This is a genomic window from Paenibacillus phytorum, from assembly GCF_013141715.1.
Taxonomy (GTDB): Bacteria; Bacillota; Bacilli; order Paenibacillales; family NBRC-103111; genus Paenibacillus_E; species Paenibacillus_E phytorum.
In genome coordinates this window covers 57,672-115,342 of sequence record NZ_WHOA01000147.1, presented here as the reverse complement: position 1 = coordinate 115,342, position 57,671 = coordinate 57,672, and the positions used below count along the sequence as shown (strand labels likewise).

General features: G+C 40.8%; 50 protein-coding genes and 1 pseudogene (2 of these 51 cut by a window edge). 10 read left to right on the top strand and 41 right to left on the bottom strand.

Features of this window, described 5'->3' with window-relative positions:
• Nucleotides 1-397: the 5' end (the start) of a sulfate adenylyltransferase subunit CysD gene (gene cysD, locus GC098_RS22210; RefSeq protein ID WP_246358815.1), read on the bottom strand. 527 nt of this gene lie to the left of the window's left edge; only the first 397 of its 924 coding nucleotides appear in the window; it begins with the start codon at nt 395-397; its stop codon lies off the left edge, out of view.
• 507 nt (nt 398-904) lie between these two features.
• Between cysD and GC098_RS22205 the strand changes: the two genes are divergently transcribed.
• Nucleotides 905-2,065 carry an acyl-CoA dehydrogenase family protein gene (locus tag GC098_RS22205; protein ID WP_171645398.1) on the top strand — a complete coding sequence of 387 codons (1,161 nt, stop codon included), beginning with the start codon at nt 905-907 and terminating at the stop codon, nt 2,063-2,065.
• Nucleotides 2,066-2,078: 13 nt separating this feature from the next.
• Here the strand turns inward: GC098_RS22205 and GC098_RS22200 are convergent, their stop codons facing one another.
• The 6 genes from GC098_RS22200 to GC098_RS22180 all read right to left on the bottom strand — a co-directional run bounded on the left by GC098_RS22200 (nt 2,079) and on the right by GC098_RS22180 (nt 7,088).
• The gene (locus GC098_RS22200) at nt 2,079-2,783 is read right to left on the bottom strand and encodes a PIG-L family deacetylase (protein WP_171645397.1); all 705 of its coding nucleotides are present in this window, start codon (nt 2,781-2,783) and stop codon (nt 2,079-2,081) included.
• Nucleotides 2,780-3,091: a DUF1806 family protein gene (locus GC098_RS22195; RefSeq protein WP_056830839.1), complete on the bottom strand. Its 312-nt coding sequence runs from the start codon at nt 3,089-3,091 to the stop codon at nt 2,780-2,782. Before GC098_RS22195 ends, GC098_RS22200 begins: the two co-directional genes overlap by 4 nt.
• 296 nt (nt 3,092-3,387) lie before the next feature.
• The gene (locus GC098_RS22190; protein WP_171645396.1) at nt 3,388-3,825 is read right to left on the bottom strand and encodes an ATP-binding protein; all 438 of its coding nucleotides are present in this window, start codon (nt 3,823-3,825) and stop codon (nt 3,388-3,390) included.
• A 2-nt stretch (nt 3,826-3,827) separates the two neighbouring features.
• Nucleotides 3,828-4,565 (bottom strand): tRNA(His) guanylyltransferase Thg1 family protein, encoded by a 738-nt coding sequence (locus tag GC098_RS22185; protein ID WP_171645395.1) that lies wholly within the window; start codon nt 4,563-4,565, stop codon nt 3,828-3,830.
• 73 nt (nt 4,566-4,638) lie between these two features.
• Nucleotides 4,639-4,770 carry a hypothetical protein gene (locus GC098_RS40890; protein WP_281367112.1) on the bottom strand — a complete coding sequence of 44 codons (132 nt, stop codon included), beginning with the start codon at nt 4,768-4,770 and terminating at the stop codon, nt 4,639-4,641.
• 230 nt (nt 4,771-5,000) lie between these two features.
• A complete protein-coding gene (locus GC098_RS22180; RefSeq protein ID WP_171645394.1) occupies nt 5,001-7,088 on the bottom strand; it encodes a TerD family protein in 2,088 nt (695 codons plus the stop codon).
• Between the two features lie 181 nt (nt 7,089-7,269).
• Between GC098_RS22180 and GC098_RS22175 the strand changes: the two genes are divergently transcribed.
• On the top strand, nt 7,270-7,485 hold the full coding sequence (locus GC098_RS22175; RefSeq protein ID WP_171645393.1) for a hypothetical protein: 216 nt from the start codon (nt 7,270-7,272) through the stop codon (nt 7,483-7,485).
• Between the two features lie 53 nt (nt 7,486-7,538).
• Here GC098_RS22175 and GC098_RS41670 read toward each other — a convergent pair whose 3' ends face one another.
• The gene (locus GC098_RS41670) at nt 7,539-7,673 is read right to left on the bottom strand and encodes a nuclease domain-containing protein (RefSeq protein WP_171645392.1); all 135 of its coding nucleotides are present in this window, start codon (nt 7,671-7,673) and stop codon (nt 7,539-7,541) included.
• Nucleotides 7,674-8,015: 342 nt separating this feature from the next.
• On the opposite strand from GC098_RS41670, the gene GC098_RS22165 reads away from it, so the two are divergent.
• Entirely contained in the window at nt 8,016-8,438 is a 423-nt protein-coding gene (locus tag GC098_RS22165) for an exosporium protein C (protein WP_171645437.1), read from the top strand.
• A gap of 211 nt (nt 8,439-8,649) precedes the next feature.
• Here GC098_RS22165 and GC098_RS22160 read toward each other — a convergent pair whose 3' ends face one another.
• The 15 genes and pseudogenes from GC098_RS22160 to GC098_RS22095 all read right to left on the bottom strand — a co-directional run bounded on the left by GC098_RS22160 (nt 8,650) and on the right by GC098_RS22095 (nt 30,495).
• Nucleotides 8,650-8,931: a hypothetical protein gene (locus tag GC098_RS22160; protein WP_171645391.1), complete on the bottom strand. Its 282-nt coding sequence runs from the start codon at nt 8,929-8,931 to the stop codon at nt 8,650-8,652.
• Nucleotides 8,928-9,197 carry a hypothetical protein gene (locus GC098_RS22155; RefSeq protein WP_047676411.1) on the bottom strand — a complete coding sequence of 90 codons (270 nt, stop codon included), beginning with the start codon at nt 9,195-9,197 and terminating at the stop codon, nt 8,928-8,930. The genes GC098_RS22160 and GC098_RS22155 overlap by 4 nt, the downstream gene beginning before the upstream one ends.
• A gap of 78 nt (nt 9,198-9,275) precedes the next feature.
• On the bottom strand, nt 9,276-11,687 hold the full coding sequence (locus tag GC098_RS22150) for a restriction endonuclease-like protein (protein WP_171645390.1): 2,412 nt from the start codon (nt 11,685-11,687) through the stop codon (nt 9,276-9,278).
• Nucleotides 11,659-13,572, bottom strand: coding sequence for an HI_0552 family protein (locus tag GC098_RS41265; RefSeq protein ID WP_171645389.1), 1,914 nt, complete (start codon nt 13,570-13,572; stop codon nt 11,659-11,661). Before GC098_RS41265 ends, GC098_RS22150 begins: the two co-directional genes overlap by 29 nt.
• 258 nt (nt 13,573-13,830) lie before the next feature.
• Nucleotides 13,831-15,120, bottom strand: a complete 1,290-nt coding sequence (locus GC098_RS22140) for an LlaJI family restriction endonuclease (RefSeq protein ID WP_171645388.1) — start codon at nt 15,118-15,120, stop codon at nt 13,831-13,833.
• Complete coding sequence (locus GC098_RS22135; RefSeq protein WP_171645387.1) at nt 15,110-16,606, bottom strand: AAA family ATPase; 1,497 nt, start codon at nt 16,604-16,606, stop codon at nt 15,110-15,112. Before GC098_RS22135 ends, GC098_RS22140 begins: the two co-directional genes overlap by 11 nt.
• 305 nt (nt 16,607-16,911) lie before the next feature.
• The gene (locus GC098_RS41665; protein WP_171645386.1) at nt 16,912-17,364 is read right to left on the bottom strand and encodes a zinc-ribbon domain-containing protein; all 453 of its coding nucleotides are present in this window, start codon (nt 17,362-17,364) and stop codon (nt 16,912-16,914) included.
• 103 nt (nt 17,365-17,467) lie between these two features.
• Nucleotides 17,468-18,661, bottom strand: coding sequence for a DNA cytosine methyltransferase (locus tag GC098_RS22125; protein WP_171645385.1), 1,194 nt, complete (start codon nt 18,659-18,661; stop codon nt 17,468-17,470).
• Nucleotides 18,662-18,835: 174 nt separating this feature from the next.
• Nucleotides 18,836-19,645, bottom strand: a complete 810-nt coding sequence (locus tag GC098_RS22120) for a ParB/RepB/Spo0J family partition protein (RefSeq protein WP_171645384.1) — start codon at nt 19,643-19,645, stop codon at nt 18,836-18,838.
• Nucleotides 19,646-19,701: 56 nt separating this feature from the next.
• Nucleotides 19,702-19,887 (bottom strand): hypothetical protein, encoded by a 186-nt coding sequence (locus tag GC098_RS22115; protein ID WP_171645383.1) that lies wholly within the window; start codon nt 19,885-19,887, stop codon nt 19,702-19,704.
• Nucleotides 19,888-21,257: 1,370 nt separating this feature from the next.
• On the bottom strand, nt 21,258-22,505 hold the full coding sequence (locus tag GC098_RS22110) for an McrC family protein (RefSeq protein WP_171645382.1): 1,248 nt from the start codon (nt 22,503-22,505) through the stop codon (nt 21,258-21,260).
• Nucleotides 22,502-22,942 carry a hypothetical protein gene (locus GC098_RS42020; protein ID WP_512699020.1) on the bottom strand — a complete coding sequence of 147 codons (441 nt, stop codon included), beginning with the start codon at nt 22,940-22,942 and terminating at the stop codon, nt 22,502-22,504. The genes GC098_RS22110 and GC098_RS42020 overlap by 4 nt, the downstream gene beginning before the upstream one ends.
• Nucleotides 22,943-22,969: 27 nt before the next feature.
• Nucleotides 22,970-23,506: pseudogene (locus GC098_RS42015) on the bottom strand (DUF8426 domain-containing protein); the annotation flags it as partial.
• Between the two features lie 697 nt (nt 23,507-24,203).
• A complete protein-coding gene (locus tag GC098_RS22100) occupies nt 24,204-26,912 on the bottom strand; it encodes an amidohydrolase family protein (RefSeq protein WP_171645380.1) in 2,709 nt (902 codons plus the stop codon).
• Nucleotides 26,902-30,495 (bottom strand): hypothetical protein, encoded by a 3,594-nt coding sequence (locus GC098_RS22095; protein ID WP_171645379.1) that lies wholly within the window; start codon nt 30,493-30,495, stop codon nt 26,902-26,904. Before GC098_RS22095 ends, GC098_RS22100 begins: the two co-directional genes overlap by 11 nt.
• A gap of 649 nt (nt 30,496-31,144) precedes the next feature.
• Between GC098_RS22095 and GC098_RS22090 the strand changes: the two genes are divergently transcribed.
• Entirely contained in the window at nt 31,145-31,288 is a 144-nt protein-coding gene (locus GC098_RS22090) for a hypothetical protein (protein WP_171645378.1), read from the top strand.
• Between the two features lie 479 nt (nt 31,289-31,767).
• Here GC098_RS22090 and GC098_RS22085 read toward each other — a convergent pair whose 3' ends face one another.
• The 10 genes from GC098_RS22085 to GC098_RS22040 form a co-directional block, all read right to left on the bottom strand.
• Nucleotides 31,768-32,670, bottom strand: coding sequence for a PD-(D/E)XK motif protein (locus GC098_RS22085; RefSeq protein WP_171645377.1), 903 nt, complete (start codon nt 32,668-32,670; stop codon nt 31,768-31,770).
• A gap of 25 nt (nt 32,671-32,695) precedes the next feature.
• The gene (locus GC098_RS22080; protein ID WP_171645376.1) at nt 32,696-33,379 is read right to left on the bottom strand and encodes a DUF6339 family protein; all 684 of its coding nucleotides are present in this window, start codon (nt 33,377-33,379) and stop codon (nt 32,696-32,698) included.
• Nucleotides 33,379-34,323 carry a hypothetical protein gene (locus GC098_RS22075; RefSeq protein WP_171645375.1) on the bottom strand — a complete coding sequence of 315 codons (945 nt, stop codon included), beginning with the start codon at nt 34,321-34,323 and terminating at the stop codon, nt 33,379-33,381. Before GC098_RS22075 ends, GC098_RS22080 begins: the two co-directional genes overlap by 1 nt.
• Entirely contained in the window at nt 34,316-36,322 is a 2,007-nt protein-coding gene (locus GC098_RS22070; protein ID WP_171645374.1) for a hypothetical protein, read from the bottom strand. The genes GC098_RS22075 and GC098_RS22070 overlap by 8 nt, the downstream gene beginning before the upstream one ends.
• Nucleotides 36,322-39,240: a Z1 domain-containing protein gene (locus GC098_RS22065; protein ID WP_171645373.1), complete on the bottom strand. Its 2,919-nt coding sequence runs from the start codon at nt 39,238-39,240 to the stop codon at nt 36,322-36,324. The genes GC098_RS22070 and GC098_RS22065 overlap by 1 nt, the downstream gene beginning before the upstream one ends.
• 892 nt (nt 39,241-40,132) lie before the next feature.
• Nucleotides 40,133-41,506 carry a GTP pyrophosphokinase gene (locus GC098_RS22060; protein WP_171645372.1) on the bottom strand — a complete coding sequence of 458 codons (1,374 nt, stop codon included), beginning with the start codon at nt 41,504-41,506 and terminating at the stop codon, nt 40,133-40,135.
• Between the two features lie 213 nt (nt 41,507-41,719).
• A complete protein-coding gene (gene rlmD, locus GC098_RS22055; protein ID WP_246358812.1) occupies nt 41,720-43,141 on the bottom strand; it encodes a 23S rRNA (uracil(1939)-C(5))-methyltransferase RlmD in 1,422 nt (473 codons plus the stop codon).
• A 232-nt stretch (nt 43,142-43,373) separates the two neighbouring features.
• Nucleotides 43,374-44,369: a diacylglycerol kinase gene (locus GC098_RS22050; protein ID WP_376773926.1), complete on the bottom strand. Its 996-nt coding sequence runs from the start codon at nt 44,367-44,369 to the stop codon at nt 43,374-43,376.
• Between the two features lie 7 nt (nt 44,370-44,376).
• Entirely contained in the window at nt 44,377-45,156 is a 780-nt protein-coding gene (locus tag GC098_RS22045) for a sirohydrochlorin chelatase (protein WP_171645435.1), read from the bottom strand.
• Nucleotides 45,157-45,307: 151 nt separating this feature from the next.
• Nucleotides 45,308-45,598, bottom strand: a complete 291-nt coding sequence (locus GC098_RS22040) for a YerC/YecD family TrpR-related protein (protein ID WP_029198698.1) — start codon at nt 45,596-45,598, stop codon at nt 45,308-45,310.
• A gap of 240 nt (nt 45,599-45,838) precedes the next feature.
• Between GC098_RS22040 and GC098_RS39595 the strand changes: the two genes are divergently transcribed.
• Nucleotides 45,839-46,444, top strand: a complete 606-nt coding sequence (locus tag GC098_RS39595; protein WP_216625376.1) for an aminotransferase — start codon at nt 45,839-45,841, stop codon at nt 46,442-46,444.
• Between the two features lie 32 nt (nt 46,445-46,476).
• On the opposite strand, the gene GC098_RS22030 is transcribed toward GC098_RS39595, so the two are convergent.
• The 3 genes from GC098_RS22030 to GC098_RS22020 are packed head-to-tail and all read right to left on the bottom strand — an operon-like array spanning nt 46,477 to nt 48,058.
• On the bottom strand, nt 46,477-46,851 hold the full coding sequence (locus GC098_RS22030; protein ID WP_171645370.1) for an Asp23/Gls24 family envelope stress response protein: 375 nt from the start codon (nt 46,849-46,851) through the stop codon (nt 46,477-46,479).
• 5 nt (nt 46,852-46,856) lie between these two features.
• Complete coding sequence (locus GC098_RS22025; RefSeq protein WP_171645369.1) at nt 46,857-47,429, bottom strand: hypothetical protein; 573 nt, start codon at nt 47,427-47,429, stop codon at nt 46,857-46,859.
• A 32-nt stretch (nt 47,430-47,461) separates the two neighbouring features.
• Nucleotides 47,462-48,058, bottom strand: coding sequence for a hypothetical protein (locus GC098_RS22020; RefSeq protein WP_171645368.1), 597 nt, complete (start codon nt 48,056-48,058; stop codon nt 47,462-47,464).
• Nucleotides 48,059-48,249: 191 nt separating this feature from the next.
• Between GC098_RS22020 and GC098_RS22015 the strand changes: the two genes are divergently transcribed.
• Together GC098_RS22015 and GC098_RS22010 are read left to right on the top strand one after the other, a co-directional pair.
• On the top strand, nt 48,250-48,576 hold the full coding sequence (locus GC098_RS22015) for an ArsR/SmtB family transcription factor (protein WP_056829088.1): 327 nt from the start codon (nt 48,250-48,252) through the stop codon (nt 48,574-48,576).
• A gap of 158 nt (nt 48,577-48,734) precedes the next feature.
• Complete coding sequence (locus tag GC098_RS22010) at nt 48,735-50,453, top strand: SulP family inorganic anion transporter (protein ID WP_171645367.1); 1,719 nt, start codon at nt 48,735-48,737, stop codon at nt 50,451-50,453.
• A gap of 79 nt (nt 50,454-50,532) precedes the next feature.
• On the opposite strand, the gene GC098_RS22005 is transcribed toward GC098_RS22010, so the two are convergent.
• Nucleotides 50,533-51,351: a DUF3048 domain-containing protein gene (locus GC098_RS22005; protein ID WP_246358811.1), complete on the bottom strand. Its 819-nt coding sequence runs from the start codon at nt 51,349-51,351 to the stop codon at nt 50,533-50,535.
• On the opposite strand from GC098_RS22005, the gene GC098_RS40180 reads away from it, so the two are divergent.
• Both GC098_RS40180 and GC098_RS22000 read left to right on the top strand, forming a co-directional pair.
• Nucleotides 51,350-51,754, top strand: coding sequence for a hypothetical protein (locus GC098_RS40180; protein ID WP_246358810.1), 405 nt, complete (start codon nt 51,350-51,352; stop codon nt 51,752-51,754). The two genes, GC098_RS22005 and GC098_RS40180, sit on opposite strands and share 2 nt — an antisense overlap.
• A gap of 279 nt (nt 51,755-52,033) precedes the next feature.
• Nucleotides 52,034-52,447, top strand: coding sequence for a thiol-disulfide oxidoreductase DCC family protein (locus GC098_RS22000; RefSeq protein ID WP_171645365.1), 414 nt, complete (start codon nt 52,034-52,036; stop codon nt 52,445-52,447).
• A gap of 8 nt (nt 52,448-52,455) precedes the next feature.
• On the opposite strand, the gene GC098_RS21995 is transcribed toward GC098_RS22000, so the two are convergent.
• Nucleotides 52,456-53,241 (bottom strand): DODA-type extradiol aromatic ring-opening family dioxygenase, encoded by a 786-nt coding sequence (locus GC098_RS21995; RefSeq protein ID WP_171645364.1) that lies wholly within the window; start codon nt 53,239-53,241, stop codon nt 52,456-52,458.
• A gap of 121 nt (nt 53,242-53,362) precedes the next feature.
• The gene (locus GC098_RS21990; RefSeq protein WP_171645363.1) at nt 53,363-54,280 is read right to left on the bottom strand and encodes an N-acetylmuramoyl-L-alanine amidase family protein; all 918 of its coding nucleotides are present in this window, start codon (nt 54,278-54,280) and stop codon (nt 53,363-53,365) included.
• 97 nt (nt 54,281-54,377) lie between these two features.
• Here GC098_RS21990 and GC098_RS40885 point away from each other — a divergent pair, with 97 nt between their 5' ends.
• Nucleotides 54,378-54,506 carry a hypothetical protein gene (locus tag GC098_RS40885; RefSeq protein ID WP_281367107.1) on the top strand — a complete coding sequence of 43 codons (129 nt, stop codon included), beginning with the start codon at nt 54,378-54,380 and terminating at the stop codon, nt 54,504-54,506.
• Between the two features lie 20 nt (nt 54,507-54,526).
• Here the strand turns inward: GC098_RS40885 and GC098_RS21985 are convergent, their stop codons facing one another.
• Together GC098_RS21985 and GC098_RS21980 are read right to left on the bottom strand one after the other, a co-directional pair.
• A complete protein-coding gene (locus GC098_RS21985; protein WP_246358808.1) occupies nt 54,527-56,575 on the bottom strand; it encodes a methyl-accepting chemotaxis protein in 2,049 nt (682 codons plus the stop codon).
• A gap of 222 nt (nt 56,576-56,797) precedes the next feature.
• Nucleotides 56,798-57,671, bottom strand: partial view of a CehA/McbA family metallohydrolase gene (locus tag GC098_RS21980; protein WP_171645362.1) — the 3' portion only. 407 nt of this gene lie beyond the right edge of the window; the window shows 874 of its 1,281 coding nt (coding positions 408-1,281); its start codon lies off the right edge, out of view; the stop codon is at nt 56,798-56,800.

Here is a 57,671-nt window from a genome sequence, read left to right as displayed (position 1 = left end):
AACCGTATTTGTCCAATCCTTCTTTCAAGGCTTGGGTTTTCATAATATCCGTATACGCGGAACCATGATCGAACGGGTTGATCCCTTGATCAATCCCCTCCTGATTGGAGTGAACAATCATCTTAATTCCGAATTCTTTGGCTTTGCGATCGCGGAATTCAATCATTTCTTTAAACTTCCACGTCGTATCAATATGCATGAAAGGAAACGGCGGCTTCTCCGGATAAAATGCTTTCAGCGCCAAATGCAGCATCACGGAACTATCCTTCCCGATCGAATACAGCATCACGGGATTTTCACATTCCGCCGCTACTTCTCGTATAATATAAATCGCTTCAGCCTCAAGTTGATCCAGATGCGTCATTTCATCTATAGAATCAAGCATCATTTTTTCCATGGAAAAGGTGCCTCCTTTTAATTCTTACTAAAACTATCGTCTTTCTTTATATCCTATCAGATTCTAGCTTTTATGCAAAGTGGAAGAAAGTAAATTTCCCCATATTTCTATCATTTCCCTCGAATATTGTCGTACTTTTTCCGAGACTGTCACTTTTTTGTCGCAATAATCACTGTGTGACATTAAAGTTCACTTTGTTTCGCCTGAACAGTGGGTTCTTTACGTTTGAAAAAGGATTGGGTCGATAAGGATTACTTCGAAGAGCTCGTAATGTAACAAAAGCATGGATCGAACCCCTGTTCATTTTTCCATGCGAACCTTAAACATTCTACTCGAAATAAATTAAAGTTTCTTCACAATAAATATTGGGGACGCAACATTTCGCGTCCCCAATCAGTCCACAACCCTATTAATCTTTTACTCGGTCAAAAAGCGAGTTTGATAGAGACTGTTATAACTCGCTATACGACAGCTGATATAATAAGTAAGAAAAGGAGTGTGTAATAGATGAATCGAGTCATTGATCAATATATTCGCAGCGAGGAAGAGCGGGCTTGGGCCAGAAAAGCAGATGAGTTGGCTAGCCTTTTTGTGGGGAGGGCCACGCGGCATGACCAAGAGGGATCGTTTCCATTTGAGAATTTCGCAGACCTGCGCGAGGCCGGGTACTTAAAGATAACCGTCCCTCAAGAATTCGGCGGGAATGGACTCTCGCTTTATGCCCTCGTCATGCTGCAGGAGAGGCTAGCTTACGGAGACGGATCGACCGCATTGGCCGTTGGCTGGCATGTCGGTCAGATCCTTCATCTCGGGACAACCCGGAAATGGCCGGAGGCTATATTTGCCGATTTGTGCCGTTCCGTCGTGAGCGACGGGACGATGATCAACACCTTTGCTAGCGAAGCAGCATCCGGGAGTCCCAGCCGGGGCGGAAAGCCCGAAACGACAGCGGTCCCTACGGACGACGGATGGCGGATTACGGGACGCAAAACGTTTAGTACGCTTTCACCGATCCTCGATCGTTTTGTGGTATCGGCGTATATCCCGGATGAAGACTGTACGGCCGACTTCCTGATTCACCGGACGGACCGGGTGACCTTGGTGGAAACCTGGGATACACTCGGGATGCGCGCGACCGGAAGCCACGATGTGGTGCTGGATGGCGTTTTTGTGGACAAAGACATGAGGCTCTCCGGAAATGGCATGGATGACGGGGGCGGCTGGCTTCTGCATATTCCGGCATGTTACATGGGCATTGCCTTGGCGGCACGTGATTACGCCCTTGAATTTGCCCTCTCCTATCGACCCAACCATATGAACGAACCGATCGCCGCACTCCCTTCCGTCCAGCAGTCGATCGGAGAGATGGAAATCGAATTACGAACCGCACGCTCGCTCCTTTATGCGGTGGCGGATCGCTGGGATCGTGAGAAGGAAGACCGACCCGCGTTGAAACCAGAGCTCGGCTTGGCCAAGTATGTTGCCACCAACAACGCCATCAAAATCGTGGACTTGGCGATGAGAATTGTCGGTGCCGCGAGTTTATCCCGCAATCGGCCTTTGGAACGGTATTACCGGGATGTTCGTGCAGGCCTGCATAATCCGCCAATGGATAATACAGTACTTCATACCTTGGCTAAAGCCGCTTTAGCCGAGACACCCTTGTGATCCGAGAGAGACGCTAAAACAAATCATCGAGAACCCGCGTCGGAGCCTCCCTATCCGCCTTCAAAAAGTATTCATATCTGCCTAATCTCACCAGCGCCTCTTGGGTGGGCAGCCATACCCATTCGTCGATTTCGGTCTGGCAGCGGTGGGCCCGAAACGCGGCGAGCTTTGCTTCCAGATGAACATGTACGTCGATTTTAATGACATCCTTTCGGGAATACCCGTACCGCTCCGGACGCTCCATTGCGTCACCGAACGTAATGAAATATAAAGCACCCCTATGTCCTGTTCGCCCAAAAGCGTTCGTCGTCGCTTTTCCAATTGCGCAATGATCTGGGTGTCCACCCAGCGTTTCGTGAAACGTAAGCACGACATCGGGATCCACTTCATTAATGAGGGCCGCAATCCGTGCTGTCAAGCTATCCTCATCGGAAAACTCAACTGTTTTATCGCGGATATCCAAAAATAGGAGCTGTCGGATGCCCAGGCTCTCGCAGGCCTGCCGTAGTTCCATTTCACGGGCAGCCGCCATCGATTCCCGGTTAAGATAGGGTGGATTGCCCATACGTCGTCCCATTTCACCCCGCGTGGCGCTCACCAGCGTAATGTCCACCCCCTCACTGGCATATTTGGCGAGAGTACCTCCACAAATAAACGACTCGTCGTCAGGATGGGCAAACACCGCGAGCAGCTTTTTGGCTTTATCGATATTGTTCATTCTGGAAACGGCTCCTTTCCCAAGTGCAGAGCAACATTCATCCGACCTCTGTCATCATAGCCGGCCAGCAAAAGACGACCATTCCCATCTACCTCATAATGTGTGAGCGCCTCCATTCGCAGCCAGCCATGCCCATCGAATCGTAGAGCGGCACGAAAAGGGCCTTCCCCCGCTATAAAGACATGGGTAACCTTGACCTTGAAATTGCGAACGAAGACAAATGACGTCGCTTCGCTGTGGATATAAGCGTCAGTCCCGACGAATGCCTGAAGCTCGGCTTCTACTTTCGACCTGATTATTTTGATCATCGCGTTTGGCTCTCTTTTCTGAAAGGATTTAATTTGGCAGTCCCATTTATCATTTCTAGGTATAACCCAATTATCGCAACTTAGTCCGTATCATACAACACATTACTGTCATGAAGAGTCAGATTACTTACGGCTTCAAAAAGTTAAAAGTAAAGCTTTTAAAAGTAAAAACACCTGTTTTAACAACAGGTGCTCTCTAAATCCAATGGCTCCATTTTGCAAGCCTTCTATCACTTTGTTCATAACTCAACTCACTTGTACCACCGAAAAGCTTCTTGAGTTAACCCTTTGTTTCCTTAATAAAAATCCTCAACATAAAACTTCCCATCTTCCGTCCTTACTCGATATAACGTATCAAATCCTTCACTCAAATCAGGTATCTGTAATCTTTTAATTATACTCTTAATTCCAACCTCCGGTACCTTTTCACTCCCTGAACGCACTTCATTTCTTTTTACAGACTCAGCAAAATCAGGTTCAAAGTAATAACCCACTACTCGGAACTTGTGTTCTTTGGCGAGTGATATATACTTACTCCTATCCTCAATCGTTGGATTCGTGTTGTCCACAACAAAAGGCTGCTTGGCTTGGAAGGATGCGGCTAAATATATGTTTTCCCTGTGCCTGGTTTTAAGCATATCCATGTTGATTCTGATGTGGGAATTGAAAAATCGCTCCTTAAAGAAGGTTGATTTGCCTGAGGCTTGAATACCGACAAAGATCACACACTCCATAATTACTCATTCCTATTCAGATAGACGTATTGATTAATATACTCTCTATTTTGCGAAAAAATCGGAGTATCCATATCAACATCCCACTTATTTCTTTGTGCTTCTCCTTTAAAATAGGACTGTTTTGTGATGCAAACCCCTCGTTTTTGCCATACAGGAAGATCATTCCAGTTTATTCCCTTTTCAACGAATAGCTTATCCTGAAGCTGTTTTCCATCAAGACCTTGTAGTACTTTTTGCGGGAAGTGGACCTGTGAAACCATAGAAATACTGTTCTTCGTCGCATCCTGCTGGCGCCAGAGAAAGTAGTTCGTGACCTCATCATGCGGTAATACCCATGCTCTGCTGTCAAATGTCGCCAGTTCCTTATCGGGATAATACTTTCTAATCTCCTCATTGAACTTAGCCGTGGCCATTGATGAAGATACAGACACCATTTTTTGTATGTTATTATCGAACCACGATTGAGTGGTCAATTTATCATAATTCGTGAGCAGGATCGAAATCTCGTCACTTTGGTGGTAAACCAATTTGCAACCCATCATATTTTGAGCGAGATATTTACAGGTCTCCCATAACGCTTTGGTTAACAGCTCATCAAATGGTTTGGCCATCCCCCGTGTAAAGGTGTGAAAGTGGCACCCGTCAATTCTCAGGATTACAGGCAGACGCCGCGGTAAACTGTGCCGGAACGTATTCTCGTAATTCTTCATTCGATTTCCGAAATCATCCTTATTCATTGCTGCTATCTCCTTTCCTGAGGGCGATAATGGTACTAGTTTAATCCAATTTCTCGAATATCATAACCCTGATCTATCCCTCAGCCATATTAAGCTGTACGGATAGTCCCTTGAATTTCGATCGGATCATGAGGCCGGATTCCGGATTCTTTTTGATGATAAAAGAAAGCTTCGGGTTGGTCGATCTTACTTGGACAATAGCCATCGTTATCTTCCCCTTGGATATCAAAGTATAAAAAAAGGCCATGGACTCAAAAGTCCATGACCGGGTAAATATAGCTCACACAGAGAAACCAGCATTAATGACTAGTTGAATCCGCGCGTGCAAATACCAGATGAGCCGATGAGAGATGATTGATATATACAGTTAGCCATATTGAATTTACTCTGTTCACTATGCTTGGATTTAATAACTGTACGAATTTCATCTTTTCCTTAAGCAATAAACTCAGCCATAATCCTGCTGATATCAAAAGGAGTAATCCCCTCATTCACCGCAAACACCGTCTGCGCGCTATCCACATCTTCCACGATTCGACCTCTGGCCGCAGCATGCAGCATGAATAAATCGTACAGGGTAGGCTTTGTTAACGAGGTCATCGCTTTCCCCATTAGGACCATACCTTTTTGATTTCCTTCTACATTGTTGTAGTAGTTAGGATGTTTTTGCAGCGCTAAGTCGCACCAAATGATCTTCCGTTCCACCAAATCCAAAATGACTGGAATCGCAATTCTCGTGTCTGCAGCAATATCGATGCGATCCACCACTGTCGAAGGTTCAAAAATCTCCCCAGAATTAGGATGCTTCCTCATCATCCAACCCGCAAAACATTCAGGTAGATCACAGTAAGACTGCTCCGTAAACGAATTCAATGAGGCGACAACATAGCGTCCACCATATTTAACAACAGAAGGAATATCCAAATCTATAAACTCGCAAGCACCAAAGGGTGCCGATGTGATATCCCCGCTGTGAGCGGCTTTATATTTATCTGAACGCAGATTCGTGTAGGAGATATGTTCGACATACTGCCAATGCTCATCATACATCATAGCAGAGAGGTCAATATCGACTCTTCCTGTATGTTTTCCGTTAACTGTCCCCTCTTTCCACCATAAGAAAAAGCGGATTGTATCTCCTTTCGGCATCTCAAGCCGGCTGCCACGAACGATGGTGCGAAGCGCCTTACTCGCAGATCTTTGGGAGAAAGGCATGACATACTGCCTCAATCTCTCATCGACATAAACACCCCCTAGCGAAGGTAGTCCGGCGAATTTATGCATTAGCGTATTTTTGCACGTTTGCACGATTGCTTCACAGGCTTCGACTTCAATATCAGGAAGCGTATTGGGAATCGCTACTGCTTTCGCTACATTCCCTTTTGGGAAGAACGTCCGTAATTCCTGCCTTTCATCCCTATGGCTGAAATGTGCCATCACTTGCAGCAACACTGGCGTCGAAACCTGCGCAGCAATTTCAGCGAACTTTTCAACAACTGGGGAGAAATCTTCATCTATTCTTAGCAAATGATCCAGCCGTCTAGCGAACTCTCCTGCACGGTCTTTCAATATGTCCACAGCCAGACTGGTATCTTTATGACGGAGCGCATTTTCGACTTTGCCACCGAATGTTTCATAGGGTTTATTATTGCGGAGGATATCAAAAGCTTCCTTACAGCCGTCATATTTATGTTTATATTCCGCAGGGTGTAGAATTTCTCCCAGACGAATCCAGCGATTCTTATAGCGCAGCATATCCTCAATCCGATTCCCGCATTGCTCAAGCAGCTCCAGAAGCAACCGCCGCTCAGCACGCTTGAACTTCCGGAACTTCGTGTTGGTTGCAAGGCTTACATCCCCATCCGACAGGGCGACAGCTAACCGCAGTACATCCGTTGCCGTTTTCATGTATGCTGTGATGAGCTTGATGTTGGCCTTTTCGTATTTGAGGAGCGCTCCTACGACAAACCCCACATTTTCTTTCATAGGGATCTCATCTGGCAGCACGGTACTCAACTCATCATACGTTGCGATCACCCATTCCATATCTTCCCTGTCTGGTTCGGAGATCGAACTTTTCGCCCCAATGATATTACGCATCATTTGATCGAAATCTTCCAAATTCCCTAAATCGATAATATTCAAATCAACCTGATCTAGGAGGGGAAATCTCTCAAGCGCAACATGCTCAGGCAGCCCCAGAGTTACATAGTGATAGATCGCATTCACATATAACTCTGCTTCGCTTGCCATCATCACTTGCTGGGGAAAATCAGGATACATCGGTTTGAAGATAACATTCGCCCCTATAAGCGACTTCAAGTCCTTCACAAGCTGATGATACAGCCCTAGGAACTCATCAACTGACATCGTATGAAGAACTTCCATAAGCTCTTTGGTAAAAGTAAATCCTAAGTACTCTATGTTTTTCATTGCTGTTGCCATGTATGTTAGAGGAAGACGGTTATGACCAGGATGTACAATGATCTTTCTATTCCTTTTTAGATAAATGGTATTTCTCATTGCGGCATACCGCCTCCTCTTAGGTTTTTTAATAAAATCAGGAAACTTGCATCTCTATTTCATCCAATTGAGTTAGAAGGAAGAGATGCAATAGCCTGATTGGGTATCTCTTCAGGAGAGCAGCCGCCCTAGTTATCAGGGAAGTTGTAGAAGGAAGGACGGCAATAGCCTGAAGCGATGGATGAGAAATAAGTTTCTTGGTGTTATCATCCCACAATTTGGATGGTACGAACATGGTGAAAGTATTACGACGCTGCCATTACACTTAACTTTGATCTATAAAAGCCTTCCCTTTAGCCATCTGCTTCGCAACAGCCTGGATCATATAAGCGATTATTTATCCCTGGCTTGCTTAGATAATGAAAAGACGACTCTCACCCCCAAAAAGTGGGGATAAAGGTCGTCTTTTTATTCGTTACTCCCTAACTACTCCGAAAAACTACAAGTTCTTCAGTGGCCTCCCGCATAGTCGGAGAGGTTTGACGGTTGAAATCTTTTCATTCTATGGTTCTTTTTTTTGTCATGATAAGCCGCATCCCGATAGCGGTGCATCGTATTAATATCATCCTCTTCCGGCCCCGGCATCCGGTACCTCTCGAAGTATGGCGTTCCCTTCAGTTCTATACCAGAGACAATCTATGATATTGCCATAGCGATTTATACTCAGTTTTAAGCCAGACCTGAGAACTCCAATATATTGTCATTTAACTTCAAAACTATCTGATCCCTTAACATCCATAGTTTATTTAATGGTGAAAGTGACGATATAACAATAACCCTATTGTTGTCCAATTGAATTCTCCGTTTTATATATGATTTATACAACACTACAAATTTATCACTATTAAAGTCAAATTAGATAAATCGTCCAATCACTCTCCTTCTTTCCAACATATCTTGGAGAATCAAACAAAAGGAGATGATATTTTGGTTCGTATTCTCGATAAAAATGCCGTTCAGCCGCTAAGTAGATTTAACTTATCCAGATCTTTTATGATCCCTAGATCACCAAAAAGAGTAAGTCTAGCAACAATACAACTAAGAATTCCTGCGAATGCTCAACCTAATCGAGTTGAATTAGTAGCTACTATCGGTGTTCGGGGGATCACTGGGATCGCCCAAATTCTCTTTAGAATCTTCCGTGATGGGAGGGAAATTTTCAATACAAAAACAGGTATTGAATCGGTTGGTTCGGAACAAAACTATGCTATTACATTCCAGGCGATCGATAAAAATGTACGATCAGGCAATCATATTTATACAGTGACCGCAGAAAACCAAACTGCAAATACAAGAGCCGATGTTGTTGGTCCCATTTCTTTTAGTGGGCTTGCTGTTCAAACAAGGTAACACCTCAAGATTGGCACCTGCAAAGGTGCTTTTTTTATAAGTTTATCGTTTTCTGATTTTTTCGCGCAAATCCATAACCGTTTTCCATTTCAAAAAAAATAGATTTAATAGTGAATGAATCTTCCATTGACTAGCACCTTCCTTATACTCAATTTAAAAAAGCCTACTAGAGTCATAGATTATACTCGAGTAGGCTTACGCATTATTCATATTAGCTTTCATCCGGAAACATTAAAGCAATTACCACGATATCATTCCGGATCATTCTGTAATAAATTCTAAACTTCCTACAGATTAATCTTGAGTGATCTTTAAACTCTCCAAATTCCTCAACATACGTACGGCCAAGAACTGGGTTCAAAAGAAGATCCTCAGCCTCAAGTATGCATTGTACAATATAGTCGTACGTTTCTTCAGGTGTAAAATGCTCGCTGCGAAAAGAACGCAGTTTCTCGACAATGGGTTCAGGCCAAATCACCTGATTGGATTTCATTTACTAAAATCCTTTGGAGATAAGGATTTTAGTAATTCAGAAGTGGACTTTGTTCGCCCTACTTTATATGCTTCCATACTCTCATTCATCATTTGTTTTAGGTAAGGATTTAATTCAACATCCGTGGCAATGGAATTAGGATCTTCCTCTTGTAGAACAATTGTGAATTTCCCTTTTCCAGGAATAAAGACCTGACGCACAGAATTCTCTCTGTTCATGTTTGATAACTGTTCCATTAAGTCTTCTGTAGTTCGTACTTCATCCATAATAATCACCACCAATTTGAATATATGATTATGATATCATATTACACAATGGCAATAAACGCATTAGTGTTTTCAACCTTAGTCCTCCAACCCAATCCCCAAAACACTACTCCCCAAATCCAAATGCTCCCGATCCAGCGTCACCTTCACCTTACCCACACGCCTTTTCTCACGCCAATCCCGCAATTCCTCTTCCGTTTCCAAACGCAGTTCAGAAACTTCCTTCGCCCTATTAAGCATGTAATCCGTCGTATACAAAATCCGATAAATCCCATGCCCCGCGGGAATTATCACTCTTTCTCTTTTCACCCACTCGTCCACCTCAAACACAACATAAAGCTCATCCGTTGCACCTCTACTAGAGGGAATGGCCGTTATCGCAGAGCGTGGAACAACCTTCCAATCTTTCACTCTTCCATACCACGAGATGCCCGCATCATCCGCACCAAACAAACGAATCGACTGATATAACGCGACGAATTCTAATCTAGTCAACACCTTATGATCCGTAATATTCCGAAGAGGAGTATGATAAAATCCATGCTCCAACGCAGCCTCCAATTGCGGCTTCTTACTCAAAGCCCCCACTAGCACATTCTTCCCGGATAGCTTATTCCCGTAATACTCCTTCGTCCCTCGCGGCCTCGTCGTCCGCTCATAGGCTTTCTCCGGACTATCCATGATAATCTCGTCCAGGAACTTCTCCATCAAGCTCGTCGAATTCGGCAAAAATGGAAAAGCCCCAATATTAATGAGCTCCACACTTCTATAAAACTTATGCTGCTGGAACCGCTCCTCGTCATGATAGGGAAACAACACATAAGCACCAAACATGCTCCGCTCGTACTCTTTCCCCTGCCCCTCCGAATACACAATCGCATCCCGATAGCGATGCATCGTATTAATATCATCCTCTTCCGGCCCCGGCATCCGGTACCTCTCGAAGTATGGCGTTCCCTCATAAGCAGGATTAATGCGATATTTGGCATCGAAAATGTATTTATACTCCGCCGCGGCGTCGTTCTTTTTCAAAGTCAGGACATTATCTGGCCGCTGGGACAGCGTCGGACTATGCCGATCATCTTTAGGCAACGAATTATAAAACAGCGTAAAAATCTCCCCGTTCAACGGGTTCTTATACACCATCTTCGCCTGCTGGGACTTATCCAGTGTGACGAACAGCCCACTCCGATTGATTTTGATAATATCTTGTTTGAGCAGCTCATACTTTTTGCTTAAAAGATGGTGAATCTTCAAGAAACACCAGTATTCATAGAGCTGAGCCAAATCTTTCATCGATAATCGGAAAAGATCATTCTGAATCGACAAACCTTTTAACAGCATTAAATAATAACGGTATACCTCTCGGTAACCTGATGCCATTTGCAAAACTAGAGAAATAGACAGCTGCCTCATCTCGCCAACATCCAAAAAATCATGCTGTAACAGCCGCTGCACCTGACTCTGCATAAGATTAAGCTTATTCGTAAGATTAGGATCTTCCACACGACTTTTTTGAGCTAAACGCGTTTTAACATCCTTAAGCTTCTGCCCAATGCGTACAAGCACCCATTTTACGAAGCGATTCTCAGCCGTATCATAATGAACATGGCGTTTAGTCTCAAGCAAATGAGTCGGTGTATATCGCTGGCCTCCTATCTCAATGACCCCGTTCATCGGATCCTTGGCTAATAGATGTGGGCGTTTGGCTAGGAAGGCAATGTTCTCTTTTCCAGCTCTTTTCACACGTGCAGCGTCTATCAGGCGATTCTCGCTTTGAAGCTTAGAGTGTGGTGATAGCTTGATCCTCTCAACAGCCTGCACAAGCTGCGTAAATACATGCTGCAAAATCGTAAAATACTCCGTCAAACTCTGATGATTCGTTTCTTTTAACCCTGTGAGATTGTACGTTTTCCGCAGAAAATCGAAGGAAAGATTATAAATCTGTTCATTAACATCGTTAAGGATCATCTGATAGTCATTCTTATAATCTATTTTCGATGGAAAAATCTCTAACTGGAGACGAAAAATAGCCTCACCATTCAATCGAAGCTCAAGTTCAGAGAGTCCCACTTCATTTTGAAAATTAAGAATCCCTGATAAAATCATCTTCCCCAGCGGCTTAATCGCCTGTCTCACATGGATATTGTCGTGGTGAAAGGTTAAGGCAATATCCGCCTTCTTTTCAATGACCAGTTCATAGGCCTGAGTTTCATAAAAAGTCGGCGTACACAAATCACCCGAACTCCAACTTGTCATCGCCCTGTGTTCATGAGAGAAAACAGAAATAGAATCTATGACTAACGAATCCACCAGCGGCGCAGCGTGAAAATGGGCATCCACCCACTCCTCATCCACATTACGATGGAGATTCAAAGTTTCAACCGTGGGATGGAACGGCTTGCCCTGAATATAGAGATTGAACAGATTCGTCTCGATTCGCAGCAATTCCGTGCTTTGATTAAGAGAGCCAGTATGAGGTAAAGCCATCTTCTTCTAACCTCCGTAGCATGAAGGCGATTTTCCTTGCACTTTGTGGATATTTGGACACTGCTAACGTCTCCGGGGAGAGATACAGTTTAGAGGCATCCTCCATATATTCCGTAATAGGTAAGCTACGATCCTGAGCCACCTGCATTAATTGAAGCAAAGCTTTTTTCACAGACGAATTACTCCCTTGGATACGGGGCAAAATCTTCTGCAACAATTGCATATCGAATGCCGCTTCCTTACTGAGTAAAGCAAACCGATCATTATAAATCATGTAAAAACAGACCGCATCCCGGATCCGAAACCCTACGTGCGAATGAATCTGCTCCAAAATCCCATTGATCTTCACCAATAACTCAGTCGTCTCTTCCGTTAACTGCTTATAGTCATGATAAACATCAACCAATTGCAAATATTCGCTTCGCAATAATGAATTAGGAGGAACCGCAGCACCTTCACTAGCCGGTGTTCCTTCAACCGTTGGATATTGAGCAAGATCAATGTAATTAAACTCGATTGTGTTGGCGCGGTCTAATACCTTTTTGCTAAAAGGATGCGTCGTCTCATCCATATTCACCGTTCCAACAATGTAAACATTGTCTGGCAGATGTAGGTTGCCGTACACTTGCTTATCTGACTCATTTTGCAGGGAGTCTCTATGTATGAGCGGCGTTGTTACAATCCGATGGTTATCCCACTCTTGCGTCTCAAGCACACTCAGTAAATCACTGAAATAATGCTCAACCCTAGCCAAATTCATCTCATCCAAGCAGATAAAATAGGGCTTATGTTGGTTGCTCGGCTTTGAAGCCTCAACCAACACCTCCGTTAACTTCCCAGGTCGAAAAACACCCGACAAATCCTTGTAACCCAACAGATCAGAAGGATCGCTCCAATCCGGTCGGACTGGAACTAATGAGAATTGGCCATTACTCGCCGTTGCTCCTACGGCCTCAGCGAATAGCTTCACGAGCTTGGTTTTGCCAGTGCCGGAGACACCCGCCAGAATGACGAAGGGCTTTGCTTTTAGGGATAGGAAGAAGTTCTCGATCCAATGGTTGGGGTACATGAACCCTTTTTGTTTGATGAAGACTTTAATATTATTAAGTAATACGGACACTTCATTGTCATTAATTGTAATAGTATTATCTTCAGTTGAAATTCCACTATAAGTTGTATTTTCATTTAGAAATAACTTTGTGTCACTGTTATCACTGGTTGGAATATAATCCTTTACAGAGTTTTTGTAGAGCCATAGAAGCTGCTCTACACATTTTGATAAAACTGCTTCTGCATTATTCCATTCAACGGCCTCCGTCTTATCATAAAGAACACCTACACGCACCCATGCTTTTCTGCTATTCTTCAACTCGTTTTCAATAGTTTTTTCTATGTTCTCGTTATTAATGTAACTTTCTAGGTTAATGTATTCATCTTGAATACTTTGGTTAGATGTCCATACACTATATCGTTCAACGGGGATATTTGAATGATGAATCCATTCATCCAAATGATTTACCCAATCATTGTGAGCTGTCAAATTATTAGTGGAAGAGTCAGCAATTTTGTCATGCCACTCTAAATATACTCTCAATCTATTTCTATCGATCATTAAAGCTATGCATGATGCAGAATTCAATTGATTATTAAATTTTAGACGTGACCAAAAACGATTTGACAAATGCCCGCTGTTTTGCCATGATTCTGTACCATCTAATACTAGTTTCTGTTGTTGGAAATTTCCAACAACACTTTCAATTAATTTTTTCCACTCATTCCAGTTCTCTTGATACGTTGCTTTTGTTTCATCAGCGTCTGTTGATTTTGTTGAATATGTAAAAGAGACTCTATCAAAAACATTAAAAAGCTTGTTTGTAATTTTCACAGTTAGACCTCACAATTTTTATTACAGATTAGAATTCTCTTTTAAGAGTCATCATTTATAAGATTTAGTTAAAAAATGTATCAGAGCCCTGTTGTATAAAAACCACGAATTTGCTAAGCAGATTCGTGGTTTTTATACAACAGGCGATCGTCACCTCACTAATCTAGTGAGTTTCTCCAGTTCATCGAGTTATGACACATTTGTTAATTCCCATTAATTTGGTATTCTCCAAGTAGTCATTTAAGTAACCCCATCTACTTAATCCTGTGTCGATGTAATAGCATTATCATTCAAACAATTAATCTTCAATATCAGAACGTCCATCCATCTTCCATATTGATAATTGGAATAATCCTTCATTAAAGATAATGTATCTAAGGAAAATGATTGTATTTTACCTAAGCTTGGTTGATTCTGAATATCAACATATCCATAGAACTCCAATAGATCATCAACAGTGCTAGGAAACAGCAACACATTAACCATGTTACGGAATTTATGCTTTAATGAATACGCATAAAAAAACTGTTTGACAAGATCCTGCCATCCAGGCAAGGATTTTGGAGTATTGTAGTATTTAGCATCTAAAATATAGAGCTTGTTTTGCCTTACAATCAGTATATCAGGTCTTTGATGTGTGGATTCTGTTCGATTATCAGATAAATGCCAAATTGGTTTAGGAATATATTTTTTTAGCGTTTTATACTCGTTACGAAATACAAAACTACACATTGCTTCCCATACATTATGAAAATAATTGGTAGCCAGTGTGTCTAGAGTAGTCTTCTGATTCTTGTTATCGGAGCCATTAATAAATTCTATTAAAGTATTCATTAGTTTTATTTCTCTATCATTGAATATTGAATTAAGTTCCTTGCTAAGAAGATAAGTAGCTAACTCCTCATTGCAAGGCAACTCTTCATTAATGGTGACATTATCAAATGTATTGTAACCTAGAATCCAGCCATATTTTTGAAAACTTCTAAGGACAACATACTCATGTATTGAACGAAGAATATTATTCAAATCTAGTGACTTTTTACGATACTTAGGGGTTGTATATACAACTCCTGAAGACGAGAAAATTGGATGTGACGTATTTATTGTTCTTGTCCAGTCAATGTTACTACCTGAAAGAGTATTACTTTGAAATTGTCGTTGAATTAAACCGTACTCAATATAATCTCTAATTATCCACAGTGATGCTGCAATACCTTCTGCAGTATCATTGCTCGTATTTCCAAATAATAGCTCATTTTCGTTTTCTTCTAGCGAAGTCTCGTTTTGATATCTTAATAAAACTCCAGCAAGTGTGCGAATATGTTCTAATAGTTCTGGCTCATCGTCAGGAATCTTATGATTTTTCGGAAAAACAATAAATATATTATCGTTATGGACCAAGAAACCCGTTAGGTTAAAATAAAATTTACTATCCTTTTTAGTTATAATATCCGAATTCAATAGCAACTTTTGGGGAAGTTCATACTTATCCAAAGAATATTCTTTCGATTCTATAAAGCATAAATCCCTTATTTTTCTACTTTTCATTAGTCAGGCCCATTAATTCCTCATGCACATCTACCACACCTGATAATTCTTCAGTACGTTCCTCTTCAACATCTTCTTCTTGAGTATTTATATTAAACACAAAAATTTTCTTATCTGCCTCATATGCTTTTACTAACTGAGCGAATGTTTTATATTCATCAAGGAAAAATTGATTGCGATTATGCCGCACAACATCATCCCAGAGGTACACAAGAAGCTTAGAAGCAATTTTCGAACGATTAGAGGGTTCTCCACTTTTCATAAAATAAGGGCCAATATGCTTGTCTTCATTAATTTTAATTTCTGCGAGGCGTTCATTAATATTTTCAACAAAAGAACTCCATGAGATATTCCCATTTTCATATTGAACGGGTTCATTCTCATGTTTAATTCCTCTTAATTTTATTGCCATGTATTCGAAGTTCCATCTCCGTTTGAAAGCTGAATCCATTACAAATACACCTTGATCGGCACTGTTCATAGTTGCAAAAATATTTAAGTTTGCAGGAATATATATTTCATTACCTAAATTTGGCACATTTTTCTTAAGATAATTATACAATTCTTTTGTAGGTGTAATTCTATATTCACTTTCTCCATTTTCTCTTCTATCAAGCAGTTGAAACAGATCACCAAATACAGAGGCCGCGTTTGCACGATTCAGCTCTTCGATTTTCAATGTATGCATTTCATATGGGCAAAGAAGCGCATCCCGTAATATAATTGCAAAAGGACCTGGCACAAATTGATAATCAATATAAGGTTGGCCAGTTTCTATTGGCCCTCCGTCCGCCGAAATAAAATCCATTATTTCTTTGCTATAGATTGGAACTGGTTTATAACTACCTACAAAATCGTAATAGGTGTATTCCGAATGGAACGTCACTCTTGTAACATTAGTGTTAGCCCTCTTCTCTAGCTCAAAACTCTTCCCTGTACCAGGAGCACCATATAAAATTAAATTGGACCCACCTGTAACATGTTCTGTTACCTCAGCGCCAAAAGTAGGTACACTTTCACGGATCCCAGAAGTATCTTCAACTCTCATATTAGAACCACTAAAGAAGTGGTCCCAGACATTTTCTTTCATAAGACCAAACCAAGGTGTTACATCACCATCACGAAAAAATACAAACCAAATATCCCCATCACTCATTCGTTCTTTAGGTACTATACGAGAAAAATATGCTGTCATTTCGTTACCTTGTGGTTTTCCAAATTTACACGGAAACGTTCTATCACCAGATGCAGCAATTCCTTCTGTACCTGGCCAGATATGGAATAGCATGTCAGGAGAAATCCCGTTGCCAGTCCTAGCGATATTCCCTTCCCCCAACCGTTTAATGAGTACATTTCGAATGCTTACTTTAACATTAAATGTTACCTGATTGATTTCTTGTGATGTAATTGCTGTAAATCCACCTTCAACACTTCCAAAGAAATTATGATGAATTTCTGTAAACTCGCCCTGTCTATTTGCTGGCATTGTAATTTAATCTCCTCACATAACATTAACTGCATTTCAACATATGTAATTTCGATAAAATAGACTTTATACCTCTTTTTCTAAACTTGTATGATTTTCTTGAAAAAGCAATATTGCATGAATAAAAAAGAATTCATTCTTTTTCTTGGTTAATAGTTCGAAAATGATCAAACCTTTCACTCTCTTTATATCTTAGTATCAAAAGTTATAATAGGTTACTAAAAGTAATAGGCGATCAATCTCAGTAAAGTACTGAGAATTGATCGCCTATTACTTTTTCAATTAAGTGTATATAGAATTCCTGCTTACTCCCGTCCTTTTCTCCTGCACTGGGGACAGCCTGAGCCATTATTCCTATGATCAATTCTAGCCAGCCATTCATGGCCGCGAACACAAGACCACCAAACTTTTTTTGTACTTCCTGGCAAAACATTTTCTGGGCTTAGCTCCCCATTCTTCTGAAAATCCCACTCTTCCGCAAGCTCGGGATTTTTATTCATTAAACATGTTTGCTCAGTTACTTTTTTTCCGCTACAAAATGGACATTCGTCACCTAGAAATCGACGCTGTACCGATGCCTTCCATTCGTGTCCTACACTACATTTCCACCAAACTTTTCTGTTTGACTGTGGCTTTAGTTGATCCGGCGACAGATTACAATTTAACTGTGGATGCCATTGAAGTACGAAATCAAAGGGTACACTTGCTAAGCTCGGACTGTTCTTATGTAGTTGTACTAGATAGTCCGGACGCCTCATTGATTCTCACTCCAAACAAGAATAATAATTTATGAATAAAGTATAACCTTATAAAGCAAATGAAAAAGACAAGACAGCCTGCCTGCATGGCTGTCTTTAAACACTATACTAGAACTCCGTTTTCTTCCCTCTCCAATATTAGCATCTCACTCATAGCTTTTAGCATCTCTTTTGCAATTTCCTCAACAACCGGAACAGCAACTGAATTTCCAAATTGACGGTATGCTTGAGAATCTGAGACCGGAATTACAAAATCGTCAGGAAACCCTTGCAATCTAGCACATTCAGTTGGTGTTAACTTTCGAGGATTTTTGCCTGGCTGCTCGATTAGAATCTCACTACCGTCCTTATAATATCTTGCACTAATGGTGTTGGTATACTCACTATCTTCATTAAATAAACTAAACCCAAACCCGTTCCCTTTTTGCTTATGCATTTCCTTTCGACGCATGTGTCCTTCGTAAAGTTTGTCAGAGATCGTATATTTTTCAAAGTACTTCTCATCTCTTTTTTCAAGTATATTCCCAACTCTGGTTTTGGTTTTTGGTGGAATAGGAAATATAAATTCTTGCATTACCTTCCTTCCTCCCTGCTTGTTATCAAAGCCAACGATATAAATTCGCTCTCTATTTTGTGGTACACCAAAATCCGCTGCTCTAAGAACACTTTCATCTACTGAATAATCTAGCTCTTCAAGCACACTTTTTATCGTTTTAAAAGTTCTACCTTTATCATGACCATAAAGTTGCTTAACATTTTCAAGTAAAAAAGCTTTTGGACGTCTTTTTGCTATAATTCTTGCAATGTCATGAAACAATGTTCCACGGGTATCTTCAAACCCCTTCTTTAATCCTGCCTGTGAGAATGGCTGGCATGGGAATCCTGCAAGTAGAATATCGTGATCAGGAATATCATCTTCATGTACTTTGGTAATATCACCGTGAGGTATTTCTCCAAAGTTTGCTTTATACGTTTTTTGTGAGAATTTATCCCACTCTGAAGAAAAAACTGAATAAGCGCCTAATTTGTGAAAAGCAAGGCGTATTCCACCAATTCCTGCGAATAAGTCAATAGTTTTAAACCTTGCTTGTTCCAAAGGAGGATTCGCATAGCGCGGTTCCTCTGATAACTCCATTATAAATTTCAATTCTACTTCTGATGGATTTGATTCAGCGTTTTCCCATCTTCTAACTGTTCGATCGCCGTATTTTCCAAGTCCAATTACATCTGCCATTTCTTTTTGGGTCATTCCCAGTCTTTCACGTTTTTTTTTGATTTTTTCTGCAGCAAATTCCATGGAACACCTCGAGGACATTTTGTCCTCATTTTATCACATATAACTATAAAATGGAATGCCTGTTCGTATCCCATTTTTTATTGGGCATATATTTCTTTTTGATGTACTTTGTATAACCAGAGTCATAAAAAAAGCAACCTAGATTAGCAATCCGGCAGCTTAATTAAAACAATATTATTTATTCTTTTTGGGGACCTTTATTACAAAAGTAAATTCATCGCTGTTTTCCTGTTCTGATACTTCGAGCTTAAGACCATTATTAGTAACTAGCAGAAAAGATTCGCGTATTGTGTTCAGGGCTAAACGATAATCTTTAGAAAACCGGTACATTCTTGGCCTTGGTTTAACTTCCTCTACCTTCAAAAGCTCTTTAACCCTAGATTCTGTTTCTCTAGTATTTAGATTTTTTGTTATAATCTCATCCATTACCTTGAGTTGAAGTTCTTCTGATTTTAATGTCAATAATGCACGCGCTTGGCGATCATGAACTTTTTTTTCTAAAATTGCTTGTTGAACGGGTTCCGGTAAATGCAGAAATCTTAATTTATTACCTATTGTTGACTGAGCTATCCCAAGGCGTTGGGATAGGCTTTCTTGTGTTAAACCATACAAATCAATTAACGCTTTAAATGCCCTTGCCTCCTCTATCGAAGTGAGGTCTTCTCTTTGTAAATTTTCTATAATTGCAAGGAACCTAGTTTGTAGATCATCTGTATCCCGAATAATAACTGGAATTTCCGGCAATCCCAATTTCATCGAGGCCCGCCATCTTCTTTCTCCTGCAATAATCTGGTATGCCCCATTTATTGGTCTAACAATGATAGGTTGAATGATTCCATGCGTTTTAATAGATTGTGCAAGTTGGACCAATTCTTCCTCATCAAATGTTTTCCTTGGCTGGTTCTTGTCGGGTATTATTTTTTCAGGGCTAATATAAGTTATTTTTTCGTTATTAACTTCCTTTTTATTAGAGAAAAATCGCATACCTTTCCTCTTCTCTTTGTGTTATCTTTTATGGCTATAAAGCGAGGTTAATTATATTATTCAAACGAATCTAACATGATTCGCCAGTCTATTAATTTTTGAAACATTTCCCATGGTTTCGCTTCTAGGGGATAATTACTAAATATTAATTCCAAGCTACGACTGTCAGTCGATGCTAGAACTTCATTTAACTTCCCTATCGAGAAAATAACTTCATCAATTGCTGGCTTTACTTTTTCCAAAAAAGGACCTCCAATCAAACAATATAATTATTATAACTATGCCTACCTCAAAGATGCTTTAAACTCGCATTTATTGTTGAGTATACTATATATAGGGTTAAAAAAATTAAATAACATATTGTTGACCCCAAAAGCAATTATTTGAAGAATTTCACTCCTACCATATCACATATTCATCTCTAAACGAAATTAATCTTATTGTATTTTATTGGAGTCGGATGACAGAACAAAAAACAAAAATACCTCCGCGATACTTTCGAGGAGGTTAAACAGAGAAGAACAAATCCCCCTCTTTTTCTCCCCCCGAATAAAATCCCACCAAAAAGCTTTCAAACCCGTATTTGCCATTCCATTAATAAATAAAGTCGTGCACGAAATCAGCCTTTTACTTGGTTTTCATTCCGTTTTTTGTAACAGCTATACTATAATCCCAGTATGTTTTGATAAAAAAATAGAGGAAAGAATTGAGATAGATGAGTTTGTCCCTTCCATCTCGTTTCTTTTCCTCCTTTTATGTCACATCTTTAATCCGTTGTTATCAAGACTTTACTGGGAAAGTAATGGGTTTATTTGCTGACTATACGTTCCGCCATAAAAATGAGCAACACTCCACATGCACCGTATGCGAGTCAAAAAGCGAGTTTTATAGAGACTGCTATAGTCCGCTAAACCCTTGATTTTACTGGGTTTTTGTCGTTCGATTTCTGTTCGCTTAGGCTCGTTTTTTTAGTTTAGGAGAGGTTTTTTTACCAAATTTACACCAACTTAACACCAGTTTTACACCAGTTTTTTTACACCAATATTTATACCGGTATTTACACCAAATTTAACACCAATAATACCAAAATAGGCTCATTTCTGGACACATGTTCCCAGAGGAATATGTATGGGTTCATGTGAAGGAGACATGAATATCATTTAGGGTGCATGTATGTTTACACCATGATTTTACATGCACCCAAATAGATATAGTTAATTTTAAACTATGGAAATACAACAACCTAAAAGAGATGCTTGTTAATTAGGAGGAAATTTCAAAATTATTAACACCAATTTATACAATTTCCCCCAACTAAATCATTTTGCTCAGAGCTGCTGAATGAAGACTATTGTAAAGCTCAATCGATGTAACTAGCCCCTTTTCACACCAATTTAAAGTGGTGATAACCGAGTGCATGTATAGGTCTTAATTGATCTTGCTAATAAATCTTCACATAGAATTAAATCACAAGTGATTTATTAACGAATAATAATTAACTTGGTTAAGCAGTAATTCTTGATACTTCGAATCTAACAGACTCACCATTTTAACGTTTTAAGCAAAAAGATTTTTTTTAAATGTCGAAGAAGTGAATTGCCGTTGGCACTTCTCATAATAATATAGTTGACAACTCATCTATAGCTTTAAACTCATCTTCATAACTAATCGAGAAAACCTTTAATTTTTTCCGTTCATCCTGTTCCAAGCCCCATGATTCGAGGAATGTCCCACCACTATTGAAAATCCCATCGTGATGCGGATACAGCAGAAATACAGTCCCTACATCATCATATCGCGTCAAATACGCATACATCTGGTAGAAATCATTACGCTGAACCCCGTGTCTTGCTATGGAACTGTCGATTCTTTTCCATTTTGTGTCGATAATGACTTTACTTCCATTTTTCAAACTTACCAACAAGTCGGGCTCGAGTTGAAAAACTCCCCGTTGAGTCCCATCCTTAATCAAAAGTTTATAAGAATGGTCCTTAACAATTACCTCCATCGCTACTTTTTTCACCAAATACGCCATATACATTTCGAACAAGTCATTCATCTTAAACAAGATCGATGTATTTTGAGACTTACCAGCAGCTGACAAGGAAGTTGTTTGTGATAGTATGAGTTTTGCCATTCTCCAGCTCTCTTGAAATCTCTTGTTGTTTCTATCGAAATTAAATTCATCCGGTAGCTGTCGAATGTCAACAGATTCGTCTACTTCGTCCAGATAGATCATAGATTGTCTGGCTTTCTTGCGTGTTTCCATATGTTTGGATAATGTTATTACACGCCTGATTGCTGCTTTCAGAATTCGGTTAAGTACGTTGTCAGTTTGAAATTCATCAAATATGCAACTTATATCCGTAGACTTGTTATATGTACGTTGTAATTGACTAACAAGATTAATCTTCCCACGTACGCTTTGAAGCTCTTCGTATTGAACACGATATGAATGATACACTCCTTTATTCAATTCCTTAATTAGTTTGCCAGTAAACAAATAGGCAATGATTTCGAACAGATTCATCTTCTCCGTTACCAATAAACCTAACTGGCTCTCATGAATATCCAAGTAACCAGTCTTCTGTAACATTCGCAATAAAACTTTACGCGAACGGACCGGATCGTCACCAGCCACCTTGGGAAGAATCTCGATGGAACAAGATGTAAGTTGTATAAATCCTACATAATTAATGAATATGACTTCCGTTCTTGTAATTCGAATGAGATCCTCATCCAGCCCAGCAATACGAACATATCGGGATAATTCATCTGCCTCCAAGGGAGTCAAGGCAGCTTCCTCCATCACCGAAATGGGTATAGATTCATAGCACTCAGTAACGATCAAATGCTTCATTCAAAATCATCCTGCTCTTCCGTATTTAAAGTCGACAAAGACTCATAAACCCGGATCAAAGCCATATTAGAAGGGTTTGCTTGGACGGAATACCGGAATTTATCAAGATCGGCCACATCTGACTTGCCGAACAAACCTCGGTGAGTCAATTTAATCTTACTTAACAGGTAATCATTGTCTAGAGCCTTCCCTGCTCCCCCGAGCACTAGCTCCACTGATTCCCAGTTCTCGTAAAAATATTCTTGTAGCAGTGGTATGACCTTACTCACCATTACCTGTTTAACATAATCCGCGGTTAGATGCTCTGTCATAAAATAGGCATGACCGATTTGATGGTCGCGGTCATATAGGAATTCAATTCGATCGTTAATCGTTTGCAGCAACTTTCGAACGTTGATACCCTCCACATTATCAGGGAGTAGATCGTATCGCGGCATCATTTCCTTGAAGTCGAATCTTCTTCTCAACGCCGTGTCCAATAAGGCGATTGAACGATCGGCGGTATTCATTGTTCCAAGTAAATGAACGTTGGAAGGCACGGAGAATCGCTGTCCGGAATATGGTAGCGTAACCGAAAGTTCATTGATTTGCCCCATCCGTTTATCAGACTCGACTAATGTAATGAGTTCTCCAAAGATTTTAGATATGTTTCCTCGGTTAATTTCATCAATAATCAGGACATATTGAGATTCTCCGGTACCCGTGCTTCTTTCACCTGCGATTAGTTCACGAAGGCTTTCCATATTCAAATCTTCATGGCCAAACATATAAATTGCTTGTTGGGAAAATATTTTTTCCTTCAGAATTCGTTCAACTGGAATCATGTTTTCATTATCTACAAACAGCCATTCAACATCGCGAAAATGCATATACTCTGGATAGGCATCTTGATCGAAATAATAATCTCCAGTAATTTTTCCTATTGCACGGACCAGTTTATTTCCACCGGAAACGACAACAATATCCCCCTGGCGCATCCAATGCTTGAACCGTTCCATTGCTTCATCACATTGGGATCCTTCCTCAGATTACCATTATTATAAGTCAGGCGTGGACATTACATTGATCCAGAAACTTCTTAATCATTCAGCTCCCGGTATAGCTTCAAGATATATTGGTATAACATAACCCAAAACAATATGGACGATGTGTATTTAAAATTGACTTTATAGCCGTTCTTGTAAAAGACGATCAAAATATTTTTTAGTAAACAAATCCCAATATAATTGGGACTGCCTATTTATTTTGATAGACATACTTGATCCCTGTATGCTGTGGCTTTAGGACGGTCGGTGCTATATCAACCTGCAGCAATGAGAACAACCTCAAGTACTATTAAGTATGACTGAAATATAAGAAATGGATTGCCGCGGCAATCCACATGAAAAATAATAAAATAAAAATCAGTACTATAATTATAAGTAAATATACGAGAGTTTTTTTGGAATACACTCTACTGCACTGGGTTTCCCGTATGCAAAAAACTTAGCAATCCTCTATAAACTGTTTCAATCCAATTAAGAGTTGATTTTACTGGAGTTTTCAAGTCTACTCAGAGCTAGTAGGTTGCTATTAGTGATAGGGCGAAACCAGATAATTTAATCCAATGCCAATATATTCTTTTATTTACGTTTTCCTTCTAAATATTATCTAGATCCAAGAGAATTACGACTTTTCATTAAATTATTGAAGAGGTTATTAAACTTCATCTGAAATTCCATTTTCAATCAGTTCTTCAAGCTCACCAATTACCCTTTCTAATTCCTTCAATCTTTCTAGATTGGTAATTTGACGATCTATAATAAAACAGGTGCGCATACCGTTAAAACGAATTCGATCGATCCATCGCAATACATCCTCTCTCGCATGTCCTTTTTCCAGAAGTGAATAATAAATATACGCGAATTCATTACTAATTGTTGTATTAAACACCACTGGATCGTCTGTATTAATGGTACAGATGAGCCCATTCTCAATTTTATGTTCTCCCTTTAAACCTCTTGAATTTAGCTCTTGGATATAATGTCCGAAAATATGGTCTACTTCTGTGATCGCTGTATTAGAGCTAGGGTTAGTTTCAACAACAATGCCACGGCTACTAACTTTCACTAAGATATGAGATTGGATCTGCTGATAAAAAAGTACATCTTCTGAAGTTACTGATACTTCTATGGGCTCAAGCATAGAAGTTAAGTAACACTTGCAATGGTAAGCAAGAAATAGCTTTTCTACGTTCCAAGCTTGTCCTTCCAACGGATTAACTAAGTTACAAAACAATCGCGGCGAAGGAAAGTTCGATGTTGCTTCGCTTGGTTTATAGCGATTAAAAGCAATTAAGTTTAATTCAGGATTAAATTTTTTTTCATATGCTTGCCATAACGAGTAAACATGAATACCATCCATTTCTCCATAAATGAATTTAGCATGATACAAAATTTCCTTTTCCAAATTTGATAAATATATATGTGAAAACGTCTCATTTTTCTTTTCCAATCCCCATAACCACAATAAATTTTCGATATACTCAATTCTAGGTATAACTATAACCGGATTGTTAAGAATCCATTCCTGAGGTTTTACTCCAAGTACAGCCCCGTGTCCAATACGGTCACCTGCATGTAGGTTAAATTTTTCAACCACTTCATCCACATGCCTTAGTGCAGTAAGGATATGACGGTAGTCCTCACCGACATGATAAGTAATTCCCAACGTTTGGATTGGTAGGTATGGCGCCTTTTGATAAATTGTTCTGTGTTTATCACTATTACGCGCATTACGAAAAATGTGTGTGAAAACCCATGGTTCCGTCCATTTCTCATTACTCGCTGCATCAACACCCACTAAATAATAAGAAAGCTCAGGTACTGATTCACGCAACTTAACAATTGCATCCATCTGAGCGCCGTATAATTTTTGTATGGATCGAAAATAGAGACTTCGTTCATCACCACTATCAAAAAAATCCATCCAACATTTTTCTGTTTCCTTATTATCTTTTGATTTAATTAAATGGTAAACTACCCCAAGTGCTGGAACCAATTTTCCTCTTTGCTCGAAATCATGAGTGACATTATGATAAGCTCTTAAAAATTCTATTAACTCCCTAGCTAAATCAAGCATTATTTCTTTGTAATTTCCAGTTGTCGGCGGGCTCAACCGAACTTCTAATTTGCGTAAATAAGGATTGTCAAACTGAGTTTGAAGAATATATCGAATGTGATGAAAAGGGTTTACAGAGACTCTACTTTTGCTAGAGCGCTTAAAGAATCTTTGGAAGTATTCTAGTCCGCGAGTATGATTTGCTTGCACTTGCATTCGGAAAACAGTGTTTTTTATACGTATATAATTCCAAAATGCCCTTTGGAACAGGGTGTCTTTTATCCCACTTTGTAAATATTTAAGTGCGCGAAATAAAAATAAATTCTCCACGCTATGTTCGTCAGGCATCAACTTATACAATGAATCCAATTCGGTATGTAGATGACCGTCTCCATCACTATGTAAAAGATCTAGTTCATCAATTAACTGTGCAAATATATCACTTAAATTCTCTTCACTTCTAAATGATTTCATGCCAGCGATCTTGTACATCAACTCTATTTTTCTCATTTTCCCGTAAAATTGACTTAGATTCCCCTGCTCTCTTCTCGCTAGAAATAAACCTAACAACACCCTGTTGATTGAACAAATATAAAACAATCTTTCATCAATCGATCGACCCCATAGTTCATTTGTCATACGAGAAGGCGGAAAAAGATGAGGTGAGGTAAGCCTAATCCAGTTCAATGCAAAATTCCTACCTGCAGAAAAATGCAAATGTGTATCAGCCACTCCTGCTTGAAGAATTTGGTCCAATTGCTTATCTTCAAGATGAATTGTTGAACGATATGACTGTAGGTATGTTTCATCATCCATATTATTTTCAAGTAAATGAATAAAGACCAAGAGATCGGTTGAGAAACATCGATTTAGAGACTGCCAAAATGCCACCTTGTTTATACCTTTATAATGGCCTAAAAGTGTATCCTCCTCATGGCCCCAGTATTTAAATGTGATTTTACCGTTTCGATGAGTTATAAATAATCTACTTAACTTCGATAGATGTTTCATGTAAAATCCAGACATGTCCTTTGTATCCAAGTATGATTCCTGTAAATCTTTAAACGGAAAGTATTTTTGCAGCAGTAAATCAATCTCATCTAGATTTCTTAGGTGATGTGTTACGTTCAGCTCTTGGTATAACATCTCTTTGAACTTGTTTAGAGGATGGCCCTTCTTATCCGATGTAGGACTTGCTTGAGCAATTTTCTCTAGAGGGTCTTCTTCGTTAAATAAGAGACTAGTGAAAGGTAGAGTTAGCAACTCCGCCCTAAGGTCAAGAGGCTCACGGAATATCTCAATTTTCACGCATTGCCTCCTTAATATGCTTACCAATATACCTTGTAAAGCCGTCTCGATAAAATTTATTTTCTTGATAATATAGATAAAGTTGCTCACGATAAGCATGCATAGCAGCCTCTGCAGAACGGTCATCCATAGTTTGTAAAATGGTTAATAATGTATACATGATGTAGGATGACGCAATACTTTGAATAATATGTATAGCCGCCTGGTGATATAGTTGGATTCTAGTTGAATTCGGAACTCGCCGCGTTTGAAATATTGACAGAGAAGATACCAATATATCAATCCTTTGTTGAGCACTGGAATCAGAAAGTTGCCTATCTTGAACACTAAATTTTATTTGATTTAATCTATCAACGTACTCCTCATACGGAATTTCCTTTAAATTATGATGGATAAAACTAATACTATCCGCTAAACGTTTATTGAATGAACCACCGATTCTTCGCAAAGTTTGTAAATTTCTAATAAGTCTTTCATCGAGTATAACCATTTGCTCCCCTGTTGCTAAATATTCAAGTTGTTCTTCCAAAACCCCCTCATAAATATCTTGAATTTCTTTTATTTTCTCTTCTGAGAAAGGCGGTTCTTCTTTTTCAAATATGATATTATAATGAAAATCCAATATATTTTTATAAGAATTCACAATAATACTAACCATGTTATGCTTCATTTCATCTATAGATTCTCGTAATATCTTTGTATATGCATTTCTATTATCATTAATTGTAGAACGAATAAGTTCGAGGATCTCATCACTCTCAATCAATTCAGTCATATCCTGTTCCAAATCCTCTTGAATCGCTTTTCTTAGACGCTTAAGCTCTAAATCACTTTGTTCAAGCTTTTTCCTAATCTCATTTTGTTTCTGTTCTAATTGATCTAATTCTTTTTGACGAGCTTCAACATCTAAGGGCTTAATTTGGTTTAGTAGCTTAACTTCTTCAAGAGCATTAAAATAATTATGCAAGAATTGCTGGGTTGCAGAATCCAACTTCATCAGACCTTTGTAAACATAATGAATTTCTTGTACATCCTCTGCACGTTTGTGAGCTTCTACATCACGAGGCGGCAAAAATTTACCAAGAATTGGCCACGGATCGAAAGTAACCGTATATTCATTAGGTTTACGAATTACACTATTAATCATCGATTCAGAATTGAGAAATGATGAGGTTAAATTATCCCATTCTTCTTGCCGGGATTTTATATACTCCTGCTGAACTGTAATACGTTCCAAAACTCTTTTTCTTCTAATAATACTTTCTGGATCAGCGTTTTTAAGTTCTTGGCGAATCACTTCAAGTTTCCCCTCAACATTTGGAATCTCGTTAGAATCTGCGATTTTCTCATTGATCAATTGATCACGTTGTATAAGCTTATCAATAAAAGAGATATCTAAGTCTAATCTATCATCTATCAAACTAATTTGTTGAACTATGGGGGAAATCATCTTTCCCCTAATTCTTCCCTTCTCCACCAAATTCGAAGACTTGATATTAAATTGAATTTTTTCAAATGAATTCACAAGGAACAATGATCGTTGATCAGCAAAAGAATAGAATTTATCTCGAAATCCTTTAATATTTAATTGCTCATATATCTCTTGTTCTAAATCTCGCCAGTTTAAAGGACCTAAAGAATGTTCACCGATTTTCTCTTTTAATTTGTTAACCAATTGATGTTGCATTTCTTGCAGGTTAACCCAGTTTTTAAATAGAATTTCAATCTGTTGCCTTACCCAGTCAACATCTTCTGTATAAATTTTTCTTAGTGTATTGCTTAGGTTTCCTTCTATTTTTACATTGTCCGTCAGGACTGGTAATAGATGAATGTACTCTATTTCCGATTCATTTATTTTTCCATTAGCGAATAACCCCCCAACATCTTTAAGCCCAATACGCTGGGTGAGTTGAAGAAAAAAATCGTGCAATCTACTGGTATCTTGAATATCGGGAAATAATTTGTAATTTTTGTTTATTCTATTTAGATAGTTTACCATTCGATTTTTAACTAGGTTATATGATGCATCTCGAAGTTGAAACAATTTCTCAAAGAAGTCCCCTAGTAGCATAATAGTGTAGAACTCATCAAAAAGTTGTGCTTCTAATTCTGCTCCGATATTGGGCTGATTTTTTGTTTTCTCACAGTAAACCTCAGATTGTGATTCTTTGTGAACAAAAATTAAATCATAATCGATATATGAATCCTTCGCATTTAAACTACGATCTAAATGAGAAGCGTAGATACGAAATGCTTTTTCAATTAATGAGCTGAATTTTCTTAAACCACGAGAGGAATTAACCAATAGCCATAAAAGTTGCTTAACATCATCGCCATCCCAATCTCCGTGACGACGTTGCTGTAAGAATTGATATACATTTATACAGCCACGAGGCGTTAGATCCAAAAACTTAGCATATTCAGGCTCTGGCTCACCCCAGACATCACCGAATCGCTTTCCCTTAAAGCCTATATCAGCGAATAATTCACGCATTACAGTACCATCTAATTCATAACCAGTAAATGACCATTTCTCATTGTCGTTTAAAAGTGCCATTCGATGTCGATAACTTGGAGGTAGTGCTTTCTTAAGTAACTCCTCGCTTCGTTCTTGGCGAATTCCTAGAACCGTATTATCATGTGAAGGATCCTCCAAATGAGCCCCAGTCAACTTCGTTTGGAAAAACTGTGGGTTTGAAATGTTTTCCTTCTGAAGAAGATGAAGCGTAATTGCCTCTGAAAACACCTTATAATCGCCAGTTACTACCGATACTAAATGAGAGTGCGTCAGAAAGTTTAGTACGGTTTCCAGTACTTCTCCTGTTCGTTCTGCACATAGATCAACATCATCCAAGAAAATAAAAATTAAAGGATCTTCAGGAGGATTATCCAGATCCATTTTAGCCTTGATTATTGCATCAAGAAAGCAATGAAAGCTATCGATGAGCTCAAGATCAGCATTAATCATCTTCTGATTATCTGCGACAAAGCCTAAAATACCTTCATCGCGCTGAACAATGGCATCACGATAGTATTCCTTTCTTATATGATATTGCTTCTCTGCTGTCTTATAAGCTAATAGTAAGGGATTTAACTCTTCTTTTTTTATACAGTTTGCTAACGAGTCTGTTGTATCATATCGGTTGACCCTTTGATGGTGCGCCCACTCTCTCTCCCTTTTATGAAAAAGAAATTCACTATATCGTTCGTTTATATTATCAACCACTAACTTTAAACTATTAAGAATCCAACCAAGGGTATCGCTAACAGAACTCATTTTTTCGGGTACAATCATCGCTGTGACAATATCATTGATGTGCATGTTTTGAATTTCTCTATGCAACGTATGTAAAACTGAAGTCTTTCCTGTTCCGCGATCCCCTAAAATAGTAATAGTATTAACAAATTCGGGTTTAATGTCAAAAGATTGCTCGTTCCTATAATTGCGCGCTTGGGTACGAAAGTGGTTTATATGGTCAAGGATTTTGTCATATGTTGGCATTGTTATACGAACTAACGTTTTTTCTAAACTTCTTGCACCAATAGAACTAGTACTCGATTGTATCTTTTTTGATACTGACATATCTTTTCCCCCAAAAAAAATTTTTTATTCATCTATAATAATTCTCCTTATATTTACATTTACCTTCAATTTAAATGCAATACCAACAATACCTTTACAGAATGCTGCAACTTAATGGTGGATTTTATCTTTCGCTTAAAACTCCTAGTTCTTAGTTCACTCGATTATTTACAACAAATTATCACCCAATTCACATTAACCGTCTAAGTATTATCTGCAGGCTCCTTATTAGACATGGCTTATTTTTGAAAAATTCCTGTTTAAATGTACCGTTTCACGGAACATAGCCCTCTTTGCTTCCATCTTGCGAGGTGGGCTAAAGTCTTGATTTATTAGGGTTTTCTCAACATTAGTATTGTTATATTTTGGTGCATTGTAATAGACACTGAGTGCTTTCGTCCCCAATAATTTATAAATGCAGACGAACCGTATCTTGTGTAAATTACAATTTGAAGCCTCTTGATGAGAGGATATTTGGGGAGGTTGAATAGTAACCCTCTATATTGATTCCCGTATCTTGCTATTCCTACTTAGCAACACCATACCCCTGTTGAGACAAATTACTAATTTCATCAATTGAAAGTACAAAATATATAATAACAACTACTGGGTTTCAAAGCTGTACCGAAATGCCAAAAGGGATTTTGAGGTGGATAACTATTATTATGAAAAGGGATGGCACATTCTACGGATCTGGGAGCATCTGGTCAAAGGGGATTTTGAGACGACCAATCAGGGGATGGTCCAGTTTATCGATCAAACCAAAGAGAAACAAAAACCACTTCGCGACTAAAAATAACAAGTTAAATCCGGACTTCTGTTAACCGAGCAGGAAAGAAAATGAAACTAGAAGAAAAGGGTTGCAACTGTGGCTCTTTGACAAATAGCACCCCTTTTTATGCACTTTAGTCCAATGATATTTTCAACCAATGATTATATTATGTTTATGCCACATACTTTTTCCTCTTCTATCGTAGGAAAATCTTCTACATACAGAACAAATTTCACTAATTATGTGATGAAATAAACATATTGGATGAACTGTTTCATTATAATAGCTAATAGAGTAATTTTAAGATATCTCGAATTACTTCGATGGAAACATCAAAAAATTACTCAAAAGTCAATACAGCATTGGATTGCTAGCCTTATTAGTTCTATCAAGGCTATTTGTAAATTCCACTGGACAAAGTATATTTGAGTTGTTATTAAGAGTTTTGTTGAAAGCTTCAAAAATAGTCGATTCATTATAAAAAATATCAACAATTTCTATTAGATTTCCTTTAAATCAATAACTTCTCCATTCAAACCATCTAAATCTAATTTATAAATGAGTCCGCTAATATGTTTAGGCAATTGTCCATCTATAAAACTTTCTGGTACGATTTTTGGAAAGCTTTCATCGATTTCATATTTCATTACTTCGAGCAGGCGATATGATTTTGTACGAACTTCACTGCCAATTGGGTATTTTAGTTTTTCAAGTGCACGTTCGATTTCCGATTCTTCTACGTCCAATTCTACTAATTTTGTAACCATATCTTGAATCGAAATACCGTATACAGCAGGTTCAAAACGATAAAATAACAAATATTTTGCTTTTAACTGATATTGACTATTAATTGTAATTTGTGAGCCATAACGTACTATAGTAGATTTCACCTCATAGCAACCATCATTACAATTAAAATCAACAGAACCACCAAATGGCCCTACCCAAGATACGTCTTTTTCTTGTTTCAACAAATAATAGTAACTTAGCATTTCAGCTAGTACGCTATAGGCTGCTTTTTCAATATTGGCATTGCCCATCAGTTCTTTCATCGCATGCCACCAAGAAATTGGATTCTGTTGGATTTCTTGATACGATTCTGCATCGAGTACCTTCTCTAAAAAGCCAGCACAAATTATCGCAAAATCATCGTATAACTTCGGATGATCAGATACGAGCATTAATAAATGGCGTTCTTCACCACCAATTATATATTCTTTCGTATAATAAGAAATGCTGGTTAACTGCTCATTTACATGTTTATCTGCTGGGATTTCAATGGCAACACCTTGCATACCATCAATTTTCACAATCCAATAATACTGCTCTTTCAATGTAATGGAATGTTTTGCAGATGTCCGAAAATATGCGAAGCCTTCTCTAATTTTTTGTATTGTTTCCATATACTCGACTCTTTCTCCAATTTTTCTAAAAGTCCTTTAGAAAATACTTATACAAATCTGTTACGTATGTTTCTATGCCACCTTCTACTAAACTAGGTTCAATCATATTTAACCGTGCTGTGTTCAATTTCAACACACGACGAAATAATTGTGGCACTTTGCTACTAGCATGTACTTTAAACTGGCGCATCATTTTGCGTGTTAATTCCACACGATAACCACCACTGCCTGAACGGTCGAGTAGCTGAAGGATTTCATCTGCCGAATTACCTTTTAATGTATCGAATGTTTCTTCCTCTGTTCCTTGCCAAGAAAGATGAATATACCACCAAATACTTTTCAACCAAATACGACGTGTTCCTTTATAAAAACGTTGATCATTCATCCCAAAACGTTCGTATACTAAGTCAGGAAATACTTCCAACGATAAATAACGCCACATCTCATCTTGAGCTGCTAGTCTCTCGTTAAAGCCGTATTCTTCATTTAGCACATGGTACAATGTCAATCCCATATGCAAATCAAATGCATAAGAATTAATTTTCTTCATTTCATCCACTAAAAATGTTTTCTTTTCATCCATCATGATTTCACGTAGCTGATCAAAAGGTGCTTTGACTTGACGTGGTGCACAGTTTTCTGGTTCGGCCTCAATTTGTTGAAACTTAAATTTTGCTTGGGCTTTTGTATAGACTACATTCTCCCACACTACATTTCACCTATCTTTACTCGTGTTTCTAAATCTTTGCGTAGAGACATCGCTAGTTTTTCTGGCGTATCGAAATCCCAACTTAGTGTTGTTTTAAAATAATGCATGACTTGCCCGATAGAACCTTCTTCGCAGTTTCTCCCGTCTTGAATATCCTGCCAATCCGGACATTCCATCAAGTTTTGCAAAACAAGCTGCAGGGCGCTTGCTAAAAACTCTACATACAATGCTTGATCAAGCTTCGTTTTCGGTTTTTGAATCGATCGGAATGCAACATGTGCTTTATTTAAATAAATCGCGATATATTCTTTATCAAACGGTTCGACTAACGGCTCCGAATAATTGAAATCCACAAACCATAAAGGTTTATCCGGTTCATTTACAACCACAATCGGGAACGTCGAGCCAGAGCCATCTAAAATAACATCCCATTCTACTAACCTACCTAAAATTGTACCTGGTAGTTGTGCCTGTCCCCGCATACTATTGCGGCTCGCCTTTTTCAAATAAACAACAAGCGAAATATGTACTTCGCCAAATAATTTATCATTTAGGAAATAATAATCAATCGGGATAATCACGTCATTTGGTGTTGTACTTGTAATGGTTGCAAAAGGGATTACACCGCGCTGAGAAGATTGCTTTGACAACCATTGCAATGCAAACCCTAACTCTGCATCAGCATTGACCAATTGCGTAGGACCAAACATACTAGACGGACTACCTAATATTACATTGCCTGAGAGCCCAAAACCTTTTTCTACATAGTCCCAGCTATCATCGTCATTACTCAATAATGTTTTATACTCATAGTCTTCGGTTTGATTAAGCACTTGCTTTGAACCATCTTCATCTTTATAAAAGAACTGCAAATCTATCGAGACATTTAACAATTCTTCCATAGCCTCATCATAAAGTCGATTCATGCTAACCTTATTAGCCATTGTCTACACTTCCTTCTGGCTTCATCGAGATTTCGACTTGTACATGAGGGTCCGTACAAGTGAATATTAAATTGCCTGAACATTCAACAGGCACATCGTTTTTCTCAATACGTACAGCATGCAACACTTTGTTGTCACTTTTTTGAGCCGCGGATCGACCAAATAGACCAACCGTATTTGGGAAAAAAATACCCGTAATTACTGCTGGGAATGGTGTCCCTACACTATCAGCTGATTCCCAATCTGTTGCTGAGATTTTCCCACCTTCAGAAGCAATAAATAACTCTATTGTAAATACAGCGACATTTTTCGCTAGTTTCAGTTGAAAATGAACTTCTAAAGCACCAGTATCTAAATATTTCTGTGATACAATCGTAAAACTATTGCCACGACTACCAATATCAGTAGGAAGCTTCGTACCTCCAGCTCGATTGCGACTAGAAGCACGACGACCAAATCCGGTCGGTGGTAACAGCATTTTTCCGACATTACGTGCTAGTTTGTTCATACCTTGCTTTTCTTTCACTTCTTCTTTATTTTCATATGACCCTTTAATTTTCCGAAGAATTTGTGAGCGAATTTTCTCAACAATGTCAAGAGGCTTACTTTTTATAATAATGTCTGTCCAAGAGGTGTGATCGGCCATCTCACTTTTTCGTAAATACGCCTCTAAATCGACGACATCATTATCTGGATTCACTAATTTCGTAATGGAATTTGGCACAAAAATAGCCACTAAATATTCGTGTTCTTCTGTTGCACCAAGTCCTTTACACCATTCGCCATCTGTTTCATAATTAACAATCATTCCTGGTCTTCTCGCATAAGCCATCAACGGCGCATTTTGCTCACCTAACGGATTTTTCTCATTCACACATGTAAACGGACTCGGACCATTCAGTGGTGCTAACATATCTAGCTCATTCTTCGTGAACTTTTTATATGCTACACGCCCCGCGTTATTTATGGTATTGTTTTCAAAATAATTGCGAATTTGAATATCATTGACAAAATAACGCTTGGATTTACTACCAATTACAGCTACGTTGTACATCATTTGTAGCTCAAGGAATAATGGTAAAAAATCATCCTTTTCCAGTCTCTCTCCATTGATATGTCCGTCTAAATATTTGCCATAAGTATATTTTTCATTAGCTAAGCGCGGTGCATACCAACGTTGCATTGCCACACGAATATAATCTACTGCATTCGATTCCCACGGTTTGTTTTCATCTGGATTGATTTCGTGCTTAATAAGTAATTGTTGTTCATCGATAAATGGAATAATGATTTTTGTCCCTAAACGCTTTCCCTCAAACGGCTTCATAGATAAGGATTGTAAAATATCACGAATCATTGCTTCATCTGTAATTGGAATTGTATCATAACTAACTGGTGCTACACGTTGGCCCCACCAAGCAATTCCGCTCGGGACTTTTCCGGAAGATTTTGGAATAATCGTTTCTGGTAATTTCTCGTTTTCTACTAATGTCACAGCTAAACGATGCTCGTACTGACCATCGTCATTTAAAATATGTGAATAATAAACAACCAAGCCAATACCTACACGGAAATAGACAGTCTTCCCTAATCCCCAAGACCCGCCAGCACCTGGAGTTTCTTGTGCCATACTAATCCCATAAATTAGTTTGAAAATATTTCCATTTGGCGAATGTTTAAAGTCTAATGAACCCGTTAGTCCGGTTGTATTGGCATCCTCAATATAAATCGCCTTTTGTGGCGAGACTCCAAATTTTTCGATTAATCGATCTGTAATTCCATCTAAATGCTTAGCAAAGCTTGGGACATTGACATCCTTGATGCCAATGTCCACATATACAGAATCGTGCCCTTCTACACAAATACCCGCATCTAAACTATTTTGCACAGCTTCACGTACAAGTAAATCTAAAATTGGTAAATCATTATTTTGAATAAGTTTTAATAATGAATTGCCGGATTGGGACATTTTCCCGAACTCTGCAATCTCGATTTGCATTACTCTTTTCCTTCTTCCGTTTCAGACTCTCCCATTGGATTCTCAATACGAATCGACAATTTTGTCGCTAAATTGTTGCCCGAACGATACCCCGGCACAAATATACTAACACCAATTAGATCTTCTGAAGCATTTAAGTCATAACGTCTATTAGATTCTTTTGTATTTGGTTTATTTCCTTTTTTATATTCCGAATTTTGGTCAATACGATATAAAAGTAGCTGCGGTGTTAAACCAATACCAGCAGCTTTACGCAACTCATTGACAACACTTTTCTTTGGTTGTTCTTGATCAATTTCTTCTAATTCATCTTCGATAAGTGCACGTTCTGCTTTCACAGCTTGCGTTAACTTAAATTCCTCTCGAATCGAGTCATACATCTCTTTCGTCATATCTGCATATAAATCCGATGGAGCACGTAACACACCAATATTAATTTTTTCGCCAGTTGCCGAACCACGGCGGCTACGTGTAACTAGCCCTACACCACGACCACCGACTATCCATTGTTTATGTTCGTCATGTTCGTCATCATCTAACTTACCGCTACCGGATAACACGACATTCCAATTCGTAAAACCGGCTTCCGCTTCTTTCTTTGAATACCATTCAAAGAAGGCTTCCATATTGGAGAATTCGCTCTGTTTACTAAACGTGAATTTGCGAAAAAAGTCATCCATAATTTGTTGGAACGGCACATCTTCCCAATAAAGACCACGAGTATTACGTGTTTCGTTTGGAGTGCCTAGACGATTTAATAAGTGCTCCGTTACTTCGATATTTTGTCTTTGAATGGCTACATCATCATCAAATGCAATCGTTTGACTCGATGTCCCAGAGAAGTCTAAATCGATTTCCTCTGCACTCTGCATACGATTTTTCGCTGTAATACGTAGCCATGTTAGTTTTGGTGAGTTTTTAATTTTTGGGCCGTATTCGTTGGCATCCATGCCTTCTAAAATATATGTTTCAATATCCTCACGTAATTCTTCTTCAAGGGTCGCCATAAATTTAAACTTCGCCTCTGTATCCGTTGTTAGCCAAATACGCGGTAACATTTCATAACCTTTGCGGTAACCAAAGAAACGCCCCATTTGAAGTAATGTATCTGCCTGCGAAGTCGTACGAAGGAAATATGTACTCACTAACCCTTCAATTGTTAAACCACGCGATAACGTACTACCACCAATAACAATAAATGCTGGGGCTGGGGCTGGGTAATTCGGTGATTTGGGATCTGGATAAACTAAACGGACATGCTCTAGATCTTCCGTGACCCCATTATTTGCACAGTTATCGATACATAAATGAAGACCGTCATGATATTCCAATCGTTTTGTATCTTCTAACACATTGATATGAGAAGGATGATGACGGATTAAACGTTTTAGCTCTTCTTCAATTTTTTCAAATAGTGGATAATCTTTCACATCATCTTTATTTGGGTATACCTCAAATTCCATATCGAAGTCTTCTTTTGTAAACTTTTTCTGCTCTTGTTCGTATAGTACACGACACGCTTCAATGATTTTCACTTTCGATGTACTACTGAAATAACTGTTGATTAAATCCGCAAAAATTTGATGATGTGTTTGCTTCTGACTCGTATGTACAAGCATACTAATCGGCTTTTTATATTTGCGATAACGCATAATCGAAGTCGCTAATAAAAACCAATGAAGTGCATCTTTAAATGATTGCGGTAAATACCCCCCCTCTTCTTTATGGATACTATTGACTAAATCACAGTCATTTTCAGTAATTACACGTACCATTGGTAGCCCGCGATAATATTCATTATTCTCTAATCCAAAAATTTGTTTTGCACCAAAATATTCTTTCGCTGGATTTAATACCGCGATAAAATCATGTGGATATAGGGACTCTTCTGAAGCTTCATTTAAAAAGTTAGCATAAGGTGTAGCTGTGTAACTGATGTAATTCATACTTAACGGTTTCGAACCATCTTTTGCTTGAATTTTCACTAGCTCTACAATTGCTTTATTCAATGCTGTACGTTCTGCCAGTGAATCATTTACATCATTTGTATTGATTCCACCTTGGTCCGATTCATCATCAATGATTAAAATACGCATTTGAGAAAGCTTTTTGCCATCTTCTTTTAACCAAAGGATTAAATCATTTAAACGTGTTTTATTTTTCAGGCAAACATTTAAGTAACGTTCACGTGACCCTTTATTTAATAAAAGGCTGCTTACTTTATGCGAAGAACCTGACTTTAATGAAAGCTGACTTAAACGTTCCCAAGAAAGATTGCCTGACATTTTTAAATCACTCATTAGACGTTCTTCTGTTTGTTTACGCAAATTTTCGATTGTTCCGGATAAAACAATGAATAAATTAAACTCCCAATCAGCAGCCATTGCCATTAATGCAGCCATACTTGCTGTTTTACCAGACTGCACATGACCAATAGTTAAACCTTTAATCGAATTATCAGTCTCTACTCGGAGTTTTCTTAAAATACTGATTGTTGTATTTTCAATATCTTTTACCGATTCATCAGTCCAGCCTTGTCGGATTAGCTTGTTCTTATATAATTGCCAACTACTCGCCCCGCCACCTGGGATCGTCAAATCATTATCTTGACGACGACTTAAAATACGATTATTGGCAATTTTCTCTTCAATCATTTGTTCACGCTCTGCTGCTTCACGCAAAAACTTTACAATTGCTAACCAGATTGGTGCATTCAAATCTTCTGGAATCATACCATCTTCTTGTAATAGTTCGAGTTTATTTTGTAGCCCTTCCTCATCCTGCTTGCCGTAATATTTAATAAAATCCCAGTCGCGTCCTTTATTACGCAACTTTTCAATAGCCATTCGATGCTCATCATATTTGGGGGAAGAAAAATCGTTGATCACGTTTATCATGTTCATCATGTTCATCACCATTATTATGTGCCTCTCCTTCTATCTATTAAAAACACTTCATTTATTTCATACATAATAGTAATCTCATTTTAACATATCAATATAGTAAAAAAGATAGAGAAACTTCTTATAATATAAGCTGCTACGTCAGCTAAGAAACGGAGCAGGAAGGTTACAGTTAAATGTATATTTCGCCTCAAAAATACTTAAATTATAACATAAAGTATTGTAATTCTGAGTTTATATGCCATTTAATCGTAAAAATTCAACTAATTCACTAACTGTCCAAATCTTCAAGCAATTATCGGGTTGCTACGACGACCCTTTTTCACGTTCTTAGAAAAGAATAGCCGATTTCAGTATAGTTCTTGTTGTAAAATTTTAACGAGTACGTTACAAAAAACTTTTATTTGGTTGAAATATTGAACATAAATTGAGGACGTGCACATGCACGTCCTCAATCCGTCCCCAAACCTATTAGTTACTCACCCAAAATCCTTATAAATCAATAGACAAACAGTCTCAATATGACCTGTGTGCGGGTCAATACAGTCTTACGATCTACTCTGTTATAGTACGCTGAACCCTTGATATAACTACATTTCCCGTGTTCGCGTTTCGTTTTTATCACCAGTTTTACACCAATTCTTAGCCACTCTTTCTTTAACTTCTTGTGGTCTGAAAAGCCCGTTATTCCTTGGCTATCAGCGTAAATCTACCAAGCGGCCCTTGTCCTCGGTATGAAACGCTTCAAATGTTCAATGGTATACCGAGCATCTGGGATTTCATATTGTTCATGAGCTTCTTCAAGACAATATAAACCCAGACGAACCGCTCCGTATTCCAAACATGTAAGCGAAATGAGGAAACTCTACCATATCATCTGCACTTTCTACGTCTCACGATATGCCCATTACGTGAGCTTTGATAATAATTTTGAACCGGTCATTTCCAGGTAAACTTCATGTTCCTTCTCCCATTGCTGGTATGAATCGATGTTTCTAATGATCAAATCAATAGTGTTGTTTACAACATGCTTGATTACTTCAATGCTACGGTCATATATCAATGTAATGGAATCAATTTGCGTAAAACAGTACGCTACTTCCTTCATAAGCAAGTTCGCAATGTAACCTGCTTCTTCACTATTAAATTTTGAACGCAATTTCACAAAGTTGATATTCTCTTCCAACAAATTCTTGAAAAATCCAACAAAATTCTCAAAGTCCTCCGCATTATTGCCTAGTTCTATTTCAAATAAAACTCGAAAGAATAAGTTCCAATTAAAATCACAATTGATGGACTTTAAAATTGTGCTGCTGATCATATTGCTAAATTCATCTTGAAAATATATATCCTTCTCAAATGTTATTTCACTAGTAAAGCTAACATGATTCCGACTGACATCATTCAACCTATTCAATGTTTTAACTAATGTTCCACTGTAGTCTCCTAGTTCTTCCGCATTATTAGATCGGAAAATATATTTCATGATCGTATCACTGGATTCTTTAAAATCCACGATAAGACCAATGTTATTTTCCATTTTTAATGAATAAATATCATAAATAATCTTTGACAGCAGCTTCTGGATCTGCCGTTTCCGATTGGCGGGATTAATCGAATTTAGTTTATTGATTTGATTATCTACTGCCTGTAGTTGACTATCAATCATCAAGAGATTTTTCTTAATCGACGTCATTATGTTTTTTATAAATTCGTCTCCCAAGGTATAATTATTATTTTTGTAGATAACCTTGTGCTCAATCTCTCCCCAGAATATATCCACGAGAGATTTAATTTGCAATTCAAAGTTGATCTTTTTACCCTCATATTGGCAACACCCGTCTATCCTGAATACTTCAAAGCCATTTTTTTGCCGTTGAGGTTGTTCTCCTGCCAACTTTAATTTTATGTTTTTATTCGTGGAATTGTAAAAATACCCATCTTCATCTTGTTCATGAAAATGTTTTTTTAGTAGCTCACATATTTCTTTTTCATCTTCAATAAATCTGCATTCAATTCGTATCCCGATTAAATCTGACAGATTCGAAATCAGTTGCTGTGGAGATGTGTATTTTTTATAGTAGCCATTTCGAAGGATTTTTTCTTTTAGACTTGATGTAGATTTGACTCTGGAATTAACGTTCAAAGACCCTTCATTATAATCTTCTAATACTTTTTCAAAATATAACCGTATATCTCTGCTTGCTGCATTCAACTCATTTCTGGAATCCTCCAGATACTCTGTAACATTCTCTATAAAATTGAACAATTTTAATTCCATAAAGCCTCCTCTGTATGATTAATCATGACAAGCCTAAAGCTTCCCGCTGAATTAAAATCAGGATACCATCCTGCATCGATGGATGCAAAAGCAAAAGTCGTGTCTGATAAACGTATCTCCTGAGAGTCATTTCGCTTCTATCAGGAAACAAAATGATTAAGAAATGACCCTTCCATACATTTTGGAAGGGTCTAGACACCGATGCATCTTGCTTTAATTTTTCCTCACCAACAGTGAACAGCACTCCACATGAATCGTATGCGGAAACATATCCACCGGCGTCACCTCCGCGACGCCGTAACCGCCATCGACGAGCACGCGCAAGTCGCGCGCGAGTGTCGATGCGCTGCACGACACATAGACGACGCGCCGCGGCTGCAGCTCGAGGATCGTCGCCAGCAGCGCCGGGTCGCAGCCCTTGCGCGGCGGGTCCACCACAATCACGTCGGGCCGAACGCCCTGACGTGTCCACTCGGGGAGGACCACTTCCGCTGGGCCTGCCTCGAAGTGCACGTTCGTCATGCCGTTTAATTCGGCATTCTTCCGTGCATCCGCGATCGCCTCCTCGACGATCTCAACCCCGTACACCTGTCCCGCCTTCTGGGCGAGGAACAGGGAGATCGTTCCGATGCCGCAATAGGCATCGACAACCGTCTCGCCGCCAGTCAGCGCGGCGTACTCCAGTGCCTTCCCGTACAAGACTTCCGTCTGCACCGGGTTCACTTGATAGAAAGATCGCGCGGAAATTGCAAATTTCACATCGCCGATATAGTCATAGATGACCTCGCTGCCCCACAGGACGCGAGTCTCATCCCCAAAAATAACATTTGTCTGTTTCACATTAATGTTATGGCAAATGCTCTTCACGCCGGGCAGCGCAGCCCGAATGCCAGCAACCCACTCGGCAACACGAGGAATCTCGGTGCCATTCGTAACTAAGACGACCATGATCTCTCCCGTACGGAAGCCGACTTTGACTACGACGTGGCGCAGCAGTCCGTCATTACGCTCTTCATTATAAGCGCGAATTCCGAGACGCGCGCCGATCTCTTTCACACGAGCAACGACTTCGTCGTTCGACTCATGTTGGATCAAACATTCATCCATATTGATGATGCGATGGCTTCCCTGCGCATAAAATCCGCCGATGAGGCCGCCCTGCTCTTCACCAAAAGGAACCTGCGCCTTGTTCCGATACCGCCACGGATCGGCCATCCCGAGCGTAGGATGAACAACAATCCCTTCATCTGAAGCACCAGCATCAGGATGACCTATTGTTGGCTCCCCCACAACCTGCAGCTTCCCAATCCGCTGCAAATTATCCACAACCTGCTGGCGCTTTACACGAAGCTGCGCATCATAGCTCAAATGCTGCAGCTGACAGCCGCCACATTCCTCATATATCCCACAATCCGGAACAATCCGATCCGGACTCACTTCCAGCACTTCCACAAGCGCAGCATAACCATACTGCTTCTTCAAATGCTCGACCCGAACAAGCGCACGCTCACCAGGCAGCGCACCAGCGACAAAAAGGGTAAAGCCGTTGACACGGCCTACCCCTTCGCCATCATGGCTGATCCCAATGATCTCAGCCTCATATTGCTGCCCAATCTGCACTGGCAGATCAGCCATCCAAGCCGGAGCCGACTTCGCGACGGAATTCCCTATCTTGCCAGAATTCCCTGTCCTTCCAGTCCTTCCGGAATTTCCTGTCTTCGCTGTCTTTCCAAAATCCCCAGTTCCTCTATGTTTACCTGACACTGAGCCAGAACTACCTTTTGCTCTCATAATACCCTCACTTTACTCAATCCCTGTTTCTTAATCTATCTGAGCCGGGCGCAGCACGCAGGGGGTAACTTCTTCCCTATTCTAGCTTCTCCTGCTCCTCATCCCCATGACCATGCCCATTCCCTCTCAAATGAAAAGGCGTGGTCAACGTTTCTAAAAACGTCTTCTTATAAATCGACTGCCCCGACTCATCCACAATAATCTGCAAATGACTCTTCAAATTCGTCATCACACAAGGCAGTGTGCCCCCGAACTCCCCATCCAGATTCAACTGGACGTAGTCCGGCGAATTAATCTCGATGTGATTCGTTTGAAAATAAATCAGATTCGGATCGCTCAAATGTTCGCCGCGCAGTGCGAGCGTAACTACTCTTATAAACTCAGCAAGATTACACTTGCGCAGAATCAGCACATCGAACAAGCCATCATTCATACTCGCTTCCGGAGCCAGCTTCTCGAAGCCGCCGACGGAGTTAGAGTTGCCTACGAGGAACATCATGACTTCCTCATGAAATTCCACTTCGCCTGCCTTGACGTACAGCTCAATCGGCTTTAGCCTAGGCAACTTCTCCAGTCCCTTCATATAATAGGCCAACTGGCCGATCATGGTCTTGAGCTTGCTTGGGACTTCGTACGTCAGCTCGGTCATCGAGCCGCCGCCAGCGATATTAATGAAGTAACGGTTGTTGATTTTGCCTACATCGATGTCGGTTGTGTACTGCTGAACGATCAGGTCGCAGGCGTACTCCAAATTCTTAGGAATGCCTAGCGCCCTGGCAAAATCGTTGGTCGTTCCCAGCGGCAAAATGCCAAGCGGGGGCCTGCCCTCCCTCTCGGCCATGCCGTTGACGACTTCGCAGAGGGTGCCGTCTCCACCTGCGGCAATAATTAGATCAAAGCCTCGGCTAACGGCGTGTGCCGCTGCGAGTGTTGCGTCGCCTTCACCGATGGTAGCGTGAGTGGATGTTTCGAAACCACCGCGCTCCAGGCGCTGAAGTATTTCTGGCAAACGCTTTTTCATTTCTTCCCGGCCAGAAGTCGGATTATAGATCAGTCTTGCTCTTTTGACCACCATCGTCTCAATCACCTGTTTCGCCTTCTGCGATTTCTGAAGCAATCTGCTTCTCGATCCATTTGGAAATTAGCGGACTAGGCAGCAGCGCCCGTCCATTGTACCGATATTCGAACCCTTCCATGCGGGAAGGGATGACTTGCGTCGTGAAATAGCCTTCACTTAGAAAAAGTGGCGCAACGACGACGGCATGGTCAGGCTTCTTCTGAGCCCACCCTGTCATCTTCTGTTTCACTTGATCTGGCAAAAGCATAGCGACATCCGCCTCGTCATAGCCGCCTAACACTTTTAACCGCTCTGCGAGCAGCTCTAAGCCTTGGCGCCACTTGAGATGGAAGCCCTTCTCTTTACTTCCGTGACCGATGAGCAAGACGATTTCCTGACCTGGCGATTCGGAAAGCTCTTTGATTTTCGCATAAATAATCTCAGCAATAACGGGGTCGTCATCAATTGGTGATGTGAAATGAATGCGCGCCTTGATATCAAAAGGTTCCATATCTGTCTCGAGCAGTGGCTGTTCAATCACACCTAGGGCGTAGCTGATTTCATCAATATGTGTACTCCCAGAGGACACGAACAGTGGAACGACGATAATATCCGTCACGCCTTGCGCCTCTAAACTGTAAATACCATCTTGAATTAATCGGCCCTCCACCAACTCTAAATAAGAAGCGTAGATCGGAACATTCATCGGCATCTTGACGGCAGACACCGCATCATCGACCAGCTGAACCCAGCCCTCATCACGAGAGCCATGGCTTATGACTAGTACACCATACTCACTCATTTTGTTTTCCCCACCCGTTCTAACCATGCCTATAAATCCTATGCTAACGAATGTGTTCACACATGTCAATTGACCTGCAAATAAACAGGAAAAATCCCGCATTACGCAAGTAACGCAGGATCTTGAATTCTTTTTCGAACAAGCGACTTCATTAACGACCTAAACGATCCAGCGTCAGCACATAGCCGTCGTTTCCGTAGTTCAGGCATCTTTTGACACGAGAAATGGTTGCTGTTGATGCGCCCGTCTCGGCTTCGATCTGGTTATAGGTACAGCCCTTGCGCAGCATGCGAGCAACCTCAAGGCGTTGGGAAAGCGATTGAATCTCGTTCACGGTGCATAAGTCGTCAAAAAAGACATAGCACTCTTCAATATCTTTGAGCGTCAGCACGGCTTCAAAAAGCTGGTCTATTGCTTTATCATTTAATTTTTTTAATTGCATAGGTTGTCAACTCCCGGTAGAAAAGCATGTTAGCTTATAAGATCTGTTTAAGCTCCTGTGTATCATTCGACACGTTACGAATAAATCCTTCCTTTAGGATTGCGAAACGTTAAAATTTCTATGCGTTAATGAGGTGAATTGTGACATTTAACTAGACCCGTGACATTCGTCCATACCAACGGTAGGCAAGTGACATATCCTGTAGGAGACAAATCTGATAAAAAAGGATCGTGAATCCTAGTGAGCAACCAAAGACAAATCATTGGAAATGGCGGTAATCGTCCTGAGGTGTATACAAGAAGCTTAACTTTACCTCCGCAAATTGGTGATGGCGGCTTCGGGCAATATCCGGGCTTAGGCGGTGGCAGTAATCTGTTTTCACAAGGCGGAGGAGGATTTCCTACTCCTTTCGAAGGAGGCGGTAATGCTGGTGGCGGATTTTTTGGTGGTGGTGGTGGAAATCCTAGCGGCGCAGGTGGTGGCGGCGGTGGCGGTTTCCTTAGCAACCTCTTAGGAGGTGGCGGTGGTGGAGCTGCAGGTGGTGCCTCGTCTAACCCACTGAGCGGCTTGAATTTGAAGCAAATCTCCGGCTTCGTTGAACGTATGGGTGGTATTGACGGCATCCTCGGCACAATGGGCAAGGTCCAGAAGTTCATGAGCACCTTTCAACAAATGGCTCCTATGGTGAAAACCATTTTGAGTTCGATTGGCAAAGGAAAAATGAATTCATCGGCTGATTTGGAAGATATAATTAGACCCAAACGCAAACGCCGGAAGAAATCAAGCTCAGGCCCTAGAAGAAAAGGAGCTTCCAAAACCTCCTTAACCAAACGCAAACGCCGATAAGATGATCGAAAAATGAGCAGACTGCGAACTGCTCATTTTTCTTTATATAACAGGTCCAATTCTTTCTTAACTGCTAGACTCTCTACCTTTACGTTTACTTCCGCAACTCGAAGTCCCGTCATGTTTTCCACAGCTTCCCTAACGTTTTCTTGAAGATCCCGGCATACGTCCTGAATCATAGTGCCGTAATTGACGATGACACGTAGATCGATCGCGGCTTCCGACTCCATAACCTCGACAAACACGCCTTTTTTCGCATTTTTTCCGCTCATGCGCTTAGTAAGGCCTTCGGAGATGCCGCCTGACATAGAAGCAATCCCAGGTGTATCTAGGGCGGCGAGCCCAGCTATTGTAGAAATAACATCGTCAGATATACGTATAATTCCGGATTGCGCTTTCTCGAACATATGAATCACTCCCACTTACTTGATGTATATTCTTCGATCCCCTTTTCCAACTGCTGACGATAAGTTTCAAGAGCTTTGTGAAATCGGTAAAACTCGCTCGATAATGCTCCTAAATTACTTTTAATAATAGCCCTTTTATCTGGACTTTCCCCGTCAAACAGAAGATCCAAGTTACTATCGATTCTTTCTCTTAAAACAAACATATAACCTTGTTCAGGATAATTTTCAGATAATATTTTTAAATCCTCTGCAAGTTCGTAGCTAAGAAAACGAAGGTCTCGTTTTACTAAAGTTTTTTGAAATTCAAAATAATCTGGCGTATAGTCTTCCCGATAATCCCGCCCAGGCACTTGTTTCCAAAATGAATACCATTCTTCAAGAAGATCTACTTCATAAAGAAAGTACCTGAGAAATCCACATAACCATGCCGTACAACTCGTGTTGCGAACTCTACAACCACTTTTAAAGGATAAGTTTCTGCAGCCTTTACAGCATGATCCTCCATTAGCTATACAAATGTTACATAGTTGGTCTGATCCAACATCTCTTAAGTAATCAAGACCTTGCTCAATAACCATCTGTCTAGAAGTAGTAATCAGAATCCCTCCTCTTACACTTGAGTCGTTTTCTCTCCCCATTTGTGTAATTCAATGTTTTTTATGGCTTGCTGAAACTCATGAAAGTCTTTGATTAAATAATTGAGCCTCTTTATTAATGGAGTGGAGATATCTGAATTCCCAGCAAATTCAATCTCATCAATAAGCTCATCCAAATCACTAGCCAATACAATGAAATCGATATTATCCTTATCTCTACTCAACTTAAGTTTAAGATCATTCGCTAGCGCTTCGCCCAGTTCTCTCATCATAGGAACTTCAAGATGTGTCGTCATTTTCACCAACGGAGGGGTAAAATCCTGTCTAAAATCAATACCAGGAACTTCATCCCAAAATGTATGCCAATTTTTAATCAATCCTGCTTTGTAAAATAATAATTTTAAGTATCCGCATAACCAAGCGGTGCAGCTTGTATTTCTATTCTGACAGCCCACACGGTCTACTAAGTGATTACAACTGCGACAACAAGAACCGCCATTTTGAATGCACACTTTACAAATATGGTCTGCTCCTAATCCATTTAAATGTCGCATGCCATAGTCGATTAGATACCTTCTTGTAGCTATATACAATTCGTCACCAATGAGCATTCAGTCTCAACCCTTATATCATAGTTTCAAATAACGATATATTTGATTTTTTGAATATTTATAACTTATACTATAACTGAAAAGTATTTAAAAACGCAAAAGATTTTGAAACTTGCTTCCATGCTTTCCAGCTTGTGATATGATATTCTATATATTCAAATGTTCGAATATTTATAGTAGGGGAGAACGCTATGTATCAAGAAATACAGCATTTTAAAGCGGATTTTTTCAAGGCGTTAGCACACCCACTGCGGATAAGAATCCTTGAAGTTTTAGTCGAAGGCGACAAAAACGTTAATGAGATACAAACGATATTGGGCAGTGAAGGTTCTGCCGTTTCACAACAGTTAGCTGTATTAAGAAATAAAAACGTAGTCCGTGGGATTAAAGACGGAACCTCTGTTGTATACTCTCTAACAGACCCATTAATTAAAGACCTGCTAACGGTTACTAAGCAGATTTTTGACAATCATCTTGTGAATGCTATTTCAATGTTAGAAAATATAAAAAATCAGTAAGTCACAAAAAAGGAGTGAATCGGGTTGTTCGTATCGATTTGCTTCTTTTTTTGTTTCGCTTGTTGATCTAGAAAATATCAAATTGACACCAGATAATTTTAGATATATGATTTTATGTATATTCAAATAATCAGATATTTAGGTCGGTGGGATTCGATATGAAATTCTCTTTTAGTGGCAGATTCCAAGGCTATAATGGAAAAAAATTTCAAAAAGACTTGATTTCTGGTCTAATCGTAGGTATTGTCGCCATTCCATTAGGAATGGCGTTTGCAATTGCTTCAGGCGTAAAACCTGAATACGGGTTATATACGACGTTTGTAGCCGGCATACTAATCTCGTTATTGGGTGGTTCAAAGTTTCAAATTGGCGGTCCGACCGGAGCATTTATCCCCATTCTATTTGCGATTGTGATGCAATATGGGTACGAAAATTTGCTTATCGCAGGTTTTATGGCAGGCGTCATTCTGCTATTCATGGGGATTTTTAAATTAGGCGGTGTAATTAAATTTATTCCACGTCCTGTCACCATAGGTTTTACCACAGGAATTGCTGTTACCATCTTCACAGGACAAATTGCCAATTTCCTTGGATTGCATAATCTTGAGAAACATCAAGATTTTCTTGCCAATATGAAGGAATTAGGCATTCACATTTCAACAATCAATATGTACAGTGTCTTAACTGCTGTGATTTGTCTGGTACTTATCCTTCTGACACCAAAGCTGTTACCTCAAATTCCTGGCTCATTAGTGGGAATTTTGATTTCTACTGTTATAGCATCCCTATTCTATCCTGACAAAGTTGCAACCATCGGTTCAACCTACGGTGCAATTCCCAGCAGCTTGCCTAACATACACTTTCCTGCACTCTCCATTGAACTCATTCAATCTTTAATAAAACCCGCTTTTGTAATAGCCATGTTAGGTGGCATTGAATCCTTACTTTCAGCCGTAGTTGCTGACGGAATGTCAGGAAGCAGACATAACAGCAATCGTGAATTGATTGGTCAAGGTATCGCTAATATGATAACGCCATTGTTCGGGGGTATTCCTGCAACAGGGGCTATTGCACGAACCGCAACAAATATTAAAAGCGGAGCGGAGTCTCCCTTCTCTGGGGTCATTCACGGTATTGTCGTCTTGTTGGTTTTGATCTTATTTTCTCCTTATGCTTCGAACATTCCGCTAGCGAGTATGGCACCCATTTTAATGGTGGTTGCTTGGAATATGAGCGAACGCAGGGAGTTCGCGCATGTTTTAAAAACCAAAACTGCGGAGTCATTCGTTCTACTTATTACCTTTCTTCTTACTGTTTTTACAGATCTAACAACCGCTGTTGAGGTTGGATTAGTCTTGTCAGGTATCATTTTTGTGAAACATATGAGCGAACTTCTAATTACTGCAAAGGTCTTGCCCGACCCTTCCGATAAGAATGAAAAAGTAGCAGCACATATGGTTAATGAGCAGCATTATTGCCCTCAAATCAGTATCTACACCGTCGAAGGAGCTTTGTTCTTTGGGGTTGCAACGATGTTTGAGAAGTCCATTATGGACGAAATCCATTACAAACCCAAAGTGTTAATATTGAAAATGGGCAATGTTCCCTATATGGATACAACCGGGGAATCCAATTTATCAAGTATCGTCAAACACTTTAACAAGCACGGTGGCACCGTAATCATTTCCGAACTACAAAACCAACCACGCCAAATGCTGAAGAAAACAAGATTAGACGATATCATTGGGCAGGAACACTTTTTCGAAAAAACAGGTGACGCGGTTAGCTTTGCATTAGCAAAACTTAACCACTCTCAATGTCTTGGATGTAAGCATTTTGCGTTCCGTGAATGCCATCAACTATCAAGGTCAAAATAATTCCAAAAAAGCGCACGAGAAAGCCGCCACGTCTTGGTCCTAAACCCAAGCAGGGCGGCTTCTCTGCGCCTATCTATTGCTATTCCATTTTCACCGCTGTCCCCTCCGGTACGATCTGAACCCAAGTGTTGCCCGGCAGCAGCGGCACTTCCTTGCCACCCTCCGCATAGGCGCGAAGCATGCCATTTTTGCGTTCCCAAGTGATCTGCTGAGACTTGCCCTCTTGCAGGATAAGACCTTTACCGGGTCCGAATACGTCGACTTCACGGCGACCTTCTTTGTCCACAATCTTATGCTTGCTCTCAAGTACGAGCAGATTTTTGGTTTGCAGCTGTTTGCCCGTCTCCTTGTCGAGATGCGGCTTGCCCTCCATGCTGCGATTGTATACACCTTCAGCGGCATTGTATTCATAGGAAGCGAAATACCCTTGAATATAAGGAATTTGAATATAATTCACGGCTGCGCCGGTAAGTTGACTTTGACCCTCCTTGGCAAAAGTGAGCAGCGGCCCGTTCCATTCGGAGCGGAATTTGCGCGCCTCGGCGCCCTGCTTCATTTTATCCACAGAGGTATAGAGATTGTGCGGTGCCTTACGATCCGTCGCACGCCAGTAGTAGGCGCCATCGCCGTATACCTCATCGAGATGGGCCAGCTTGCGGCCTGCCATCATATCCATCGCTTCCTGACTCCAGCCGGCATGGACGATAACCGCATCGAGCGCGTCGCCGATCTCCACGAAATAAGGGCGAATGCTGCGCACGGGACCAATGGTCTTCGCTGCTTGGCTCTGGAAAACGGAGACGAATCTCGTAATCTCGCCCTCTGCGAGAATCTCATAGACGATGTCCGCTTGATCTAGGCCGGTTTGGGGCCTGGCTTGCGGGGCATTTTCGACCATGACCATGAAGGGCCGGCTCTTCACTTCTTTATCGGTAGGCAAACCCGTTAGCGGGAATTTGTACGGTTGCTCCGTCTCCACAGCTGTGGCAGCAGGCTTGGTAGCTGGCGATGCGGCGGCAGGTGTAGCTTCAGCGGCATTCGGGCTGGCGGGTGGTAAGGAAGCAGGCGTATCGCTGCAACCGACAATGGCTATGACAGAGCATCCTAGGACGAGCCAGGCGCTAAGGTTTTTTGGGCGGAATGAAGGCAATGATTTCAACAGATCTGCACCTCTTCTCTTAATCATTCTAGTAAATGTATATGCTAGTGAAGCGATAGGTAGAAGACTTTTTGTGCTAGTGGGTCAAAAGGTAGTTGGAGCCGCGACTGTGATTAGGTATAGTAGGGAGAGATATGCATGATGGACTAGGTTGCTGGGATGCTTCTTTGGGCGCGATGGACATGTTTAAACAAGTTAATGCATTTTGTGCATCAAATTCAGCTCAAAAAAGCGTTTTAAGCAGATTTGTTGCAAAACTACAGCTAATTTCTTCAAAAGAAGTTGATTTGGCTAAAATGGACCATTTTTGCTGCACTTTTTGCAGCTCCTACCTATATAGACGGTCTGACCACCGGAATTAGATGCACTTTTTGCATCAACCACTCAACTATTCCCTACTCGCCAAAAAGGAGGCTATTCCATGACCAAGCTCACCGATGACCAAGCCATCGTATTGTTCGACGGGGTCTGCAATCTGTGTAGTGGTGCTGTTCAGTTCATCCTACGGAACGACCCGAAGGGGATTTTCCGCTTCGCTTCTTTACAGTCGGATAGCGGCCAAAAGCTGCTTGAGCAGCACAAACTGCCTACGGATATCATCAGCACGATCGTCCTGATCGAGGGCGGCCGCTCCTATACCCGTTCGACCGCTGCGCTGCGCATTGCCCGGAGGCTGCGTGGTGCTTGGCCTCTGGCCTATGCCGCCATTATCATTCCCGCTCCGCTCAGGAATCTAGGCTATTCGTTCGTAGCGCGCAACCGCTATCGCTGGTTCGGCAAAGCCGAGCACTGCATGCTGCCGAAGCCTGAGTTCAAGGCGCGGTTCCTGGATTAGCAAGCCGCCTACGACTTCCTCATCCCGCCAAACATCCAACAACACAAGCTGAGCGTGCCCATCTGAAAGCTATGATGCAGCAGCTTCGCCCTGCGTGTAGTGTCAGCCGCACCTAGTGCAAGCAGCAAAGGCACAAAATGCTCCGGCGTCGGAACCGCCTCCCGCGCGTTAGGGGCTCTTTCGTCATATCGAACTAACGCATCCAAATTCCACGTCTCCAGCTGCTCCGCCAACCACTCATCGAATTCCACCGCCCACACCTGCGGCACAGGATTATTCTGATCTAGCCTGCGCAAATTGTGAACCGTCCCTCCGCTGCCGAGGATGAGAACATCCTCTTCCCGCAAGGGGCCTAATGCCGCACCGATGCGATAATGCTCTTCCGCCGTCAAACGCGGATTCACAGAGAGCGCCACCACCGGTATCTGCGCATCTGGATACATAATATGCAGCGGTGCCCATGCCCCGTGATCCAAGCCTCGCTCATCATCGAGCTCACAACGAATGCCCTCTTCCTGAAACAGCCGCTGTATATGTAAGCTTAGCGTCAAATCCCCTTTAGCTGGGTACTTAATGTCATAAAGCTTTTCTGAAAAACCCGAGAAATCATAAATCGTTTCCAGTTGAATCGCCGAGCTAATCTTCTGCACAGGACTTTCCCAATGTGCACTGAACAGCACGATAGCTTTAGGCGCGGGAATGCTCTTGGCCAGCTTCTGCAAAAACTCGGTGTAAGCATGCTGCTCGATCGCCAAACTCGGTGCTCCATGGGCAATGAAAAAAGATGGCAGCATGGCAGATCCCCCTTCTTCCTAAATGGTAACTTTTTACCAATATACTATACATTATACGCCTTTGGGCGCAAATAAAACCGCCCTCGATTGGGGCGGCTTCAATATTAACCTATTCTCTAGCTCATCGGCTTTTCAAAAACTGCTCAATCCCGTCTGCGATACCTAGGGCCAGCTTCTTCTGATATTCCGCTTCGGACATCAGCTCATCTTCTTCCGGATTGGTCATGAAGCCAAGCTCGACCAGCACAACCGGCACTTTGGACCAATTGAAGCCTGATAAGTCGCTGCGTGCTGATAGTCCTCTTCCAGCCGTGTCCGTTGCAGATTTCAAATGCTTTAGAATAAAGCTAGCTGCTTCATGGCTTTCTGCTGAGATGGGCTTCACCGCTGCTGAGCTAGCCGACGGATACAACACCGAAAACCCTTTGGTCTTCGGTGAACTATCGCCATCCGCATGAATGCGCACAGCCAGCGCTGCTCCTGCTTCATTCGCCATATCCGCGCGCTGCTTGTTGCTAATATCGACCTCATGCGACTCGCGGGTCATCGCAACTTCTATGCCGCGGCGGACCAGCTCGTCCTTGATCAGCTGTGAAACTTCCAGATTGAGCACATACTCCGGTTTTTTGGTTCGTACGCCGACCGTGCCAGAGCTGACCTTTGGTTTAGTTTCCCGCGTATCCGGACCTACTGACTCAGGAGCATTATTCCCATGACGCTGATGTCCGGGATCCAGCATGACGAGCCTTCCTTGTTTAGGTATGGCAGCGGTTTTGGAAGCCGCGGGCTCTGCTGTAGGCTTTGTTTTAGACTCAGCGGCAGGACTTTCCGCTACCGGCTGCATGGTCGCACTACTCGTGACCGCGGGCGTTTCCTTGCTTACAATGGGCGTTTCCTTGCTTACAATGGGCGATTCCTGCGGTATAGCCGGTCTATCCAATACTTGCGATGTACAACCAACCGCGACCAGAACACAGACCATCCATACAACAACACTCATGAAAGCCATCCACGGCTTTCGGTTTTTTGTTACCTTCACGGTTCTCCGCCTTTCATGTTGTTGCTTGCCCGATGCATGAAACCAACATCTCCTGCCAAAACTATCCTTAATCTAAAAAATTAGAGGAGGTACTCACATGAATACCCTCTGGAGCTTCATTTCTCACCACTGGTTATCGATTGCTTTAATCGTTGGTGTACTCGTTGCCTTTTGGTATGTGTACAAAAACAAGGACAAGTATATCAGGGGCACCGATGACAAATAACTTCGGACTGTCGATACTTATTATACCTTAAATACTTTGACGACCTCTTGGAGCTCGTCAGCCATTTTGGACAATGATTGAGATGCTGCGCTAACTTCTTCCATGGAAGCAAGCTGCTGCTCTGCTGCTGCGGCTATGCTGTGTGTGCTCTCTAGCGATTGACTGGAAATGGCACAAATTTGCTCGACAACCTCAACCATATGTTTCGAGTCGGATTGAATGAAGATAGCCGATTGAGACACTTCTTTCACATGTCCAAAAACATCCTCCACCGCTTGGAGAATAGCCAGAAATGCCGCCTTCGCACTTTCGCTCATTAAGGTTCCATCATTGACCGCTTGGGTACCCTTATTCATGGAATCTACCGCACTGTTAATTTCAGATTGGATGTCACCGATTAAACTGCGAATACGGTCCGCTGCTGTCGCGGATTGTTCTGCCAGCTTGCGAACTTCGGTCGCAACGACGGCGAAGCCCTTACCTTGCTCGCCAGCTCGTGCTGCTTCAATCGAGGCATTGAGCGCCAACAAGTTCGTCTGACTGGATAAAGATGTAATCAACGTGATCATTTCCCCGATTTGCAGCGATTTCCCGCTGAGCTCATCTACAATCATGGACGATTGCTCCATGTTGCGGTGAATGAGCTTCATTTGCTCCGTTACCTCGCCTACGGCTCTGTTCCCTTTTTCAGCTGTCTCGGCTGTTTTTTCTGTTGAATCATTTACCTTCTTAACGCCGTCCACAATCGATACAAGCCGCTTGGCGATATCGGTAACTGTCTTTTTCGACGTATCATTCATGTGACTTTGCTCATCGGCGCTTGAGGCTACCTGTTGGATGCAATCTGCAATCTGCTCCGTCGCTCTCGAAGTTTCCTCTGCGCTAGCCGATAATTGCTCGGACATAGAAGCCACGGTGTGCGTGTGCATCGAAATCGATCCAAGCATCGTACGAAGCCTCTGAATCATTTCATTGAAGGAATGCCCCATTTGTCCTAGCTCGTCACTTGTTTTGACTTCCATATGCTGCGTTAAATCACCTTCCGCAATGCGACCTGCCATCGCTTTGGCTTTTCGTATTAGGTTAATAAGGTATCGACTGAATAAAATAATCACAAGCACCATAATGACCAGCGCGATCAGGCCGCCTATGCCCAAAGAAACGACAAGCTTGTTCACAGGCTCGAGCAGCTCTTTCTCTGGCATAACGAGGGCAATTGTCCAGCCCGTTTCCGGTATCTTTTGATAATATATACGGTTAGTTCCCATGTCATCTGTAATGGTTGACTCGCCATTTGGCTGCGAAAGCAGCGTTGGCGCCAGCGCACTTATCGACGGGTTCGGGTCCTTATTCATACTGACCTTCATTACCTTGGACTTATCCGGCAGAGCTAGATAGTTCCCTTTGGCATCGACCATGAACGCCCAGCCTGTGCGGCCTACCTTCGTTTCTTCAACAAGCTTTTGCAAGCGAGCTAGGTTAAAATCGCCGGTGACAACAGCGAGAAATTGCTTCTTTTGATCATAGACTGGCACGCTCGCCGTCACCATGGTGACTTTCGTCGGTTCATCATAGTAAGGATCCGAGTACGCAACCGATTGCTTGGTGTCCTGAGCCACTTTGTACCAATCCCAGTGCGGATAATCGTAATCGGCTGCGTTATAGTCTTGCGTTAAGTTAATTTTATCCCCTTCTCGGAACGCGTAAGACGAAAAATATTTCGTTTTGGCATTGTACTTGAACGGTTCAAAGAAAATTCCTAAACCAAATGTGTCTTCACTCGTAGCCAAATCACTAGTTAATATTTTATTATAGTTGTCCAAAGTCAACTGGTTAGGCGCAAACTCCACCGTTCTGGCCAGCACTTCTCCCACTTTACGATGCACAACAAGCTTTCCATTAATGCTGCTGGTCACACTTTCTAGCTGTTGCTGCATTTTGAGCCCAATCTCGTTATTAATCAACCCTTTGCTTTTAACGTATGCGAACGCGACGATGCCAAACAGAGTAACAACAATTAGAGGAACAAGCAGCAGCATAAATTTACTTTGAATACTTTTTAGCTTCATTATCTTCATCGCCCCCACTTATTTCTTTGATTATAGATGATCACTAGAAATTCCATATTTTTTCGACAAACACCTCTAATTTTCGACATTATTTTAGTGAATTTATTGTTAAGGTCATTCCATGCTAATTGACCTTATTTAGATGTTTATTTATCGTGGTAAAAATAAAAAACACAGCCTTTTAACATGCAAAAGGTTGTGTTTCTGCTATCAAACTATTTACTAGTCAAAATAAATCGGGTTCGTTAACGCAGCCATAAGCGTCATGTTGACCTCATCGAAATGCCGCCATACTTCGGCGCGTACAAACGTTGTTCCCTCTGCGTCAAAATGGATGGAAAGCACCCCGTCTGAGGACACGAGTACTTCCTTTTCCAATCTGATGTTGCTGAACAGTTTGATCATATCTCCGGCCATCAAATCCTCGGCTTGCAAATACACTTCTCTGCTCCGCTCTCCTGCTGGAACGATGTCTCCAACCCGATAAGAGCCGCAGTTCAGCTCCACAAAAGGCCCGTTTGGCGCATAAGTAATCACCACATGACCCAGCCCAATGGCGCTCAAAATGCCGTCAACGGTTTTCTCAGAAGCGTACACCCATGTACATGGCATCGCATGCTTGACGTATGGATCCGGACGATGGGTATCGCTGCCGCCAACAGCAACAAGCCTTCTGCCGGAGACAAGTTGACTATGCCACCAATTCAGAGCCCGAACATTCCGCTCCGTAAAGGGGCCATTCCATACTTCTACCCAGTCGTGATCTACATTGAAATCCCATTCCCACGGGCAATACTCGCAGTGCGGATGATTGATCACGATTTTGGCTCCATTAGCGCGGGCTTCGGCAATCTTGGCATTGACGTCTTCTTGACCCTTCACCCGAAAATCACGGATCGGATCGGTAACACCCAAGAAATTGCTGTGTCCGAAATTCGTTGTAAACTCCATTCCCGGTATCATGACAACGCTTGTATGGCGCGGATAGGTCATGTTCTGGCTGACCGTATTGTGATCCGTCATGGCGATGAAATCACAGCCGAGTTCTTCCATCCTAGCCGCATTCTCTTCCAGCGTAAAAGTGCCGTCGCTGTTC

Bases quoted from the DNA above. Each gene is read 5' to 3' on its own strand.
- GC098_RS22150 (WP_171645390.1), bottom strand. From the start codon at position 11,687: ATGGCTTTACCTCATACTGGCTCTCTTAATCAAAGCACGGAATTGCTG.
- GC098_RS22160 (WP_171645391.1), bottom strand. From the start codon at position 8,931: ATGAAATCCAATCAGGTGATTTGGCCTGAACCCATTGTCGAGAAACTG.
- GC098_RS41665 (WP_171645386.1), bottom strand. From the start codon at position 17,364: ATGAGGCGTCCGGACTATCTAGTACAACTACATAAGAACAGTCCGAGC.
- GC098_RS40890 (WP_281367112.1), bottom strand. From the start codon at position 4,770: ATGGCTATTGTCCAAGTAAGATCGACCAACCCGAAGCTTTCTTTTATC.
- GC098_RS22025 (WP_171645369.1), bottom strand. From the start codon at position 47,429: ATGGTTATTGAGCAAGGTCTTGATTACTTAAGAGATGTTGGATCAGAC.
- GC098_RS22200 (WP_171645397.1), bottom strand. From the start codon at position 2,783: ATGAACAATATCGATAAAGCCAAAAAGCTGCTCGCGGTGTTTGCCCAT.
- GC098_RS22060 (WP_171645372.1), bottom strand. From the start codon at position 41,506: ATGGAATTAAAATTGTTCAATTTTATAGAGAATGTTACAGAGTATCTG.
- GC098_RS22140 (WP_171645388.1), bottom strand. From the start codon at position 15,120: ATGAAAAGTAGAAAAATAAGGGATTTATGCTTTATAGAATCGAAAGAA.
- GC098_RS22010 (WP_171645367.1), top strand. From the start codon at position 48,735: ATGAAATTCTCTTTTAGTGGCAGATTCCAAGGCTATAATGGAAAAAAA.
- GC098_RS42020 (WP_512699020.1), bottom strand. From the start codon at position 22,942: ATGCCGCGATACGATCTACTCCCTGATAATGTGGAGGGTATCAACGTT.
- GC098_RS22000 (WP_171645365.1), top strand. From the start codon at position 52,034: ATGACCAAGCTCACCGATGACCAAGCCATCGTATTGTTCGACGGGGTC.
- GC098_RS22125 (WP_171645385.1), bottom strand. From the start codon at position 18,661: ATGGAATTTGCTGCAGAAAAAATCAAAAAAAAACGTGAAAGACTGGGA.
- GC098_RS22065 (WP_171645373.1), bottom strand. From the start codon at position 39,240: ATGGTGATGAACATGATGAACATGATAAACGTGATCAACGATTTTTCT.
- GC098_RS22110 (WP_171645382.1), bottom strand. From the start codon at position 22,505: ATGAAGCATTTGATCGTTACTGAGTGCTATGAATCTATACCCATTTCG.
- GC098_RS41670 (WP_171645392.1), bottom strand. From the start codon at position 7,673: ATGCCGGGGCCGGAAGAGGATGATATTAATACGATGCACCGCTATCGG.
- GC098_RS22185 (WP_171645395.1), bottom strand. From the start codon at position 4,565: ATGAATAAGGATGATTTCGGAAATCGAATGAAGAATTACGAGAATACG.
- GC098_RS22075 (WP_171645375.1), bottom strand. From the start codon at position 34,323: ATGGCTAATAAGGTTAGCATGAATCGACTTTATGATGAGGCTATGGAA.
- GC098_RS22085 (WP_171645377.1), bottom strand. From the start codon at position 32,670: ATGGAAACAATACAAAAAATTAGAGAAGGCTTCGCATATTTTCGGACA.
- GC098_RS22040 (WP_029198698.1), bottom strand. From the start codon at position 45,598: ATGCAATTAAAAAAATTAAATGATAAAGCAATAGACCAGCTTTTTGAA.
- GC098_RS22190 (WP_171645396.1), bottom strand. From the start codon at position 3,825: ATGGAGTGTGTGATCTTTGTCGGTATTCAAGCCTCAGGCAAATCAACC.
- GC098_RS22175 (WP_171645393.1), top strand. From the start codon at position 7,270: ATGAGAAATAAGTTTCTTGGTGTTATCATCCCACAATTTGGATGGTAC.
- GC098_RS22120 (WP_171645384.1), bottom strand. From the start codon at position 19,645: ATGCGATTTTTCTCTAATAAAAAGGAAGTTAATAACGAAAAAATAACT.
- GC098_RS22195 (WP_056830839.1), bottom strand. From the start codon at position 3,091: ATGATCAAAATAATCAGGTCGAAAGTAGAAGCCGAGCTTCAGGCATTC.
- GC098_RS22015 (WP_056829088.1), top strand. From the start codon at position 48,250: ATGTATCAAGAAATACAGCATTTTAAAGCGGATTTTTTCAAGGCGTTA.
- GC098_RS22020 (WP_171645368.1), bottom strand. From the start codon at position 48,058: ATGCTCATTGGTGACGAATTGTATATAGCTACAAGAAGGTATCTAATC.
- GC098_RS21985 (WP_246358808.1), bottom strand. From the start codon at position 56,575: ATGAAGCTAAAAAGTATTCAAAGTAAATTTATGCTGCTGCTTGTTCCT.
- GC098_RS22045 (WP_171645435.1), bottom strand. From the start codon at position 45,156: ATGAGTGAGTATGGTGTACTAGTCATAAGCCATGGCTCTCGTGATGAG.
- GC098_RS40885 (WP_281367107.1), top strand. From the start codon at position 54,378: ATGAATACCCTCTGGAGCTTCATTTCTCACCACTGGTTATCGATTGCT.
- GC098_RS22005 (WP_246358811.1), bottom strand. From the start codon at position 51,351: ATGGTCGAAAATGCCCCGCAAGCCAGGCCCCAAACCGGCCTAGATCAA.
- GC098_RS21995 (WP_171645364.1), bottom strand. From the start codon at position 53,241: ATGCTGCCATCTTTTTTCATTGCCCATGGAGCACCGAGTTTGGCGATC.
- GC098_RS40180 (WP_246358810.1), top strand. From the start codon at position 51,350: ATGACCATGAAGGGCCGGCTCTTCACTTCTTTATCGGTAGGCAAACCC.
- GC098_RS22095 (WP_171645379.1), bottom strand. From the start codon at position 30,495: ATGTCAGTATCAAAAAAGATACAATCGAGTACTAGTTCTATTGGTGCA.
- GC098_RS22205 (WP_171645398.1), top strand. From the start codon at position 905: ATGAATCGAGTCATTGATCAATATATTCGCAGCGAGGAAGAGCGGGCT.
- GC098_RS22135 (WP_171645387.1), bottom strand. From the start codon at position 16,606: ATGCCAGCAAATAGACAGGGCGAGTTTACAGAAATTCATCATAATTTC.
- GC098_RS22030 (WP_171645370.1), bottom strand. From the start codon at position 46,851: ATGTTCGAGAAAGCGCAATCCGGAATTATACGTATATCTGACGATGTT.
- GC098_RS22155 (WP_047676411.1), bottom strand. From the start codon at position 9,197: ATGGATGAAGTACGAACTACAGAAGACTTAATGGAACAGTTATCAAAC.
- GC098_RS22180 (WP_171645394.1), bottom strand. From the start codon at position 7,088: ATGAGAAATACCATTTATCTAAAAAGGAATAGAAAGATCATTGTACAT.
- rlmD (WP_246358812.1), bottom strand. From the start codon at position 43,141: ATGGCTGATCTGCCAGTGCAGATTGGGCAGCAATATGAGGCTGAGATC.
- GC098_RS22070 (WP_171645374.1), bottom strand. From the start codon at position 36,322: ATGCAAATCGAGATTGCAGAGTTCGGGAAAATGTCCCAATCCGGCAAT.